The sequence below is a fragment of the Ruegeria sp. CK3 genome (assembly GCF_056536565.1).
Genome location: NZ_JBQFPV010000007.1, coordinates 227008 through 284344, shown reverse-complemented (window position 1 = coordinate 284344; position 57337 = coordinate 227008). Strand labels below are relative to the sequence as shown.

Here is a 57337-nt window from a genome sequence, read left to right as displayed (position 1 = left end):
ACGATCGAGCCACGCCTTGCCGAAAGCGTCGAAGGCAGTGCGGATGCCAAGGTCTGGACCTTCAAGCTGCGTCAGGGGGTCGAGTTCCACAACGGCAAGACCATGACCAGCGAAGACGTGCTGAAAACGATGCAGCGCCACTCGAACGAAGACTCCAAGTCCGGTGCATTGGGCATCATGAAGGGCATCGAGTCGATGAAGGCCGATGGCGACAACTTCCAGGTCACCCTGTCCGAGCCCAACGCCGACCTGCCCTATCTGATGGCCGATTATCACCTGATCATTCAGCCGGATGGCGGTATGGAGAACCCGGCAGCCGGTATCGGCACAGGTCCCTACAAGCTGGAAGTTGATGAGCCCGGCGTCCGTCACCTGTTCACCAAGAACGAAAACCACTGGAACAGCGATTTCGGCAACTTTGACAGCGTCGAAGTGGTTGTCATCAACGACGCAACCGCCCGGACAGCCGCGCTGCAATCGGGTCAGGTTCACGCCGTGAACCGCGTTGAGCCCAAAGTTGCCGACCTGCTGGGCCGCGCACCCAACCTGACTGTTCATTCGACCGCCGGTCGTGGCCACTATGTGTTCATCATGCATTGTGACACGGCTCCGTTCGACAACAACGAACTGCGCACGGCGCTGAAATACGCCATCAACCGCGCGGATCTGGTGGACAAAGTTCTGCGTGGCTATGGCTCGATCGGGAACGACATGCCGATCAACGCGGCCTACCCCCTGTTCGATGAGACCATCGAACAGCGTGAGTTCAGCGTTGAAAAGGCAGCCGAGCACTACAAGAAATCCGGTCACGATGGATCGCCGATCATTCTGCGCGTTGCAGATGGCGCCTTCCCCGGTGCTGTGGATGCGGCGGCGCTGTTCCAGCAAACCGCTGCTCAGGCAGGTATCCCGCTGGAAATCAAACGCGAACCCAATGATGGCTACTGGTCGGAAGTTTGGAACGTTCAGCCGTTCTGTGCCTCTTACTGGGGTGGTCGTCCAGTCCAGGACCAGATGTACTCGACCGCGTATCTGTCGAGCGCAGACTGGAACGACACCCGCTTCAAGGTTCAGGCCTTTGACGACATGCTGTTCGCAGCGCGCGCCGAACTGGATCCCGAGAAACGCAAGGGTATCTACAGCCAGATGGGCCAGATGGTCCGCAACGAAGGCGGCCTGATTTGCCCGATGTTCAACGACTTTGTCGAAGGCATCAGCAACCAGCTGGACGGTTGGGAATCTGATCCGACGCAAGAGATGATGAACGGCAACATCTCGCGCAAGATGTGGTTCGTGTAACTCGGGCAACGGATAATGCATCCTATCATCAAACTGGTTTCCCAGCGCCTTGCGCTGGGAATCCTATTGCTGCTCGGCGCTTCGGCTCTAATTTTTGGCCTGACCGAAGCCCTTCCTGGAGACGCCGCGCAAGCCGTCCTGGGGCAGTCCGCAACCCCTGAGGCCCTTGCCAACCTACGAGAAGAGATGGGCCTTAACCGCCCTGCCCTAACCCGCTATTTCGAATGGTTGGGTGGCATCGCGCAAGGCGACCTGGGGCAATCCCTCACCAATAAGCTTGATATCTCCGAGAGCATCGGAAAACGCCTGGGCAATACGCTGTTCCTTGCTTGCGTCGCTGCAATCGTGTCCGTTCCGCTTGCGATCTTCCTTGGCCTTCTGGCAGTTCGGTTCCGCAATCGCTGGCCCGACAAGCTGATCTCGGCGATCACGCTGACGACAGTTTCAATCCCCGAGTTTTTGATCGGCTACGTTGTGATCTACTTTATCTCGGTCAAACTGGGCTGGTTCTCATCCTTGGCGATGATCAACGATTCAATGACCTTCGGACAGAAGCTAAATGCAATTGCCCTGCCGGCTTTCGTTCTGACGCTGGTGGTTCTGGCGCAAATGATGCGCATGACCCGCGCGGCTATTCTGAACCTCATGCAATCGGCCTATATCGAAACCGCCGAACTTAAGGGCTTGAGCACGTTTCAGGTCATTGCACGCCATGCCTTCCCCAACGCGATTTCTCCGATCGTGAACGTTGTGATGCTGAACCTGGCCTATCTGGTTGTCGGCGTTGTCGTGGTCGAGGTTGTATTCGTCTATCCCGGCATGGGGCAGTATCTGGTGGATGCGGTGACCAAACGTGACGTGCCCGTCGTGTTGGCCTGTGGCGTCGTATTTGCGGCCGTCTATATCGGCCTGAACATGGTTGCCGATATCGTGTCGATCCTTGCCAACCCAAGACTGAGGCATCCGAAATGATAAAGAACATTCCTCTTTCGGCACTGATTGGCCTCTTGTTCACTGGCGCCTATTTCTTTGTGGCCATCGCGGCCCCCCTGATTGCGCCTTACGGAATGGCAGAAGTTGTCGGTGATGTGTGGGAGCCTGCCAGCGCCGAACATCTGCTGGGCACGGACAATATCGGGCGGGACCTACTGACCCGCATGATCTACGGCGGGCGCACGACGATCTTCATCGCCGCCGCAGCCACGTTGCTCAGCTTTCTGACCGGTACGTCTCTGGGTTTGCTGGCCGCTGTTCTGGGCGGATGGGCGGATCAGGCACTCAGCCGGACCGTTGACCTGATCATGTCGATCCCGACCCTGATCCTCGCGCTGGTTATTCTGGCAATCGTTCCGGTGACCGTTCCGATCCTGATCCTTGTGATGGGCCTGCTGGACGCAACCCGTCCCTACCGACTGTCGCGCTCGGTCGCGGTGGACATCAACGTGATGGATTACGTCGAAGCCGCAAAACTGCGCGGCGAAGGGCGCGCATGGGTTATCTTTCGGGAAATCCTGCCCAACGCTCTGTCACCGCTGGTGGCCGAGTTTGGTCTGCGGTTCATCTTCATGGTTCTGTTTATCTCGACGCTGTCCTTCCTGGGCCTAGGCGTGCAGCCGCCGCTGGCGGACTGGGGCGGCATTGTGAAGGAAAACAAAGACGGTATCGTCTATGGCATCGGTGCTGCCCTGTGGCCCGCCGTGGCTATCGCGACGCTGGCCATCTCGGTCAACCTTGTTGCTGACTGGGTTCTAAACCGCACCACATCGCTGAAAGGAGGCCGGGGATGAGCGACGATATTCTTCTCAAGGTCCGCGACCTCAAAATCGGCGCGACCGTCTATCCTCCGGGCGAAAAGCCCCATGACATCGAAATCGTGCATGGGGTCAGCTTTGACCTCGAACGCGGCAAGGTGCTGGGGCTGATCGGTGAATCCGGCGCCGGTAAATCCACCATCGGTCTTGCCTCGATGGCCTATGGCCGGGGTGGCGTAAAGATCACCGGCGGCGAGGTCTGGGTAAACGGGCGCGACATCCTCAAGACTTCTCATGGGGATATCCGCAAGCTGCGCGGGGGTGAGGTCACCTATGTGTCCCAATCCGCTGCAGCGTCGTTCAACCCTGCCAAAAGGATCATGGATCAGGTCGTCGAAGCGGCGGTCGAGCAGAAGAAATTCACCCGCAAACAGGCCGAGGCCCGTGCGCGTGAACTCTTCGCCAAGCTGGGTCTGCCAGATCCGGACAATATCGGCAGTCGCTACCCGCACCAGGTTTCCGGTGGTCAGTTGCAACGCTGCATGACCGCGCTGGCCTTGTGCCCTGAGCCCGATCTGGTGGTGTTCGACGAACCCACCACAGCCTTGGATGTAACCACACAGATCGACGTTCTGATGGCGATCAAAGAAGCCATTGCAGATACCGGCGTCGCCGCGCTCTACATCACCCACGACCTCGCGGTTGTGGCGCAGGTCAGCGACGACATCATGGTTCTGCGGATGGGCGACACCGTCGAGTACGGCAATACCGATCAGATCATCAACAAACCTCAGGAAGACTATACCAAGGCCCTGGTCTCGGTCCGGTCTATCGAACACGAAGAGAAAAAGCCGACCTCTGAGCCGGTTCTTCAGGTCGACGGTATTACCGCACGCTACAAGGGTCTGAACTTCGATGTTCTGCACAACGTCAATGTTGAGCTTCATCCGGGGCAGACTTTGGCGGTTGTGGGCGAATCCGGCTCGGGTAAGTCCACTTTGGCACGTGTGATCACCGGCCTGCTGCCCGCACGTGAGGGTGAGATCACCTTCAACGGGCGCAAACTGAGTTCGGATCTGAAGGGCCGCACGCGCGAAGACCTGCGTGAGCTGCAGATGATCTATCAGATGGCGGACACGGCGATGAACCCGCGTCAGACAGTCGGCACGATCATCGGCCGCCCGTTGGAGTTCTACTTCAACATGCGCGGAGCCGAGAAACGCAAACGCGTTGTCGAGCTGCTGGATGAGATCGAACTGGGCGAAAAGTTCATCGATCGCTATCCGGCGGAACTATCCGGCGGACAGAAACAGCGTGTCTGTATCGCGCGGTCACTGGCGGCCAAGCCTAAGATGATCATCTGTGATGAGGTCACTTCGGCCCTTGATCCGCTCGTAGCTGACGGCATCCTGAAGCTGCTGCTGGACCTGCAGAAGATCGAGGATGTAGCCTATCTGTTCATCACCCATGATCTGGCGACGGTCCGAGCGATCAGCGACAGCATCGCTGTGATGTATCAGGGTCGCGTCGCGCGCTATGGCTCGAAGTCTCAGGTGCTTAGTCCGCCATTCGACGACTATACTGACCTGCTGCTCAGCTCGGTCCCCGAGATGGAACTTGGCTGGCTGGAAAAAGTCGTTGCCAACCGCAAGATGGAGGCGGCCGGGAACTGACCCCTGCCCCAACCAACGCTATGAAATCCCGGCACTTGTCACAAACAGGTGTCGGGATTTTGCTATTCGGGGCGGGAATAGGCAGCCCAAGTGCAACGAATCTTTTAGGGTCGCCGGAAACACTCTCGAAAAGGGTCAGAACATGGACCGCAAACTCCTCCTCATCATTCTGGACGGCGTCCCGTGGCGCAACTTCCGCCGGTTGTTCGGCAATCTCGAAGGTTGGGTCGATAGTGGTGAGGCCCGTGTGTGGAAGCTCCGCTCGGTCCTGCCATCGACTTCGGCCAGTTGCTATGCCTCGATCCACACCGGTGTGACCCCGCAGGAGCATGGTTGCACCGGCAACGGCAATGTCTTCCGCCTAAGCCACAAGGACGTGTTCAGCCAGGTCCGCCAGGCCGGAGGCGTTACCGGAGCCGTCACCCACAGCTATTGGTCGCAATTCTTCAACCGTCATCCGTTCGACTATGTGCGCGATGTAGAATATGACGAGCCGGACAGTAAGACCATCAATCACGGGCGGTTCCACAGCATGACCGGCTATGGCAAGGCCAACCAGATGACGCCCTGTGACGTCGATCTGTTTGCCACTCTGACGAACCTGTGCCTGCGCCATGGGTTGGACTATGGCATCCTGCACACCTGCACCTTGGACAGCATGGGTCATCGCTTCTTCCACGATTGTGAGGAAATGGATCATGCGTGCTTCGTGATGGATGAGATGCTGGCCCCCTTCATTCCGAACTGGCGCAAGCTGGGCTATGAGGTCATCGTCACCGCAGATCACGGGCAGGACGAACGCGGCCACCACGGCGGGCGGAGCCCGTTGCAACAGGAAACCGCACTGTATTATTTCGGCGAAGCAGAGGGCCCAGAGGCCGATTCCGTGGTCGACCAGCTACAGCTTGCCCCTACCATCCTGACCCTTATGGGCGCGCCGCTTGCGGACACGATGAAGGCCAAGCCCTTCCTGAGCTGATCAAAGCACTTCGCTGCTACATACGGCGACAGTAATGTCCTGAACTTGGGCAGGGCATTCTTGTTCTAATCCGGAACCCAGATCGGTTAGTCGTAGGACCAGATCCCCTGCCCCAGCGCCTCAATGGCGATGGAAATCCGTTCAAAACTATCCGCGGCGCGCTTGACCGAGGTTCGGGCGCGCAAATAGCCGTGGACAAGGCCCGGTTCGTTGATCCACTCGGCGCGCCCTCCGGCAGATTGGATCGCGGCACAATAGTCTGATCCATCATCCCTGAGAGGGTCACAATCCGCAGTGATAGCAACAGTCGGTGGCAAGCTCGAGAAGTCGGTATCCTGAAGCGGGGCAAAACTTGGATCACCGCTCGGGGCTGGCCCTCCGCATCTGACGGTTTCGTAGAACTTAATATCCTCAAGCGTCAGCAACGGGGCATGCGCGTGTTCGATATACGAGCCTTTGGACGTATCGCCGCCCAGCCCGGGGTAGATCAGGACCTGCCCCAAAATGTTCTCTAGCCGTCCCCGCGCGTAGTGAGCGACAGATGCAGCCAGATTGCCCCCTGCACTGTCACCAGCCAGGATCATCGGGTCGCCAAACTCTTCCGCTGCCCAGTTTACGGCAGTCCAACAATCCTGAAACTGGGCCGGATGCACGTTTTCGGGGCACAGGCGATAGTCGACTGCGACAATCCGATATCCGGTCTGTGCGCAAATCTCCGCGCAGACATCATCGTGGCTATCCAGCCCCCCAACGACGAAACCGCCGCCATGGAAATAGACGACGGTTCGTGTCGGTTGCCCTGCGGTATAAAGGCGGACCGGCACGCCATTGGCAGACAGGTCCTGCACTTTCACCCCTTCGGGTCGCGGCTGGCGAAAGTCCTGACACATCGCGTCATAAACCTTGCGCTGGTCTTCAATCGAAAGATCCACCGCATCGTCAGGATAGCTTTCAGCCGTGCGTCTTATGAACGCCCAAGTTTCCTCATCAATCAGACGTTCATAATCCATGTTCCCTCCCGGTTAGGCTGCCCACTCCCACGGCCGGGTATACGCGCCCAGCACTTTGCTGACATCGTCCTCGGATGTGCCGTTCGCGTCAAGCTGCGCGACAAGGCCACGCTTCTTGTCGTCGATGACCGAGACGACACGGGCGTCAACGCCAGCTTGCTCAAGCGCGCCATTGTATATCCGGGTGATCGCGTGCTTGCGCAGATCGGGTTTGAACACCTTACCAACCGCGGTCTTGGGCAATTCGGTCAGGATTGTCATGTGCTTGGGCTGAGCCGCGCGCTCATGAACATGGACCTTACAGAACTCCATCAACGCCTCTTCGGTGACCGAGGCCCCATCGACCAGTTCTACGAATGCGCAAGGCACCTCACCGGAATGGGCGTCGGGCTGACCGATGGCACCTGCGAAGGCCACGGCTTCGTGCCCCAACAGAGCCTCTTCGATTTCGGCAGGGTCAATATTGTGTCCGCCACGAATTATCAGGTCTTTCGCACGCCCGGTGATCCAGAGGTACCCGTCTTCGTCAAAGCGACCCAGATCGCCTGTGCGCAGATACTTGTCGTGGTGGTAAAGGTTCTCGTTCTTGTCGATCTCGGTGTAGGTATTACCTGCAAAGACACCTGGGTTTGATACGCAGATTTCGCCGATCTCATCCACCGCGCATTCCTTGGGGCCGTCCGGGCCGTCCTGCAGGATTTTGACATCGGTGTAGGGGAAGGGAATCCCGATCGAGCCGATCTTTTTCTCACCGTCCACGGGGTTGCACGAGACAAGGCAGGTGGCCTCGGTCAGGCCATAACCTTCGACGATGGTCACGCCCGTTGCCTCTTCGAACCGCCGGAACAGTTCCACCGGCAGCGGGGCCGAGCCGGAGAACGCCGTTTTCACCGAGGAAATATCAGCATCCACGGGTCGTTGCATCTTGGCCGAGATCGCGGTGGGCACGGTGATGATGAAACTGACCTTCCAACGTTCGATCAGCTTCCAGAAATTGTCGAACACGCCATCGCCGCGATAACCCTGAGGTGTCGGGAAGATCACATGCGCGCCCGAGGACACGGCCGCCATCCAGATCACATGCACGGCAAAGACGTGGAACATAGGCAGCGGGCACATGATGACGTCGTTTTCGTCGAACAACAGCGTATTGCCCAGCCAGCCATTGTAGATCAGGCCCGAATATTTGTGCTGCGCCACCTTCGGCATGCCGGTTGTGCCGCCTGTGTGGAAGTAACAGGCCACACGGTCCTCGGTACTGTCAGCGAAGGTCAGGGTCGTGGGCTGTTTGGCCAATTCCTGATTGAAGTTCTTATAGTCCGCATGCGCGAGCTTTGCCTTGTCGCCCATTTTTGGGCGCAGGAACGGGACAATCCAGGATTTCGGCGGTGTCAGATAGCGGTTCAGGTCAATCTCGAGAATGGTGTTGACCTTGGGCGCATGGCGCACAGCCTCTTCCACCTTCTGCGCCACATCCGTTTTCGGGAAGGACTTGAGCGTGACGACAACCTTGGCACCCGTCTCGCGCAGGATGGCAGCGATCTGCTCCGGCTCGAGCAGCGGGTTGATCGGGTTCACGATGCCAGCGACGGCTCCGCCCATCAGGGTCACTAGCGTCTCGTTACAATTTGGCAGGATATAGGCCACGACGTCGTTTTCGCCGATCCCGAGCGATCGGAACAGGTTGGCCGCCTGATTGACCTGCGCCAAAAGGTTGGACCAAGTCAGCGTCTCGGCCTTGTCATTCGGACCTGAAAACAGCTGAAAACTGACCGCGTTGTGGTTTGGAAATTTCTCTGCCGTGCGCGATAGCAGCTGGTGGAACGTCACCGGCAGGTCGCGGTCCTCCCATGCCATTTCCTGTTCAATACGCGCTTTGTCTTCCTTGCCAACAAAGGCCATGTGGCTCCTCCCCGTGTTTTATTCTCCCGCGCGCCACACGCGGAGTGATCTTACCTCAGATGGGATCACAACCTTGGCGGCGCAAGCAAGGGCTTAGCGAGGGAAAAGTTGAAAATGTAGAATGACGCTACGGCGAAACGGCGATTGCCGGAGCGTCACTTTATTCCGCAGCGACGCCGTCAGTGAACTGAAGACGGGCCAAACGGGCGTAAAGCCCATCTTGCGCCACCAGATCGTCATGCGTGCCTTGGGCGACAATGCGACCGGCCTCCAGCACGACAATGCGGTCTGCCTTTTTCACAGTAGCCAGCCGGTGCGCCACGATCAGGGTCGTGCGCCCGGCGCGCATCTGATCCACCGCGCCCTGCACAGCCCTTTCGCTTTCTGCATCCAGCGCCGAGGTCGCCTCGTCCAGCAACAGAACAGGCGCATCCCGCAAAATGGCGCGTGCAATAGCGATCCGCTGTTTCTGCCCGCCGGACAGCATCACTCCCCGTTCGCCAACGAAACTGTCATAGCCTTCGGGCAGTGCCGCGATGAAGTCGTGCGCAGCAGCAGCGTGCGCGGCGGCTTCGACCTCCGCGTCCGAGGCATCCAGACGGCCAAAGCGGATATTATCACGAGCCGAGGCGGCAAAAATAACCGGATCCTGCGGGACCAGCGCCATATGCTGGCGGAAATCTGCCCGGTTCAGGTTTTGCAGATCCATCCCATCCAGCATCACGCGCCCCGAGTTCGGGTCGTAGAACCGCTGGAGCAGTTGAACAACAGTTGTTTTGCCCGCGCCAGAGGGGCCAACGAAGGCAACCGTCTCGCCGGGACTAACCTGCAGGCTGAGCTTGTCCAGCGCCACCACATCGGGCCGCGCAGGATAGCGGAAGGTGACCTCTTCGAACTTGATCTCTCCGCGCACCGGTTGCGGCAACGGTTTTGCTTGGGACGGGTCGATCACCGTGTCTTCGGCATTCAACAGCTCAACCAACCGTTCAGTGGCCCCTGCAGCACGCTGAAGCTCGCTCCAGATCTCGGACAGGGCAGCAACAGAGCCTGCCATGATGACCGAGTAGATGACGAACTGGATCAGAACCCCTTCGGTCATTACCCCGTTGCGCACGTCGTTGGCCCCCATCCACAGCACTCCAACGATGCCTGAGAAGACCAGAAAGATTACGATGACCGTCAGAATGGCCCGCGTCTGGATACGCCGCAGCGACACGATATACGAGGTCTCAGTCATATCGCCGAATTGCTGGCGGCTTGCGCGTTCGTGGGTGAAGGCCTGCACGGTCTGTACCGCGCCCAGCGCTTCGCCCGCGTTGCCCGATGAGGCCGCGATCCAGTCCTGATTCTCGCGACTGATGGCGCGCAGCCTGCGCCCCAACACCAGAATTGGCACCACAACGACGGGGATCAGCAGCAGAACCAGCGCTGTCAGCTTGGCCGAGGTCAACAGCATCAACACCAACCCTCCGACAAACATCAGCAGGTTGCGCAGGGCAATCGAGACAGATGACCCGATCACCGATTGAATCAGCGTCGTGTCGGTGGTGATCCGGCTGAGGACCTCTCCGGTCATGATGCGTTCGTAGAACTCGGGGCTCATGCCAATCACACGGTCAAAGACGGCCTTGCGGATATCGGCGACGACACGCTCTCCCAACCTGGTGACAAGCGCGTAGCGGATGCCTGTGCCCACGGCCAGAATACCGGCAATGCCCAGCGCGGCCAGGAAATACCAATCCAGCAGCTCTCCGTCCTGAATGCGGAAGTTGTCCACCACGCGGCGCACGGCCAGGGGCAATGTCAGGGTCATGCCAGCCGTCAGGACCAGCGCCAATGTCGCCCCCAGCATCAACAGGCGATACGGCTTCATAAACGGCCAGAGCGACGCCAAGACGCCCAGCTTTTTCGAGCCTGCTCTTTCTTCGCTAGCGCCCGGCGCGGATGCGGTGGTCGTGCTGGCTGTCTGTCTCGCCATGTGCGGCCCTTATGTCTTCACTGTGTCTTCAATGCTGAGTTGCTGTTTCTTGGCGATACTGGCCGGCAGGGTCAAGAAGCCGCGCGCAAAATGCCCAAAGGACAGGGCCATTTGACGCATAGATGTAGGGCTGAGTTGGAGCGGGTAGACGGAATCGAACCGACATAGCCTGCTTGGAAGGCAGGGGCTTTACCATTAAGCTATACCCGCTCAATGCTTCGCCTTCCTATGTGATGGCTAAGTGGGCGTCAAGAGCGAACCATAACTTGGGCAAATTGACCCGAAAGAAAGAGTTTTTCGTAGTTTGTGAGGAAGGTGTGAGCAAAGGCGTTCTCTTTGATATCGCAGGTGTTCTGTATCAGGGTGACAAGCCACTGGCGGGTGCTGCGGAGGCGGTTTCAACCTTTCGCGACACAGGGCGTCCGGTTCGCTTTCTAACGAATTCAACCCGACGACCGAAGCGTGTTATTCTGGATAAGCTACAAGGCTTCGGAATAGACGCAGATCCCGAAGAAATACTGACACCCGCTGCGGCAGCTTGTGCCTGGCTAGAGGAAAACGGTCTTGCGCCACATCTTCTGATCCATCCAGATCTGGAAGAGGATTTTGCAAAGTGCTCGAAATCTGGCCCCAAAGCGGTAGTGGTTGGAGATGCCGGCCGCAATTTTACGTATGAACGATTGAACGTAGCCTTTCGCCTGATCCAAGACAGGGCTCCCTTTCTTGCATTGGCGTCGAACAGAGTGTTTCGCGATACAGACGGCGAATTGAGTCTGGATGCCGGCGCTTTCGTCCGGGCGATTGAGTATTCGAGTGGAACGAATGCTCTTCTGTTTGGAAAACCATCGCCAGCGTTTTTCCACTCTGCCGCGCGAAGCATGGGGCTGGAGCCTGCTGAGGTAACAATGATTGGCGATGATGCCGAAAGCGATATCGCGGGCGCTTTGAAGGCGGGCTTGCGCGCGGCCATACTGGTCCGAACCGGAAAATACCAAACTGGCGACGAGGCGCGCTATGAACCGCGACCCACTGCAACCGCAGACGGTGTCCGTGCCGCTGTGGAACTTTTCACCGAAGGGCGCGATTGAAAGCGCCCGAAGGAGCATTGCACCGATGGGAACCGGCACACACAAACAGATAAGGTCAGTGCGGTAAACTTCGGCCCGAATAAGCTTTGATTTCAAACTTGGGTTGGCACACGACCCGCGGCGGGTCAGAACAGTCGAGCAAAATGAGGGCTTCTGCAAGTTCCGCCAGGGGTAAAAGAGGACACTGAAGTTCTCCGCGGACGGCCCGTGGCCGACATTCAGCACGGCATAGAATTTCCGCGGGCACGGTCCACTTTGCTTACATTCACTGCAAATGCAAATTCTCGACATCTGCGAATTCACAGGATGCGGACTGTGCGGCCATCCGCATTTTCACTCCGAAGGACCATAGCAGACCTTCGAAACGAGACTTTGCAAACCCAGAGGTTCGCGGCCCTACTTTCATCAAACTCTAATTTGCAACTCCACTAGATTTCTGTAAGCGCCTCAGCGATTTTGTCTGCGAGTACTTCAGGCTGGTCAACGCTCGGCCAATGTGTGGCGTTTTCTAAGATGAAATGTTTCATCTTGTTTTCTTCTAGCCAACGGACAGTGTCTTCGGGACAATTATCGGGATTGTACAAATATGTAACGTTAGCTGCGTGTTGCAAAACTTCACCTGGTACGTGATCTGATGAAAACTTCCGGGCGTCAATGCCGAGCTGCCAAAGCGCTAAAGGATCAGCTTTTGAGACTTCGTCGCTATATCTTCTTATGATCGGTTCAGACTTCGCCATTTCATCTAGCCGCCCTAGAAACGCTTTGCGAAACTCTGCCGGACTAGCGTAGTCGGCCGCTGTCCCGGAAAAATAGGCATCCGCGGCTGTAATATTTCCTTCCAGAGAAACGATTTTAGTCAAAGGGCAGTCTGCCCGGCGGGCGGCCAAGGAAGCTATGATCGAGGCAACTGAATGGGCGACGATAGTTTCGGCCTCATGCTTTGTTGCTTCATTTGACACGTATTGCGCGAGGGCTTCGAGTGTTGTTCCCTCAGCGAGAGGCGCAGCGCCAAATCCTGGAAGATTGATGGGCAACAAACGATGGCTGAAAGCAAGATGTGTCTCAGTCAATCCGTCAAACATGCTTCCATTGTCGCCGAAGCCGGCAACGAACAAAATGATCGGCCGATTGTCACGCACCCCTTTGAATTTCCTTGAGTTTTCGGTACACATATCAATCTCCTGAACTCTGCGGGGCGCGCAAAGCAGGGCTCCAACGTGCAAGCTACTTTGTATAAAAAAGGCTGTTTGCGGTGTATCGGGAGCTTTCTGCAATTCCTATGGGAAGGACCTCAGCCGCAGTATTTTCGGACCTCGGTATCCCGAAGCCCCGTGGCTACAAGCATGCATCTGTTACGGGCTTCGTAGTAATAGCCGCGGGCATACCACATGACCGCTTCGGGCTCATTTTCATCCGAAACCATCCAGGCGCCGCGCAGGTATTTCACGGCGTATGTCAGATTGGTCTGAGCGTCCAAGAGGTCGGAAGGCTGTCCACGAAATCCCATCTGGCGCGCTGTGGCAGGTAGAATCTGCATCAGCCCGTAGTAGGGGCCATTTCGGGCACTGGGGCGGTAATCACTTTCTCGCTGGATCACTCGGTGTACAAGGCTCCGCGGCACACCGTTTGCGTCCGCAGTTTCATTGATCATCACTCGCAGCTCAGGGGTCTCACCGGGATAAAGCCGGGTTAATGGCTCTGCGGGTTGATTGCTACAAGCGGCAAGAAATAACGCACCAACAATGAACGTGTTTCGCATCAGAATTCTCTTCCCATCAACTGTACGATTCATCAGCTCTCAACTGCGATTGAATTTCAATATCCCAGAAAATTGTTGAGCGGCTTTTGGCCCGAATTGATTTGGCATCTAATACCGACGATGCACTCTCTTTTCAGTAACAATGTGCCTCTTTTTCTGACGCTCACGCAAAAATACAAACAGTCCTGACCCCAAGATCAGTGCGATACCAATGGCGACAGGCAGGTTTGGGAGTTCTCCCCAAATGACCCATCCCCAGAAAACGGCCATAGGAAGACCGACGTATTCAAATGGCGCCACCGTCGCCGCGTCTGCCATGCGGTAAGCCTGGCCGAGGCAATACCCGATGATTGCAGAATTGAATCCGAGCCCAATAAACAACCAGCGGTCAGTCCCTTCGGGCCAAACCCAGGCACGCAGCAAGAAGATCAAGCTTTCGTTTTCAAACGCGCTCGCAAAGCGCCCATCCCCTGCCACTGACCAGAACAAAAGACTGACAACGATAAAGCACGCCTGAATGTAAACAGCCATTGCTGAGGCCTTGGACTTTGCGCCCAAGAAACGAGTCATCACGTTGTTGAGGGCATAGGTGAACGCAGCAAGAACCGGAAGGGTATACATCAACAAACTTACTTCACGCTCGCTACCGGCCTCCCAGGGGCGGGTCATGATCACAACGCCCAAGAAACCCACAAGCACGGCGCCAATCCGCATCAGCCCAACTTTTTCGCCAAGCAATGGAATACTCAGCAAAGTGATCATCAAAGGGGCTACGAAGAAAACAGCCGTGGCTTCAGCCAGGGGCATTACCGCGAGGGCTGTAAAGAAGGTCAGATTGGCTACGACAATCAGCAGACCGCGCAGAAGGTGAAGTCCAGGCTGATCGGTTTTCAGGATGCGCCAACCGCCCTCCATCCGGACTAGGGCAAAGCTAAATCCGATTCCGATCAACGATCTTGCAAACACCATCTGGTGCAAGGGGTAACCGCCAGACAGGAATTTAATCAGCATATCATTGATAGAAATCGCCAATATACCGATCAGTACGAACGCAATACCAACTGTCGGGTTTTGTAATTTTTGTACCGGTGTCATGGTGTGCCCTTTCATTGGGCCACTACCATGGGTCAGGGGATAGATCACGTCGCTTTGCGACACGGTAAGTCGCGCAGCCTTGTCCAACTTAGGTCTTGTGCGTAGCTTTTGGAGCCATGTGCAACCTCTACTCCAACACCATCCCGGCCACAGCGATGCGCCAGCTGTTTGACGTGGCCGTTGAACGCGACAGGCTGGGGAATGCGGTACCATTGCCAGCCATCTACCCAAAGCACTTAGCCCCTGTGGTCAGGAAAGGCGACGAAGGTAAGCGTGAGTTGGTCCCGCTGAGCTGGGGCTTTCGTACGACAAAGAAGTCAAAGAAAACCGGCGCAATTATTCAACCGGGTGCCTGGAACAACGCACGTGATGACAAGGTGCGATCAAACGGTTTGTGGAAACAGAGCTTTGAAGAGAGGCGTTGCCTTGTTCCGGCTAGTTCGTTCTGTGAGGCTCAAGGAAGAAACCCTGCCACCTACCACTGGTTCGCCCTGAAGGGCGATGAAGACCGCCCGCCATTCGCATTTGCGGGTTTGTGGCAAAACTCGCGGTACCAGGGCGAGGAAGGGCCCGAGGAGGTTGTAACCTACACCGTCATCACCACGACGGCCAATGAACTGGTAAAGCCCATACACCCGCAGAGAATGCCCGCCATCCTCAAGCCGGAGGACTATGAGCAATGGATGGATGGCAACGCGGATGACGCATTCGAACTGCTGGAGCCCTTAAATTCGAACGAAACGCAAATTGTTCGGTCTGGCGAAGGTGAGAAGTCGGATCCAGCAGGAAGATTGCCGTGAAAATCGTATCGGGTGGGCAAACTGGCGTAGACTTGGCTGCACTTGAGTTCGCTATCCAACGCGGTTTGAGCTACGGCGGCTGGGTTCCCAAAGGTCGCATCAACGAAGCTGGCCGCATTCCAGAGCGATACTCAGGTCTAACGGAAGCACCTTCGCCAGAACCAGACGTCAGAACCCGGCTCAACGTCGGTTCAAGCGACGCGACGCTTATTCTGACAGATGGATCAGAAAGCCCCGGCACGAACTATACTCATCAAGTCGCAATTGAGGTAGGAAAACCGGTTTTGAGTATCGCGCTTGCAGATAAAAACCGTCTAGAAACTGAGCGGGTTCGGCAATGGGTCGCATCAATCAAGCCTTCGGTTCTCAACGTTGCCGGACCACGTGAGTCCGAGGCACCTGGGGTAAGTTTGAAGGCGTTTGCTTTCCTGAGCGATGCTTTTTCGACCACCTAGGCCAGTTTCTCACACGCCCGAAGTTCTTAAAGGGCTGACCGGTAAACCCGACGGTATTAACAACTCCTACGGTCCAATGATCGAAAATTCCATACTGCCACAATTGAGGTAGCGAAGAATGTCTTGTGACGCGATATGGCAAGATAGATGTCTGCTAAATCATTTCATTTTCACTATTTCCATGCTCAGTGTGTTTCGGAGTTCACGTGAATATTTCCTGATGTCCGACACCAACACTTGCCGAGGGTATATTTCTTGACCACCGACCGGCCCACATGGCTTATTTTTGCACCCGGTATATTTGTGGCGGTGTGGTCAACAGGCTATGTCGGTGCCAAGTTCGGCCTCGGCTATATAGAGCCGATGACTTTCCTTGCACTGCGCTTTGCCTGTGTAGTGGTAATTATGGCCGGGCTGTTTGCCATCCTGCGCCCACCGCTGCCAAAATCACCTAAAGAGTGGATGCACTTGGCCATCGTTGGTTTTCTGCTGCAGGCGATGTATTTTGGCATGTGTTACATGTCCTTTGACGCAGGTTTGTCGGTTGGAACACTGGCCCTTATCCTCGCTATGCAGCCCATTTTGACCAGCCTGATCGCGCCGCGTTGGGCAGGTGAAAGTGTGAACTGGCGGCAATGGGCCGGATTGGCCCTTGGCTTGACGGGGGCGGTTCTTGTCATTACTGCAAGGTCGGAGGTAGCTTCACCCCCACTGTTTGGTTTTCTTTTCGCCGCACTCGCCCTGATCGGGATTACCGGCGGCACCTTGTGGGAGAAACGCTTCGGAGTTTCGCACCATCCTGTCACTGCAAATTTGGTCGGGTTTACAGCGGGCTTGTTGGGGGTTGCGCCATTCATGGTCGCCTTTGAAACCATGCAAATCAGTTGGACTTGGCAGCTTATTGCGTCGCTGGTCTATCTCATCACTGCAAGTTCACTCATCGCCGTTGGCCTGTTGCTTGCCATGATCCGCGCCGGGGAGGTTTCGAAAGTTTCCGCGCTCTTTTTTCTAGTCCCACCGGGAGCGGCGGCTGTTGCTTGGCTGGTCCTCGGAGAAGTTATGCCGCCGATTGCTTGGGTTGGGATGGTTGTCGCTGGATTTGGCGTCTTCTTGGCGACTAGTAAATCAAAGAAAACGTCCTGAGAGACATCGAATTTTCTGGACGCAAAACAACACCTATCATCAAATAAATAATCGACCGCTTGGACGAGATAAGTACTCAAAGTTGAACTTGGTGCAATTCTCACGAATTGGCGCTTTATCCGCAAAGCAGACATTCTCTGATTTCTGCTGAACAGCAGCATTGAGCCCAAAGCGGACACGCGCTCAAACTTGGCTGGGCTAAAATTATCCCTCAACCGTCTATTTGACTGATCGGTTGCCAGAATCGCAGTCTTAGGTGATCCTTCAAGAAATCGAAGGATCGCAATATGTTTAGGTTTCTATTAATTGCATTCGGTATTTGCGTATCTACTTTCACGTTAGCGCAAGAGTCGTCCGAAGATGTAGCGGCAAAAGACGATAACTCAGCGACCTCGTCCAGCCTGCTCACTGACGCTGAGTTGCAGACATTGGTCGCCCCGGTTGCTCTCTATCCCGACACGTTGCTCATACAGATATTTGTCGCGGCCACCCAGCCATTGGAAATTGTTAAGGCTGAGCGGTATTTGCTGGATAACGCCGACCGCGACCCCGTTGAACTAGAGCCGGGAATCGAAGCAATGGGATGGGATCCTTCTGTCAGTGTGTTGGCGACGGCTTTTCCTGAAGTTGTTGGTCAGATGGCCACCCATATCGACTGGACCGAGACAGTCGGCACAGCCATGTTGGCCCAGTCCGATGATGTGATGGATGCGGTACAGGTCATGCGGGATCAGGCAATTGACAGCGGCGCTCTTGTTTCAGGTCCCGAGCAAACTGTCGAAGTGTCTGACGACGACACAGTAGTAATTACACCGACAGAACCCGAAACAGTATACGTCCCACAATACAATCCCGAGACAGTTTATACTGGCCCGTCAACCGGGGATGTTGTGGGCGCGGCACTACTGACTTTTGGTGCTGTTGCCTTGATCGACGAAATTTTTGACGACGACGATGATTGGTACGACTACTGGGGGTGCAGAAATTGCGGTGGTTGGGGCGGTGGTCCGATTTATAGAAATCCAAACATCGACATAGACGTCGATGGCAACGTCAATATCGGCAATGATATAGATTTAGGTGACCGAACGGATATCGGATGGAACCCCGATCCTGACCGGCAACAGGAGGCCCGGAACAAAATAGCGGACCATAAAAGACCTGAAGGTGGCCGTGGCGACTTGCCGGTTAACCGTCCTGATGGTCGCACAGATGAACTGCGTGCAAAGTTGAGCCGAGAATCTGGTGCTGCAGATATTAGCCAGGACCGCGGGGCGGCCGCAGCTGTGGTTGGTGCCGGTGCTGGGGCTGTAGCAGGCGGGGCTTTAGCGAATCGGGGCAACGCTAATCGGGACAAGGCCGCCGCAAAGCAACAGGCCATTGATCGTACCAAACGTCCAGATGCAACGAAAAAGCCAGTCGCACAACGACCGCAAACCTCTAAGAAGCCGCAGGCGAAGAAAGCCGCATCGACACAAGGCAAGCCTAGGGCATCCAAAGGGCAAGCGATGGAGAAAAAAGCGTCCGGTAGCAGAACTCAAAGCGCGTCCAAGCGTGGACACGCCGCCAAAGGCACGCGGAGACGGTAAGATGCGGAGATTAGTATTTACAATTTTGTTGCTCGCCGGGACTTCAAGCCCGGCCTTCTCTGACGGAGCCAGCTTTGATACGCCGCAAACCGCACTGGATGCTTTTGTTGATGCGTTGAAGGCTAATGATCAGAGCAAGCTGATCAAAATTTTCGGGCCTGAAGCCGAGGATCTGGTTGGAACGGGTGATCCGGCGGAAGATCAAGAAAGAAGGCAGGAAGTGCTGCGCATGTATGCCGAGGGGTATCGTTTCCGGCCTGAGGACGATGGCGTTGTACTTCTTCTGGGTGAAGACGGTTGGCCTTTTCCTATCCCAATTCTGCGTAAAGATGACGGTTGGCGCTTTGACCTGGAGGCTGGGATCGATGAACTTTCAGCTCGTGAAATAGGCTTGAATGAGTTGGAAGTGATCGAATTGCTTGAGGCCTATGTTGACCTGCAGGCAGCTTTCCGGCTTGTGGACCATAACGGGAATGGCGTTATGGAATTCGCTCAGACGATCATTTCTGATCCCGAAGAGCAAAACGGACTATTCTGGCCTGGTAAAGACAGCTTTGTCGGTGCAGCGCTCGCCCGCGCTGCAGCTTCGGGGTGGAGTGACGGTCAGGCCGACTATGAAGCCGAGCCGTTTCTTGGCTATTATTACACAATCCTGCAAGAGCAGGGCCCTAACGCTCCTGGGGGTGCCTACCCTTATTTCGTCGGGGATCACTTCGTTGCAGGACATGCCTTGCTGGCAATACCGGCAGACTACGGAGAAACTGGTGTCCATTCCTTTCTGGTTGGCGAAAACGGCATAGTCTACGAGGCAGATTTTGGCACGGAAACACTCAGTATTGCAGCTGAAATTACTGCATATGATCCAGACACGAATTGGTCACCGGTCGAGTAATATTTGGATTGATAGTGGCGCTTAAGCTCTGCTGCTTTGCTGAGGCCACTATTTGCGGATCGTGTGACAAGCTTCAGTTCGATGGTTACGTGTAACCGAACTGGTTCAGCCTGGATCGCTCTTGCAACACACATTGTGACTGCGAGCAAATTGCCCATCTCACGGTTTGATCCATTCTTCTGCCTTAACACGTTTAAACTGAATGATCGGATAGTTCGCAGAGCGGTCTTTCATCTGAAATTGCCGAATGACTGCTGTGAGCCCATAGCGAACGATGCTGCTCGATGCCCCAATGTCAGCATTGCGGAGAAAGCAGACTTTGCAAAGTTCATCCAAATACGCGTTTTTGGATACTATTAGGTAGTCAGAATACAGTGCTAAGACCCGCGCTCTTGATAGGTTTTTGTTGCGGCTGTCATCATATTTGTGACCCCGGTTTTTCCAACCCGGGGTCACAGTTGGATACGCGAGTACTATTCGGCTGGCATCGTTGATGTTTCTGGATCAATCGTTGATGCGATGCCTGCAGCTTCGCGGCGCCCGTCGTTCCAAATCGCTTTGATCAACGCAATACACATCAGCGCCATAACAATCGAGAAAGGTAATGCACCGATCACCATGGCTGTCTGGATTGCCCCTGTTCCACCAGAGATTAGCAAACCGCCAACGACCAATGCCAGCGCTGCACCCCAGAACATGATGTGCGGGCGAGCCTTGGGCCCTTCGTCACCAGCGGCGTTGATTGTGTTCACGATCAGGACTGCCGAGTCAGCGGAAGTTACTAGAAACGTCATCAAGAGGATCACGATCACCACTGCCATTGTCCAGGCAAGGAATTCCGCTATTGGCGCGAGCATGTACGTCGTCATGGCGAAGATCTTGTCCCCATTGGCTGCGTCCAGAATCACGCCATTCGCACCGCCATTCAGTTCCAGGTCGATGGCCGTACCACCGGCCCACGCAAACCAGACAAAGCACATAAGCGAGGGTACGATCATTGCGCCCAGCACAAATTCACGGATGGACCGACCGCGCGAGATGCGCGCCAGGAACAACCCGACGAAGGGTGCGAACGCAATCCACCAAGCCCAGTAAAACACCGGCCACCAGCCCTGCCACTGTGCTAATAGGAAAGCCTCGGAGCCCTCAACGCCATCTGATGCGTAAACATTGAAGCTGAGCCAAGGCAAAGCGATCAAGTAATCCCAGATACCGACAAAGAAGGCCTTGGCGCCAAAGAATGTCGCTCCAAACAGGATGAAGAATCCCAGCAAGAAGATCGACAAAGCCATGTTGATGTTTGACAGCCACTTAATACCTTTGCCCACACCGGACAGAGCCGACAGCGTCGAGGCCCCCATAATGACCAGCAAGGCAACGATGATGCCCAGCGTCGTGGCAGACCCGTCTGCATTGGCCAATCCACCAATGCCGATACGGGTCAGACCCGCCACGAATTGCTCGACGCCAAAACCTAATGTCTGTGCCACGCCGAGGATTGTCGCAACAACGGCCACGATATCAATCAGGTGCCCGAGGTTACCTGACAGTGCTTTACCAAAAAGCGGTGTCAAGGATGAGCGGATCGTGAGCGGAAGCCCCCGGCGATAGCTGAAGAATGCCAGTGCAAGACCAGCAATCGCGTAGCACGCCCAAGCGCCCAATCCCCAATGTAGGTAGGACCACACGTAAGCGGTGCGCACATTGTCTGCATCTAGAGCTGTAGTGACCCCCTGAATAACTGAAGGGTTGTTCTTGAAGTGGGCTACGGGTTCTGCAACTGCCCAGGTCAACATCCCAACACCGATCCCTGCACCGAACATCATCGAGAACCAGGAGAAATTTGAGAACTCCGGCTTTTCACCTTCGACACCAAGGTTCAAACGTCCCGCAGCTGGCCAGATGGCCAAACCAATACAGACGATAACAAATCCGGTTACGACCCAGATGTACCAAGCCGCAAACTGCGCCAGAATAGCTGCGTTCCAATCGCCTAGGATTCTGCCAGCCTGGGTTGGCCAAACGATACACCAGACGACCAACAAACTGATGATGATCTTACTGATAACCGTGACGTTTACACTGAACCCCCGATAAAAACCGTTATCAGCGGTCTTAATCGGAAGCTCTGAAAGAGGTGGCTTTATCGCCATAGTCAACTTCTCCCTGTTTTGGTTGTTGTAGTGGGGCTGTCCGCTAGATTTGGTCCGACAGCCAAATTTCCTAGGAACCAGTGAACCCAACGATGCACAAAAACACGTCGTCAACCTCAACGGGTCTGAAGAGTTACAACGTTCTAAAATTATTAGATTCTTTGAGCCTGCGTACGCATGTAAGCTTCGTTAGTCGGCTGGCTGTCCGAGCCTATGGCCGTGGCTTTGTTTTGTTATCGTTGGCTCCCGTGTTGCTTTCACAGGGCTGCACTCGCGCCCATTGGCATAGTTTTTGGTATAATTCTTCTTTCTTTTGCAGTAGCTGAGTAATTATGGATGACATTAATCGAGTTAATACCAATCTAAGCCGGAACCTCGTGGCGCTCTATGCGTTCGAAATGGTCGCAAAGCATGGAAACTTTACGAGTGCGGGAGACGCTCTCGGGTTGACCCAGTCCTCTATCTCTCAACGGATAAAGGGTTTGGAGGTGGATCTGGGTGTCGTCCTCTTCAAGAGGGAGCACCGGGGCGTCTCACTGACATACGAGGGTTTGAGGCTTTTGAACGTGGTCAGACCAGCAATGACTCAGATGAACTATGCGGTAAACTCTTTACTGGAACGCAAAACTAAACCCAGTGTTCGAATCTCAGCCGATTTTGCTTTCTCAACATTCTGGTTGCTGCCTCGTCTTGGTTATCTCCGGGAGGAAATCGGGGATGAAATTGAGTTTCAGATTCTGGCTTCGAATGTGCCGCCCAGTTTGGATGATACTGATTGCGACATTCGTATTCATGTTGCGCCCAAAGACCAGATCAAACCTGATGAAATAATGGTCTTGGAAGAGGTTGTAGCTGCTGTTTGCACTCCTCAGCTGTTAGAGAAGATCGGGCCAATCCAAAATCCTTCAGACTTGCTCAATGTTCAACTCTTGAGTCTGTCAAAACCCGCAACCGCGGCGTGGCAAACCTGGCAAGGATGGTTTGATAGCTTAGGCGTAACGGGCGAAAGAAAGAAAAACTACATTAGCTTCAACAACTACGACATGGTCACCCAGGCCGCTTTGTCAGGTGAAGGCGTTGCATTGGGCTGGATTGGATTGATTGATGATCTGCTCAACAAGGGTTCTCTTGTGACTGTTACGGACGATCTCGTTTTCAGCGATGCCGGTTATGTGATGTCACGGAGCCATACCAACTCGGGCCGAGGACCCAGGCTTGTGTTCGACTGGATCGCGGACCAAGTTCTCGCAACATCTTCGAAATAGGATGTCTTTGAGTTGTTCAGCCAGCCTTGCCACAAAGTCAGATCATTTCGAAGACTACGGCAATACAATAACAACTTGTGGCGGTATTGAAAGCTTACTTTCTTCACGCTTTGCGGTATTGCAAGGTCTGGTCGCCAATGTCGGTTACGGGCTGGATGCGGACTCTGCGACGATGAATGCGAACCGCCGCTTGTCCGCATAGCAGACATTCTCTGATTTCTGCGGAACAGCAGCATTGAGCCCAAACTTACCCATGCTGCGCTGGGTCCAAATGACAATCTTGGTGCATAAGCGGACCTTCGTCAGAAGGTGCTTCCCGCGAGTTCTTGTTAGGATCGGGAGGCAAGGATTGGTGCCTCCCGTGAATTGATTTCTACTGTGACATCCCGCCTTCGGTCGAGATTTGTTCTTCAACGTGACCTTGGTTGGTGACGTCCGAACCCCGTGGAGGATAGTCCTTGAACGTAGAAAGGTGGTTTTGAACGATTTTGGCCGCCGGCCCAAATGCCCACATCTTGTTGCCCATCCAGCGGGTGTACATCCCGGATTCCTCGGCCGCTTTTTCGTAAGGATCACGACGCAGGTTGAACAGCAGGGGTGCGTTCAGTTCTTCCTTGGGGCCAGCCCAGCCTTCGGATTGGATCGTGAAATGGGCTTTCCAGTCACCATGGCGTACGGCTTGCAGGTCCGGTCCTTCGTAGTAGATGATCTCGTCCCGGTTGCTCTCGCCCTCACCAGTCAGGAAAGACAATTGGTTGTATCCATCGAGATGCACCTGATAGCCTTGGTAGCCATCCAGCAATGATCCAGTCAGATCCTCGGGCCCTCCGGCGGCAGCGACGAGGGTGGGCATCCAGTCAAGTCCGGCAAAAATACCGTTGCTCACTGTTCCGGCAGGGACTTTTCCGGGCCAGCGAATGATGGCTGGGACGCGGAAGCCGCCTTCCCATGTTGTGCCCTTTTCGCCATGGAACGGCGTTGTTCCACCGTCGGGCCAAGTCATGGTTTCGGGGCCGTTGTCAGACGTAAAGACAACAATTGTGTTGTCTGAGACGCCAAGTTCGTCCAACCGCGCCATGACTTTGCCTACGTTGTCGTCCAGCTCTTTCATCACGACGTCCTGCAAACCGCGCCCTTCGCCCAGCATGGCCTCGTATTCGGGGCTCAGATGGGTCCAGACGTGCGCCCGCGCCGGGGCCATCCAGACAAAGAACGGCGTATCGCTGTCGACTGCGCGGTTGATGAAGTCCAGCGTGTGGGCTGTCACTTCGTTGTCCAGCGTCTTTTGCCGTTCAGGCGGGGCCGGGCCATCGTCGATGATGCGTTGCTTGCCAACCAAACCCCAGCGCGGGTCCACAGTTTCATCGACTGTATCCGTAGCATACGCGTGAATGATGTTCCGAGGGCCAAACGTGTCATTGAATTTCTGATTTTTCGGCCAGTCCGGGTCGGATGTGTATTCCATCGCGTTCAGATGATAGAGCCAGCCCCAATATTCATCAAAACCCTTCACCGTTGGCAGGAATTTGTTCATATCACCTAGATGGTTCTTGCCGAATTGACCGGTCGTGTAACCCAGAGATTTCAGCATATTGGCCAAGGTTGGATCATCCTCGCTCAGACCTTTTTCAGGGTCTCCAGGCAGGCCGACTGTGTGCATTCCGGTGCGAACCGGCAATTGTCCGGTGATAAAGGCGGATCGCCCAGCGGTGCAGCTTGGCTGGGCATAATAGTCCGTCAAACGCATGCCGTCGGCGGCCAGCTGATCAAGATTGGGGGTTTGGATGCTCTTCACGCCTTGATGATAGCTGCCAAGACTGGCCCAGCCGACATCGTCGGCCATGATGACAAGGATATTGGGATGGTCGGTTCCGGCCAAAACCGGCATGGCAGAGACCGTCGCCGTGGCCAGCGTGGCGGAAACCGCAATAGATCGAAGAATGAACATTATTACCTCTGTGGACGTGGAAGACGATATCGATGGTGGGAATATCGAAGGGTCCATCAGGGATAGCGATTGAGAGTTTCTTGTCGCAACAGAGCTTTACCATGATTTCATATTGTGAAAACTAAAACACAAAACCTGAAACAAGTAGACTGTATGATGAACGAAAACGCTTTGACCGCCTTTCTCACATTGGCTGAAACCGGCAGCTTCCAAAACGCCGCTCGTGCGATGGGTGTATCCAACGCGTCCTTGTCCCGCTATGTCGGGCAGGCTGAAGAACACACGGGACTTGTTTTGTTCCATCGCAGCCGAAACAGCAGCACGTTAACACGCGCGGGGCAGGAGTTTTTGCCAATCGCTCAGGCGCTGCGCGAAGACCTGAACCGCTATACGACCCGTGTGGCCGGTTTGCGTGAAACCGGGCCGGGTACTTTGCTGATTGGTTGCGGGCCGCTAACCACAAGAACTTTGATCCTGCCAGTCTTGCGCGCCGTACGAAGGGCAATGCCTGACCTGCGCTTCCGAATTCTGGTGAGTGCCTATGCACGTCCGCTCGACTTATTGCAGTCAGGGGAATTCGACGTGTTCCTTGGCGATCTAACCTACACACCTGAAGCCGAAGATGTCGAGATCATGGTGATGGAGAAACAACCCATCCAGTTTGTTGCTCATCGAGATCATGAGATTCACCAGCGCGGCCCGCAAACCATGGCAGGCATATTCGATTTTCCCTTTGCATCACCCCATCTCCACAAACATTGGAAAGCCGCTTTGACAAAAGCACTTGGTAACGGTGCCGAGGCTGTCGAAAAGGTCAATGCACAGCCACATATCGAATGCGACGACTACAACCTCTTGACCGGACTGTTGGCGGAGCCTGACTTCATCGTGGGAGGTATGCCGGACACGTTCGCGGAGCTAATCCGTGCAAAAGCTGTCAAACCCGTGTCGATGAAACAGAACCTTACATGGAACATTTGCGCAGCGCGCAAGTCGCAGAACACGTCTGCCGCGGTTGAGTTGGTTTGGAATGAACTTGCCAAGTATCGTGCGTGATCCGTGGCAGGAGGCACAGGGAGACCTGTAGCTGAAGCATTTTTCTGGCCCAAATGTAGGTCGTTTTCTTAGGCTCGGTAGAATTGCCGAAGTTCCGCATAGGTTCCCAGAGCAGCTTTTTGAATGCAATTGACCAACGGCAGCAAAGTCCGCAATTCGGACGTCCGCTGTAACTTGCTTGAACGTCTACTTTGCGGACAAAGCCGCCTTATGCTCATCGCTTTCTGGAAACTGGTGTCACACCGAAGAGGACCTTCGTTTCGAGCTTTAAACGCTCCGAGATGCGTACGAAGCGGGCATTGCTCAAGGCGACTATCGCACAGTATCTGCCATCCGTCGCTTGCGACTACTAAACTGTCCTACCAGAGATTAATTCGCAGTCGTCAACCGCCCCGTGGCCCAAACACAAGGGGCTAGACACCAGAGCTGAAGCGTGGCTGGATTGCTTAGAGATTATCTAGTCGGACGCAGATCCCCAATATGAAAAGAAATGCAAACAAGCTTTTGGCAACTTCCGCTATTGCTATCGCTCTTTTGGGGTCTGGTGCGGCACATACCACTCCTACACAACCTGCAAGCACACGGGCTGGTGCGTTCTGGGATGAAACCGTTGAGGCTGTAGATAGAAGCCCTTGGATATTTGAAGGTACAAATGTTTTTGGCGAATTAGCACGAGTTCCACCGTCAGATTGGGTACGTACTTTGGAAAAAGCGGCATACCCAACTGAGCTTGAGACTTTTGTTTTCACAGCTAGCAATAATGATGAACAGAACATCAACGATTGGTTGCATCAAACGCATACCGATAGCTTTTTGATTTATCACGATGGCAAATTGGTCGCTGAAAAGTACTTCAACGGCATGAGAGCTGATACGCCTCACCGCATTCACTCGATCACCAAGACAGTGTTGGGTATGGCAGCAGGGCTGGCGGTTGAGGCGGGAGAATTAGATCCTAAGAAGCTGATCACCGAATACCTGCCAGAGTTGGAAGGCCCAGCATTCAAAAATACAACGGTTAGACACCTACTTGATATGACCGCTGCTGTTGATTGGAACGATGCTTCTAGCGGCTACTTAGACGATGCCGGTGATCTGTTCTGTGCGTTTGGTCAGGACCTCTCTGAAAAAGTTGAAATTTGTGATACAGAGTCTGGCGTTAAGGAGTACATGATCTCTCTTAGTGATCGCGAGACCTTGGTAGAAGACGGTGAAGTTTATAGTTACCGTTCAGTGCTATCAGCGCTGCTGGGTATGGTTATCGAGTCGGCAACTGGAGAAAGCTATCTGGATGTGCTGGCCGAGTTGTGGCAGGACATCGGTGCTCAGGATCCTGCATACAGCGAACTAGGGCCCAAAAGGATCGTGCAAACCAGTGGTGGGTTATTCACCAGCTCTCGTGACCTATTGCGATTTGGCATAATGATGCTGGACAACGGTAAGGTTAACGACACTCAAGTTATTCCTCCAGATTGGATAGCTGACACGATTCAAGCAAATGATGATGTAGTCGCAGCTTATGAGAAGAGTGCATACGCAGAGGTGTTTGAAGGCTTCCACTACCGGAATCAAGTTTGGGTGAAAGATATAGAAAAAGGTGCGTTTTATGGTATCGGTGTCTATGGGCAGCTGTTGTATGTGAACCAGAAAGCCAATGTGGTTATGGTGAAGCTATCAAGCCAGCCAGACGTTCAAAACACACCTATGTACCTGGACTCTATGGTTGCGATGAAAGGCATTGCAGAGACTTTGAGCAAATGAATTTCAGGTTTTCTTAATCTAGCAAGCTCAGCCAAATGGCTCGGCTTATCCTAAAGAAGGGCTCAATAGTGTCGTCGGGTTAGTACCGGGTGACCTCGACTGCGACGGCAGCAAACACCACACCAATCAACAGAGCTTTTGTATTCATTGCCGAAAGGCTGGGTAGTTTAACACGAAGGGACAGAGCTATTATCACACCCCCTGTTAACCCAGTCGCAATTGAATAGATCAAGCTACTTTTGTCCGCGTTAAGACCGATCAATATGCCGACTGCAAGCGACGCGACAAAGTATGCGCGTAGCCATCCAGACATGTGTCCAGGGTGGGTCTTGTAGAGAAAGATATTCACCCCAAACAAATGCAAGGAATAGGCCAACGTTCCAATCGCGTACAGCTCAGGCGATGTTCCCGTCGTTTGCATGACTGTAATGGCAAGCAAGCAGTTATAGGTTCCGAGTGCCACTGTGTCCAAGCCAAGCGACAACCTGTTATCGGCCCCCGTGTCGCGACTGGCTTCCAGCAAGTAGTAAATGAGAAATCCTAGGAGCGAATAACCGAAAAGCGAGTTTTCCCATTTCCCATTTGCAGCCAAATCGGCCGACAATTCACCGATTTTTGGCAGTAAGAAAAGGAAGGCATAACCAAGTCCAATCCCAGATGAAAAATCAGAAAGCCAGCCTGCTAGGGCGGGGAATCTCCGATAAAAAGACACGCAGAAGACGTGAACAGTGCCGATGACTGCAATCGATGTCATCGCGAGGTATGTCGACGCGTCGAACACGGCTAAGATCCAATGATCACATTATAATTTGTATGAGACACACCTTGGGAGCAAAAGCACAACCCAAAAAGTGAAGAAGCTGCAGTTTGAATTGAACACTCAACGACAGCTTTCTTCTGCACTTCCGGCATTGATGCCCGGTGCAGAAATTTGAAGTTAAGGCTCAGTGTTGCCGTTTTCTGCGGTTTGCATGATTGGCTGATGGCAGCCCAAACCGGACATTCTTAACAAGACTTTGCAATTTCCGAGATCAAGACAAAGCGGTCGATGACAAGAAGCCTAGAGTTTTTAAAATTCCAGTATCGAAAATCGAAGGGCGCACGGCATCCTCTTACCTTTGAACAAAAAAGTTTTGGTGATGAACAACTTACACTGCTCAAATTGAATTCAAAAAACGCTCTATTTCCACTAGGGCTTTAGGCCAGGCAGGATCATACTCTGGCATCGTATTGTTTGCTGTCTCAAGGCCAATAAAGCGCGCATTCTCGATGCCGGCGGCGAATATCCTACCTTGTTCAACACTGTGCATCCTGTCTCGATTAGCGTGCATGACCAGAGCCGGACAGGTGATCCGCAGAAGTAGATCTGTTACGTCGACCCCTGCGACCAGTGGTCCAATCTTGAGCCAATCCTGATGGTCCATTGCCACTTTCATAAATTCTGCATAAGTACGCTGGTCATGCGGACTTGCGGTTGGAGCAAATGATTGGGCCATCAAGTCTCTTGCAGAAGGGTATTCATCGTTCCAGCCTTCAAGACTCATATCCATCATTGCTTGCCCAAGCGCGGCAATTCCGGGCTGTGAACGCACCGCGAGTCCTTGTGCAAATCCACCGAGTAGAACCAACCCCGAAACACGGTCAGGATTATTTGCGGCAAAAGCCGCGGCAATGGTTGCCCCAAAAGAAATGCCAAACAGTGGAACTTTTTCGATCCCGGCTGCGTCCAGTACGGCCTCAACATCTTCGACGATCCGATTCAAAGACACATCCTGCACGCCCCTCTGGGACAAGCCATTGTTTCTACCATCAAACCGATAAAGGCAGTGATTTTCAGAAAGCAGCGGCAACCACCCGGCGATGGTGTTCATCGTCCAATCGTATTCCAGATGCCTAAGCCAGTTTGGTGTGACCAGTAACTTTCTACCACTTCCAGTGGATGTCCAGGCAAGCGTTGTACCGTCTTTTGATTTTGCAAAGCGGACGTCTTGAGAGCTAGCCAGCAGCTTGTTCCTTGCGCGTCTTTTGTCACCATCTAAATCAATAGAGTAGGCTTCCACTGGATTTGGAATTCCCTTCAACCGTATCGAGCTTTCTGGTCGCAAAGCAACCGCCAGCGAAGTTCCCGCAACTTCAGCAGCTGTCTTGCTGACGAGACAACTTCCAATATGCGCGCTGGACTGAAGGCGCGACGCAACATTCACGGCCTCTCCGAACAAGTCTGTACCATTTGGCATTACGTCGCCAACGTGGAGACCTCCTCGAAGTTTTACGTCTTCATCTCTCATCTGATTGAAAATCTGACTGGCAGCATTAATTGCGTCTGTGGCTGCAACAAACTCAACCAAAGCACCATCTCCCATCAGCTTGAATATTCGTCCTTTGTTTTCATGGACCAACGGTCTGATCACATCGTCCAAAATGCGTTGTAGAGTGTTCAGCGTGGTCTCAGCATCCTGTGACATGCGCTTGGCATAATCGACGACATCAAGGCTTAGGATCGCAGCAATTTTCCGCTTCATCAGTCGATGTGATCCTTTTAGCTAAACCAATTCCTCTGAACCAAAATTAACAGACGAATAGGTTTTTGTGACCAAAACTTGTGCCTGGGCATTTTGCTAAGCCTGCAAGTTCCCAAACTTGCGTTGAAACAGACAGCCGAGCAAAATGTCTTATTGGCTGGCGAAACCCAGAATAAAGGTGAATGACTAACGCATTCGCGTTGCTAACTAAGGTTCACTTCGAAATATCAATTCTAAAGGTGTCAGTCCGTAGCTCTTCTCATCTGTGACCGACGGCAGGCCGAAGCGGAACTTCCACTCTGAGCTTTGCAAAATCTAACAAGCGGACGGCAGCTACCATGAATGTGAATGGCTTTAAGGTATCGAGCGCTTCGCCACAGTGACAATTCAAGAAAAAAAAATTACTGCGAGAAACAAGGTGGCCGAAACTGCTCTCTTACAGGAAACAGGCGTCCCCGCACACTTTCGCGCAATTCGAGCTTAGCCCAGAGTGATGCCGGTGATGAAGGTGTACGAGCTTTCAACCAGATCGATGACGACATCCAGTTCTTCGGGTGTGGTTGGAGTATAGATCATGACAAAACCGCTCCACCCAGGACGTTGCTTGGCCCAGGGGTGAGCTACGGCCCAGCCAGCCTCAATTGCCCTTCGCGCCATTTCTGGGTCGAGCGAGGCGTGCAAGCTGCCATCAGGATGCATGTGCGCAAACTCAAACCCACCGACGATAGAGTTCGGTTGGGACAACAACATATCGGGATCAAGCTGAAAGCCAATCGCGCTAGGTAATGATATGCGTGTGGGGCCAAGTGTGACCCCCGGGAATTGCGCAACTCGCTCCAGCAATAGCTGGGCCAAATCGGCATTAATTTCGACACCAATCTGAGTGTGCGGCACGCCGCTTGTCGTTTCGGGACGGGGCGAGATGCGCTCCGGCAAGGAGCGCTCTTGCGCGGACGCCATCGAGCACATCAATGTCACTACCGTCACAGAAACCGCCAATGTTCTCAGGTGTACATTCATCGTGTTGACCATCCGCCAATATCAAAGATTGAGTGCTCAGCGCCGTATCGGTGCCCCTGCACGCATCATTCAGCTTTTAACGCTTCGATATTGATCAAGAGCTCTATCTCGTCGCTCACAGCAGGTGCAAAGGCCCCAAGTCCGAATTCAGACCGTACGATAGTCGCCGTGGCAGCCAGCCCCAAGGTCGGCGTGCCCTCTTTTGGGCCAAACGGGTATGGCGCTGACTTGTTGAGCGTTGTTTCCAGAACAACAGGCTTGGTGACGCCATTCATGGTCAAGTCGCCAGAAATATCCGCGGAATTGTCACCGGTCACTTCAATGCTGGTTGAGGCGAATGTGACCACGTCACCGTCGTTCGCGCTGAAAAAGTCATCGGACATGAAGTGTTGCAAACGGGCATCCCAGCCCGTGATCATGGATTTTACAGGCATAGACACTGTGACAGACGACGCAGACGGATCATCTTCGTTGAACTCTATCTCGCCGCTAAAACCTGAGAACATGCCAAATGTTTCTGAGAACCCGATGTGGTCGTAGCTGAACAATACCTGGCTGTGTCCAGGATCCAGCTCGTAGGTGCCACTCTCGGACAATGCGGTTGTCGCGCCCATCGATAAGAGTACCGCCAGCGGGGTTGCTGCCACTTTGAACATTGATACGCTCCCATTTTGACAAGACTTGTTAGCGGATTTGAGTATTGAGCTTTAGTTATTAGCTGATCATACTTATAGAACAAAATGTTTTATAACGCAACAAAATGTTCTACAGGAGGGGCGGTTGAAAGAAGATCCCAGGCTGATCGCCACACGGCAGGCCGCGCTTGATGCGGCGCAAAGGATACTGAGGGATGAGGGTGTACTGCACGTAACTCATGGCGCGGTTTCAAAGGCAACGGGTATTTCGCGGAGCACACTTTACAGGCACTGGCCAGATGCGCGCAGTCTACGTGATGCAGCATTCAGGCGCATCGCAACACCGCCGAACATACCACCCAAAACCGATGGCCCGCTGCGATCTGACCTGCGCTGGCTACTCGGCGTACTGATGGGAGCTTTGAATGACACACCATGGGGCCAAATCGCGCCTCAGGTGGTCGCTGCTGCGTCCACCGACGAAGAAGCGCGGTTGGTGATCACTGAATTCATGAAAGACAGGTTCGCAAGTGTTGAAGCAGTATTTGCAGCCGCAATAGACCGCGGTGAGATCGCCACGGATGTTCCGGTTGAACAGCTTATAGAACTAGCAGTCGCGGCACCTTATTTCCGCAAGCTCATACGTCACGAAGCACTGGACGAGGATTGGTTGGATCGACATGTTGATCTGCTTTGCAGTATCGCGAAAACCAATTCGGGACAGTAACCTTCGCCTGACTTTGAAATCAATGCGACCTGCAACTGGCGCGAGATTTCGACAGAAATATAATTTATGATCAATAACCTGTCCAGCCAATTCCTCATAGCTGCTGCTTCAAATAGTCCCGACGAAGGTTCGCTATGATCGTTCGTTGAGGTTTGCAAAGTCCGCGTTCTGCGCTTCGCAGACATTTGTTGACAAGTCAGCATCGCGAAAGGCGATCACACTTTTTAACGTCTGCTTTTAACATTCCATTATGGAACCGTTGCAAGTGCCTAGAACGACCGGTTTCCGCTCCAATTCGGTTTGCCCCCCCCCTTAAAATTTCACGCGGAAAAATTTGACTACCCCCGCCGGTCCCGTGGATTGGACCTCCCAACTTTTGATACCCCCCTTCCCAAACTTGGCTGGAATTTAGGACTATGTGACACCAATGCTCTGTCCCTTACTCAACACGACATCACTAAAGAACCTAACGTACCGATCAATTTCTTCTTGTCTGGGAAAACGGGTCGGCAATGCGATGCTGTCGTTCTTTCTCAGCATCTGCAAAAGCGACCCAAAGTCGAAGACCGTGTTGGCAGTGATAAACGCTTCCCACTCATGAAGGATCTGATTGTCATCTTCGGAGAACCAAAGATATCCGCCAAGCCCGGTCGCAACGGTCACGTTTTCTTTGTTCCTTCCTATATTCTTATAAGGCGCGCCAAGTTTGTCGTCTTCGCACGACACGGTTGTCGCCCTACGACGCGCGTTGGTGTCGCGATGAGTGTCGTGTTCAAGGCTGTTTTTGGGGACCGTGATTTGGAACATGCGCCTAACACCACGCCTGCGTACACGCCGGATCCAGCCGAACATCTCGAGCTCCTGAAGGTAACGTTGGATACTGCGATTGTGGACACCAAACCGGTTTGCCAAGGTAGCATTGCTCGCCCAAAAGCAACCGCTTTCTTTGGACACAAACTCGTCGCAGACAAAAGATGCGAAGTGTTTGGTCCGCCGTGCCCACTGATCAGTAGCGTGAACGCGTTTCTTCCATTCAAAACGATATTTGGAGAATGGGGCTATCCGAGACATCAATTCGTTCCCCCCAAGCCCTCGCTCCGCGATGTCATCCATGCATCGAGGTCAGAGCGCTTGTACCGGATCGAACGAAGACCGATCCGAATAAACCTTGGCCCGGCGACAGCGCCAATTCCCATACGCAGTTTTACGAGATAGCTTTCACTGATACCAGTGTATTGAGCGGCCTCCCGGGCCGTCAGATAGTGTACCTGCATAGCGTTGCTCCTTTAAATACGTCTGGGAACAACAATGAAACAATTGGTGTAGGTGTCATGGGTCGTGCAAAAGAATTAGTTTTCTTTACGCCCCACATACTTTCTCCAACTTCGAAAAGCTGAAGTCGGCAGTTCTTCTATTCCAAAGAGATCAAACATATCGCTCAGAAAGCGGTAGAACGGACCGCTTTCGTTCATCGCTTTGGGAACTCTTATTGTCCCCGGATGGCGCTCACAGAGCCCGACGCAAGCTGCCACCAAGCGCCAGGCCTCAATTGCCTTCTTGCCAAACGGTGCACCGTGCGCGGCGGTCGCTTCAGCGTCTTCAATCAAATCCAAAAAGTGGCGAAGCCTCTTAAAAAACTCTCCTTTTGCCAACATCGCCTTCCAGTGTGGAGTTTCTTTCAGTATGTCGGTGAACGTATCCTCGTGATAGCCGGTGCTTCGATCCTCATTCATCAATCCGCTTCTTTGGAGAGCTCCAACACGAAACGCATCGAGTACGGGTATCGGAAGGCGGTCCAAGATTTTATCTGCTTCATTCAAACGTGTTCTCAGTTTAGCGAGGTCTTCCAATACAAGTTTGGGTGACCAAAACTCATCGAGTTCATGGGCTTGGTCGAATACCAAGTAGTGCGCTATCCACCCAAAGCTCTCATCGTCAAAACATTCTTATTTATCAAAGTGTTTTCTAAGGAGTCGAATTAACTCGATACGGAACTCGTTGGGGCCAGGCTCGAATTCGTCTTGGTCTGGTATATCAAGTTCGAGCAATTCTGGATCGATCGGCCAGATCCAATCTCGCTCACTCATCGCAACCCACCGTTTTTGCCCATAGCCCTGTGTTCCAATTCCCGACACACAGTATCCATTGCCGGCCTGAGTGCGTCGAGCGACGGTTTTACGTAGCGCTGACCGGTGATCGATAGTGGCGTGTGGTTGAGCAGGCGGCCAACGATTTCCTCCAATATCCCGGCCTCCATGGCGACTGTGGCAAATGTTCGACGATGGGCATGACACGACCATTGCATGCGCTCAGGCCCCTTTAGATGACCACTGAGCGATCTCGGCGACGGAAACACCCATTTCCGATACAGGCCGCGCACGGGTGCGAGTATCTCGTGATGCGCCTGCAGGATTGGGAGGTCGAAACTCCGGCCGTTCTTGGTCATCAGCAAGTGGATGTGATCTTCGTGGATATGTTTCCACTCCAGCGTCAACGCCTCGGTCTTGCGAAAGCCGGTAAACAGGATCAACTTGTAAAACACCTTGTGGATGGGATTGTGGAGCGCTGCCACTGTCTGGCACCAAGCTCTCAGATCCTCGATGACAGATCCGTTCGGCTTCTCCTCATACCACTCAATGGCCATTGTCGGACTTTCCGGGAGCTCATGGACCCGCCGGGCGTGGTTCCAGACGGTCCGAAAATACTTCAAAGTGTGATTTGCCGAGGACGGTGTCGCTGCCCTGGACCTGTGACGATCGACAACCATGGATTTGGTGATCTCGTCCAAAGGCAGGCGCAGCCAATCTTTCAAATGAAGCTCGAACTGGTGCCGCACTCCGGATCGGTGGGCCTCAGACCGAAGCTTGGGACGTGCCAAATAGGTTTCCATGGCCGTCTCAAGCGTGGGTGCTCCAATCTGCAGCTGCCTGCCTGCTCCCCTGCCCCAGTCCACCGCGAAACCCAAAGCAGTTTGTCGTGCGACGTCCGCAGAAATCAGTGGGTAGCGCCCAATTAAAACCCGTCGTGTTTGCCCTCCAATGTCTTTCTGGAAGTATCAGGTTTTCGACTGTTTCCCCACGAAGAGAACAAGCCCCCTGATCTCGCTGTCCCAATGCTTAGCGGTACCGCTTTTTGTCTGCGGCCCCTTGCGCGCGAATGTCTCTGTGAGCTTTGGCATTTTATCGGCTATTTGTCGGAAAAGGCATGATAGAAGACGCTACCACATAGTACGAGCTGCAACACATTATTGTACTAAATCAAAGGTATATAAACTACACAATACTCAGTGAAATTAATCTTCGTTGCTTGGAAGGGAGGGGCTTTACCACTAAGCTATACCCTTTCAGCGTTTGGGTTGAGCAATCCAAGCATCTGGGGGCGTCAAGAACCGAAATCACGCCGGGCGTGCATTTCCTTGGGGCGGTGGGTCTGTCAGATATCCTCGCCCGGCGGCTCCAGCGCGCCGCCCGGTTCTAGCAAGGCCCGCTCGGACAGCCATGGGTTCAGCTCAAGGGCCGCAGTCAGGGCAGAACGGGCCTCATCCAATCTCCGCAGGCCCAGCAACGTCAGGGCACGGCCGCTCATGGCCGCGATGTGATTTGGGGATAGCTCCAGCGCCCGATCCAGATCAACCAAAGCTGAAGGGAAGTCTTGCCGAAGGAAATTGACGAAGGCACGTTGGTTATACCCTTCGGCATAGTTCGGGCAGTAGACCACCAATTCATCGAGCTCCTGCAAAGCGCCCAGAAGATCCGATGCCTCGCGCCGCGCCATGCCACGATCCAAAAGCGTCTGAGCGCGCAGATCGGGCGCATCGGTCCACAACTCCCACATCTGGTTGGAGATCCCGCGCGCTTCGGACTGCGACTCGGCCTGTTGAATTTGCGCAATTAGCGCGCCCATTCCTTCCGAATGGTCCGGTGCAGACGGGCAGGATTGCGCCAAAGCGGGCGTTGCAAGCCAAAGGGCAATGACAGGGCCTATGAACGTGCGGGTCATAGACCAAGTGTGACGCACAATCCGCTTTGGTCAAGGTTCGCGGTCGATGCCGCCCAGCAACCCGGTTTCCTTCACCGCCTCCATCGCAACAAAGGTCGAGGTATTGGCCACATGCGGCAGGGATGAGATCTTCTCGGCCAGCACCGCGCGGTATTCTGACATGGACCCGGTGCGGACCTTCAGCAGATAGTCGAAATTCGACGCGATCATATGGGCTTGTTCGATCTCGGCGATCTTGCGGACGGCGGCATTGAACTCGGCCAGCGCTTTTTCCCGCGTGTCAGTCATGCGCACCTCGACAAAGGCCACGTGATCTAGCCCCAACCGGATCGGATCCAACATTGCTCGGTATCCTGTAATCACCCCATCTGCCTCAAGCCGCTTCAACCGTGCCTGGGTCGGCGATTTCGACAACCCGATCCGCCGCGCCAGATCCGCGACCGAGATGCGCCCGTCTTCGGCCAGAGCCTGCAGAATCGCGCGATCAAAGCGGTCGAGGTTCGGAAAGTCCATTTGCATCGAAATACCGTCAAAAATCAGTTCGTTTGACCTGTGTATGTCAAAACTTGGTCCGTTGTCCCGAAAAAATGCGCGTATACTGATAAAAACGCCCGGAGGAACAATGTCTCACAGCCTGCGCACATCCATCGACACCCACACCTATGCCGATCAATCGACCGTTCTGCAGGCATTGACCCACCAGGCAGACCTGTCCGAGGCGGACCGTCGCGCCATCTGCGACGCGGCGGCCCAATTGGTCCGCGATATCCGGTCCAGCACCTCGCCCGGCATGATGGAGGTGTTTCTGGCTGAATACGGCCTGTCCACTGACGAAGGCGTGGCGCTGATGTGTCTGGCCGAGGCGCTTCTGCGAGTACCCGATGCAGATACGATTGATGCGCTTATCGAAGACAAGATCGCGCCCTCGGACTGGGGCAAACATTTGGGGCAGTCCTCATCCTCGCTGGTCAACGCCTCGACCTGGGCCTTGATGCTGACCGGCAAGGTGTTGGATGAGGGTAAGGCCTCGCCCGTCAGCGCCATCCGCGGGGCGATCAAGCGGCTGGGTGAACCGGTCATCCGAACCGCTGTTGGACGCGCGATGAAGGAGATGGGACGTCAGTTCGTTCTGGGCGAGACGATTCAATCGGCCATGGAACGCGCCAGCGGGATGGAGGCCAAGGGCTACACCTACTCCTACGATATGTTGGGCGAAGCGGCCCGGACCGAGGCCGACGCCGCCCGCTATCACCTGTCCTATTCGCGCGCCATCGCCGCCATTGCCGAGGCGTGCACTCATGACGACATCCGCGCCAATCCCGGCATCTCGGTCAAGCTGTCCGCCTTGCATCCGCGCTATGAGCTGGCGCAGGAGGCGCGGGTCATGGATGAGCTTGTCCCCCGCCTGCGCGCGCTGGCCCTTCTGGCCAAAGCTGCTGGCATGGGCCTGAATGTGGATGCTGAAGAAGCCGACCGGCTGTCCCTGTCCCTGCAAGTCATAGAAGAGGTCATGGCCGAGCCTGCCTTGGCCGGTTGGGATGGGTTCGGCATCGTGGTTCAGGCTTACGGCCCGCGCGCCGGATTAGTTCTGGATACTCTTTACGACATGGCCCAACGCCATGATCGCAAGGTGATGGTGCGGCTGGTCAAAGGCGCCTATTGGGATACGGAGATCAAGCGCGCGCAGGTCGAAGGTGTCGATGGCTTCCCAGTCTTCACCCGTAAGGCCGCGACCGATGTCTCGTATATCGCCAATGCCCGCAAGCTGCTGGGCATGACCGACCGGATCTATCCGCAATTTGCCACGCATAACGCTCATACTGTCAGCGCCATCCTGCATATGGCCGAGGGGCAGCCTTTTGAATTCCAGCGCCTGCACGGGATGGGCGAAACGCTGCACGGGCTGGTTCTGGACAAGCACAAAACCCGTTGCCGCATCTACGCGCCGGTCGGCGCGCATCGCGATTTGCTGGCCTATCTGGTCCGGCGTCTGCTGGAGAACGGCGCGAACTCATCCTTCGTGAACCAGATTGTGGATGAGGCCGTCCCACCGGAAGAGGTCGCCACTGATCCGTTCAACGCGATTGAGACACCGCCCGCGCCTCTGCCCACCGGGCCAGAGCTGTTTTTGCCCGAGCGCCCCAACTCTAAGGGCTTTGATCTGCACCACACACCGACGCTGGACCAGATCGACGCAGCGCGGGATCGGTTCCAAGCAACTGATTGGCGCGCGGAGCCTTTGCTGTCCGAGGACGCGAAACCCATGGCTGAAGAGCCGGTGATTAACCCGGCCAAACCACAGGACAAGCCCGGCACAGTTGCACCGACCAGTACTGCGGATTTGGGGCTTGCCCTGGCCTCGGCCAGCCCATGGCAAGCCCGGGCAGAGCAACGCGCCAAAGCTCTGAACGCAGCCGCCGACCTGTATGAGGCCCATTTCGGAGAACTCTTCGCCCTTCTGGCACGCGAGGCGGGGAAATCCCTGCCCGATGCCGTTGCCGAGCTGCGCGAAGCGGTGGATTTCCTGCGCTACTACGCGGCGAACATCCCCGATGCCAAACCGGCTGGGGTCTTCACCTGTATCAGCCCGTGGAACTTCCCCCTGGCGATTTTCACCGGACAGATTTCGGCGGCTTTGGCAACCGGCAACGCCGTCCTCGCCAAACCCGCGCCGCAGACGCCTCTGATCGCGCATCGCGCGGTGCAGCTGTTGCACGAGGCCGGAGTTCCCCGCGATGTGTTGCAACTGCTGCCAGGCGGACCAGAGGTCGGGGCCGCGCTCACCTCGGATGCGCGCGTCTCGGGCGTGGCGTTCACCGGATCGACGGCGACGGCGTTGAAAATCCGCTCGGCCATGGCGCAGAACATGCGACCCGGTACGCCGCTCATCGCCGAGACTGGCGGATTGAACGCGATGATCGTAGACAGCACAGCGCTGCCGGAACAGGCGGTGCAGTCCATCATCGAAAGCGCGTTTCAATCAGCTGGTCAGCGCTGTTCGGCCCTGCGCTGCCTCTATCTGCAAGAGGATATCGCCGAGGATGTTTTGACCATGCTCAAGGGCGCGATGGACGCCCTACAAGTCGGAGATCCATGGCTGATCTCAACCGATTGCGGGCCGGTCATTGATTGGGCTGCGCGTCAGGGGATCGCGGACCATGTCGCGAAAGCCCGTGCAGAAGGGCGCGTTCTGAAAGAGCTCAACACGCCGCCCGAGGGGACGTTCATTGCCCCCACCCTGATCGAAATCGGTCGCATCGCCGATCTTGAGCGTGAAATTTTCGGCCCGGTTCTGCATGTCGCTCGCTTCAAAGCGCAAGAGATCGACGCGGTGATCGCCGACATCAACGCCACTGGCTACGGGCTGACCTTCGGCCTGCACACCCGCATCGACGACCGGGTTCAGCATGTGACCGAGGCGATCCACGCGGGAAATGTCTATGTGAACCGCAACCAGATCGGCGCCATCGTGGGATCTCAACCCTTCGGAGGTGAGGGGCTTTCGGGCACTGGTCCCAAAGCGGGTGGGCCGAACTACATGGCCCGGTTCTGCGCTCCGGATCGTCAGAGCACCTCAGAGACATGGCAGGCAACTGCGGAATTGCCCGCGCCGAAAGGGCAACCCGCCCCGGTTCGAACCCAAACCCTGCCCGGACCTACGGGGGAATCAAACCGGTTGTCTGAATTTGCCCGGCCTCCGCTGTTATGTCTCGGCCCCGGCGAGAGCGCTGCTCGCGCTCAGGCAGATGCGGTTTTGGCTTTGGGTGGGACGGCGATTGAGGCGACGGGCATGCTCGACCTGCATCGTTTGGAAAACCTGACCGACTTCGCGGGCGTTCTGTGGTGGGGAGACGAGGAAACCGCCCGTCAGATCGAACAGCATCTGGCGCGGCGCGACGGGCCGATCCTGCCCATGATCCCCGGCCTGCCGGATCGTACGCGGGTCTTGGCGGAACGCCATGTCTGCGTCGACACAACAGCGGCGGGCGGCAATGCGGCGCTGTTGGGTGGTGCGGCATAACCTAACCTTGACGCTGGGCCCGGAAAAGCCCAGCGTCGCGCCATGTTTCCGATCCGAGATCACAACCCCTCGGGGCGCACGCCCTATGTTGTCTACGCCCTGATGGCGGCGAATATCCTGATCTTCATCAGCTATGTCGGGATCATGGACAACGCACGGGTGCTTCAGCAGTTCTATTTCGACTACGCAATCATCCCCGCCCGCAGCGCCGAGGGGCTGGCGCCCGAGACCTTTGTGACTTCGATGTTCCTGCATGGCGGCTGGATGCATCTGGCGGGCAACATGCTGTTTCTGTGGATTTTCGGCGACAATCTGGAAGACGAAATGGGCCACTTGCCCTTTCTTCTGTTCTACATTGTCGCCGGGATCGGAGCCGGGCTGATCCACGTGATCACCGCACCAGACTCGGTAGTGCCCACAATCGGAGCCTCCGGGGCGATTGCTGGCGTAATGGGCGGGTACCTGCTGCTTTTTCCCAAAGCCCGCGTGGATATTCTGCTTATACTGATCGTCTATTTCCGAGTCTTTAGCATCCCGGCCTTCGTGATGCTCGGGGTCTGGCTGGCCCTGCAGTTTTTCGGCAGTCTTTCCAGCAACCCCGACGAAGGCGGAGTTGCCTATTGGGCGCATACCGGTGGGTTCTTCGTGGGGCTGATCCTGTGCATCCCGCTCTGGCTGAAACGCGGCGGGCCTGCGTACTGGGACCGCACGCACGGCCACCCACCTCACCCCGAAACGAAATACAAGCTGTCGCAATCCCGCATCCCGCGCGTGCCGCGCAGGTAAAGGCGTTTAAAGCGTTTTGCGTTTTATCTGAGGCAAAGTGGTCGAAATGCGCGTTCGACCAAAGGGAGAGGCAGCGTATTTCGATTCAAATCAAACGCAAAGCGATCTAGCCTCGGATTACCTTAGCAAAGCTGTCAAAAATTGGCTCGTTGGCGCAGATGACCTCGCCATCTTCCAGAATGCTACCTTCGGGGTTCAAGGGCTGAGCCAGTCCACCGGCCTCTTTCACGATGATGATCCCGGCGGCCAAATCCCAAGCGTTCAGGCGGCGCTCCCAAAAACCCTCGTAACGACCAGCCGCCACATAAGCCATGTCGAGCGCAGCAGCGCCCCAACGGCGCACGCCAGCACAGGCGGGCATCAGACGCGCCAGATCCTGCAGCGTGGCAGGCAGATCCGAGCGGCCACCGAAGGGCAAACCGGTCGAGAAAACAGATTCGATCATGCGGTGACGGCCCGAGACGCGGATGCGCATATCGTTCATCCAGGCACCCTCGCCTTTTTCGGCAAAGAACATCTCGTCCTTGGCGGCGTCGTAGATCACACCGGCGACGATTTTACCTTTGTGCTCCAGCGCGATCGAAATCGCCCAGTGCGGCAACCCGTGCAGGAAGTTGGTGGTGCCGTCCAGCGGATCGACGATCCAGCGGCGGGTTGGATCCTCGCCGTCAATCGCGCCGCCCTCTTCGGCCAGCCAGCCATAGGTCGGACGCGCGCCCAGCAGTTCCTCTTTCAGGATGGCCTCGGCGGCGATATCGGCCTTGGACACGAAATCGCCCGCGCCCTTCATCGACACCTGCAGGTTCTCGACTTCACGGAAATCCTTGACCAGAGACCGCCCCGCCTTGCGCGCGGCTTTGATCATGATGTTGAGATTTGCACTGCCAACCATTGTGAAAAGGCTCCTGTCCGGTCAAACCGCGCGTATACTGATGCAATGCGCCCTTGCCAAGAGGAATGATGCGCATAGCAGACCTTAGCGAAACGCCGCTACTGCGCCTGCAACTTCCGCGCCTCGTCTCGCGCCAGTTTGACCAGCTCTTGCACGAAAGGTTTTCCCAGATCTTCAGTGCGGACAGCGGCATAGAGACGACGTGTAATCCCTTCTTTTGTCAGCGGGCGGGTGACGTAGTCCGAATTATACTTGACCTCACGCACGACCCAATCCGGCAAGACAGAAATCCCTCGATTTGAGGCGACAAGCAGCAGGATCACGGCGGTTAGTTCGACCTGACGGATGCTAGCCGGTTCAACACGCGCCGGGATCAGCAACTGGCTGAACACGTCCAATCGCGTGCGCTCGACGGGATAGGTGATCAGGGTCTGACCGCGAAAATCCTCGGCCTCGATGAAGTCTTTCTCGGCCAGCGGATGGGAAGATGCGGCGACGAACACCGGGTTATAGTCGAACAACTCCACGAACTCGACACCCGGCAGGTCTTCGGGGTCAGAGGATACCACCAGATCAACCTCCTCCTTCTGCAAGGCAGGCAGCGCGTCGAACGCGAGGCCAGGGCGGATATCCACGTCGACATCGCCCCAGGATTTGCGGAAGGACTCCAACACTGGAAATAGCCATTCGAAACAGGCGTGGCATTCGATCGCAATATGCATCCGACCCGTGCGGCCATCGCGCAGGGATGAGAACTCATGCTGCGCGGCCTCGACCTGAGGCAGAATCTGCTCGGCCAGCCGCAACAGACGCAGACCCGCCGCCGACAGCTTCATCGGCTTGGACCGACGCAGGAACAATTCGACCCCGGCTTGATCCTCCAGCCCCTTTATCTGGTGGCTCAGCGCCGATTGGGTGATGTTCAGCTGATCGGCCGCACGTGCAAGGCCGCCACAGTCATGGATCGCCTTGATGGTGCGCAGGTGCCGGAATTCGATGTGCATTTGAAGTAAAGCTCATGTTGTTCTTGAGGAATATGAGTTTGTCTCACAATGCGTACCGTGCGACAAGACCCTCAGTTGATCCTGAGAGGCCGCAATGACCAAACCTGAAATCTCATTCGAGTTTTTTCCACCCAAAACGCTGGAGGCCTCATTCCGGCTGTGGGATACGGTGCAGACGCTGGCCCCTCTGGAGCCCCGGTTCGTTTCGGTCACCTATGGCGCCGGCGGCACGACGCGCGAGCTGACGCGCGATGCAGTCGCGACTTTGCACAAGTCATCGGGCCTGCCGGTCGCGGCGCATTTGACTTGTGTCGATGCTTCACGTCAGGAAACGCTGGATATCGCAGACACCTTCGCCCGTGCCGGTGTCGAGAACATCGTCGCATTGCGGGGCGATCCGCCAAAGGGTCAGGATAGGTTTGTCCCTCACCCCGAAGGTTTTGCCAACTCTGTTGAATTGATCGAGGCCCTCGCAGAAACCGAGATGTTCAGCATTCGGGTTGGTGCCTATCCCGACATTCATCCCGAAGCACGGGATACGCGGGCCGATATCGACTGGCTAAAGGCCAAGCTGGACGCGGGCGCCGATGAAGCACTGACGCAGTTCTTCTTCGAGGCCGAGACCTTCTTCAGGTTCCGTGATGCCTGTGTCAAAGCCGGGATCGATAAGCCGATCGTACCGGGCATCCTGCCGATCGAAAACTGGAAAGGCGCGCGCGCCTTTGCCCAGCGCTGCGGCACACGGATACCCGATTGGGTCGATCATGCCTTTGAAAAAGCCCTGCGTGATGATCGCGAGGATCTGCTGGCTACGGCCCTTTGCACCGAGCTGTGTTCGGACCTGCTGGAGGGCGGTGTGGACAAGCTACACTTCTACACCCTGAACCGGCCCGAGCTGACCCGCGACGTGTGCTTCGCCCTTGGGATCACCCCGAAAGCCGAACTGCAGAACGTCGCCTGATCCCTGTCGACAAAGACGAAATGCCCGCGGCATCCGAAAGCGCGGGCATTTTGCTTTGCCGCTGGAACAATGTCTGCACGGCCAGATCATTGTTCCCCGCAACTGGTTCAATCTTGAGAAGAATTTGACAAAATCGTGACCGTACTCAAACTGGTCTCGTGTACGTTAATGAGTGTTTTTGAGTATGAAACCTGTCGATAAGATCGCAGCGCGAAACAGCGCGCTGGCGGACCTAGGGTTGTCCCCCTCTGCCAGTTCCGACGAAATCCGCGAAGCTTGGCGCAATATTGCCTTCCGGGCGCATCCGGACCACATGCCGGGGGATTGCGAAGATTTCTCGCGCGCCAAGACAGCCTATGACTTTCTGCGCAAACAGGGGTTGGGCGCAAAAAGCGCATCGGGCCCGCAAACGCCTAAGCGGCCGCGCCTCAAAAAGCGTGTGATCGAGTTGCCGCCCGAGGACATCTCCGCCTGCAAATCCATACTGAGCCCGACGCAAGCGCTGCCGAATATGGCCGGTTCGCCATCGCCTCGGGACGCAGATGTCGAACCGGCCGCATCAGACCATGTGCCCGATGCCGTCGGATGCTATGGCCGCCACTTGACCTTTTTCGTGGCAACGCCGGTCACCGAAGGGGCGAACCGCATCGCCCTTCCGACCTCGGTGCTGAGCAACAGACGGCATGTCGAGACCGAGATTCTGAGCTTCAAGTCCAACAACGCCGGCCCGGGCGAGGTGGTGATTCCTGACACCATTTGCGAACGCAAATTTCCGGGGGCAAAGAGTGTCCGTATCCGGTTCGAAGCCAACCAGGACATGATCGACGAATTCTGGCTGGCTGGATAGTCAGCCAGAAAAAAGCCCGGCTCAGTGGAGGGGAGCCGGGCTTAATTTTCTTCATGCTATTGTTGACGCGATCAGTTGCTGACCGGACCTTCCGAGGTGAATTTCGGGATCACGCTGGTCGATGCGTCTGCGCTTTCGATACCGGGCCAGTTGCCTTCGGCCAGGTTGATGTTGCCGGGGATGTCCTCTTCGAAGAAGCCCACAACAACGTCGGTGATATTCAGGTATAGCTTGTCATCAACGATGCGCCACAGGTTCGGGTTTGCCGGAACCTTGCCGCCTTTTGAGACGCCATAGGCGCAATGCCCGTCATACTGAGGCGCGTAGTAGGCCGGGTTCTCAAGAAACTTATCGCGGTTCTCCTCCGATGCAAAAGCCCAAGTTGCGCCGTTGTATTCCGCCGTGATGTCGGCATTGCCGCGTACACCTTCTGGCTGCGACGTCCCCACCGGTGCCTGATCAAGGCCGCGATAGGCGACAACATCATAGCCAGAGACCGCAAATCCGGTTCCGTCGACATATTGGGGGCCTGCAAAAGCAGGAATTGCCAGAGCCATGGCCGCAGCAAAAGACAGGGCAAAACGTTTCATGTGGTCATTCCTTTTTCGTGTATCGGGGGCGCCGTTTGGCTGACACGACAAACAATAAGCGATTCTGAGGCGCTTCGTAGGGCCGCTCGCGCCGGTGTGACCATCAACGAGATTTCGTGAGAGAATTATTACAGTTTCCCGCGTCAAGCGGGGTTGGACTCGGGGAATTGCAACATTAGCTGTTAGCGCATCGGCTTTGCGGCCCTGCGATTTGCAAGAAAGGCATCAGATGAGCGATCAATCCACTTACACTCCCCCCAAAGTCTGGACCTGGGACAGCGAAAGCGGCGGGCGCTTCGCCAATATCAACCGACCCATCGCCGGCGCAACCCATGACAAGGACCTGCCCATTGGCCGCCACCCCATGCAGCTCTATTCGCTGGCAACACCCAATGGCGTCAAAGTGACCGTCATGCTCGAAGAGCTTTTGGCGTTGGGTCATGAAGGCGCCGAATACAATGCGTGGCTGATCAATATCGGCGAAGGGGACCAGTTCAGCTCGGGCTTTGTCGAGGCGAACCCGAACTCGAAAATCCCGGCGCTCTGGGATCGGTCAGGTGATGCTCCGGTGCGCGTGTTCGAAAGCGCCTCAATCCTGTTCCATCTGGCCGAAAAGTTCGGAGCGTTCTTGCCCGAGTCAGGCCCGGAGCGGACCGAGGTGATGAACTGGGTGTTCTGGCAGATGGGCAGCGCGCCTTATCTGGGCGGCGGGTTCGGCCATTTCTACGCTTACGCGCCCGAGAAATGGGAATACCCGATCAACCGCTTTGCCATGGAGGCCAAGCGCCAGCTGGACGTGCTGGACCGTCAACTGGCCGAAAACACCTATATTGCAGGCGAGGATTACTCGATCGCAGATATGGCGATTTGGCCTTGGTACGGGCAGCTGGTGCTTGGACGTCTTTATGATGCAGCCGAGTTCCTCGATGTGGAATCCTATGAAAACGTCAAGCTTTGGGCCAAGGCGATTGACGCGCGTCCGGCCGTAAAGCGGGGCCGCATGGTCAACCGCGCGTTTGGCGAGCCCCACACGCAGCTTCATGAACGTCACGAGGCCAGCGACTTCGAAACCCGCACGCAGGACAAGCTGGAAGCGGCAGCGGATTAATCTCTTCGAGGTTCGTTCGGGACATTTGGCGCGGTGCAAAAGACTGCACCGCGCTTTTTTATTTAAGGATCGGCGGGTTCTCGGGATCGCTACCGGGCACAGGCCGGGTCAAGTTTCGGGCCTCGGGTTGCGGTAGGTCGAACCGCAAACCAACCTTCGCCAGAGACGCGGCAGCGGGGGCTTCTGGTGCAAAAAACCCGACATCCATCGCTCCGGCTTCGATCCCCGAAAAGGTCAACGCCTCGGACGCAGCCTTGGCCAGCGCTGATTGCGCCCTGTCCACAGCCCCGACAAAGCCCAGCAAGTGACCCGAAGCCCCGGTTTCGGATTTGGTGCCGACCAGATAGGCCTCCTGCGCCAGACCAACCGCAATCGACAGCTTCGTATCCAGCGCGCGCAACAGGGTCTCCGGCAGGCCGGTCGGAGGCAAAAACTCGGCCAGTTTCTCTTCGACCTCGGCGGGCGCATGTTCCAGCGTTGTCGCCAGCCAGCCCAGCGCCTCGGACGGGATCAGCATCGAGGATGGCGCGACCTCGAGGTTCAGGCCCAGACCAATCCCCTGCCCCGCCAGCATCGAAGACAGGAAACGCCCGGAAAGCGCCGCGTATGGAACCGGACGTCCGGCAAACTGCGCTAACCGATCCTCGCGATCAAAGGCCAATACGAAGCGGCCATCGGCCACGTCGAACAGCTCGGGTGAGATATTCTCGCCCTGCGCCTCTTCGGTCAGCATCAGGAACAATTCACTATCGGCCAGCCGCTCAAAAAAGCGAAGCCGGGCGGCATCGTCCTGCGGAGCGGCTTCCATCGCGGTATGCGCTGTGTCCAGCGCCGTTGCTTCAGTCATACAGAACCTCTCGCACCCGTGCCCGCAAGGCCGGCAGCAGGTCGGTCTCGAACCACGGGTTTTTCTTGATCCATGCCGTATTGCGCCAGGACGGATGAGGCAAGGCAAAGATGTGCGGCGCGTGGTCCCGCCAATTGCGGACCGTCTCAGTGACCGAACTGCGCACTCCAAGATGGTACTTATGTGCGTGACCCCCGACCAACACGGTCAGAGGGACCGGACCAAGCGCCTGAACGACCCGGTCATGCCAGGTTTTACGGCACAAGGCGGGCGGCGGAAGATCCGCTTTGCGGTCGTCATATCCAGGAAAGCAGAAGGCCATGGGCACAATGGACAGACGATCCCGATTGTAAAACACCCCCTCGTCGATCCCCAACCAATCCCGCAAGCGATCCCCCGACGGGTCTGTAAAAGGCCGCCCCGACTCATGTACCCGTGCGCCCGGAGCCTGCCCCGCAACCAGGATCGGAGTGCCAGCGCGGAACCAGACGACAGGACGCGGCGCGTGCTGCGTCGCGGTTTGCGCGAACGCATCCGCACACAGCCGACAGGCCGAGATTTCCTTTTGCAGATCACTCATAGCCGCTGTCTTGCCCCGAAATCATGAGAATCAAAGGATGATAGCCACCCTCGAACTTGCCGCCAAAACATCTTTTCGTGTCGATGTTTGCCACGATGTGATCTGCACTTTGCGAAGGTGCATTGATCATTTGTTTCATAATTCGACATAATGTAGCCAACATGAAACGATAGACTTCGCATCCAAACGCTCACCAAAAAGAGCGATCAAACCAAAGGATTGAGCAGCAGGCCAAGCATGCTTGAGTTCGAGAATGTCAGTAAATCCTTCTGGACGGGGACGCGCCGCAAGGTGATCCTCGACCGGGCTTCGTTCCGGGTCGAACTCGGGACGTCGCTGGGTGTGCTTGCGCCGAATGGGACGGGAAAAACCACTCTGATCAATATGATGGCGGGTTTGGAAAAGCCCGATGAAGGGGTCATCCGGCGTGAGTGCAAGGTGTCTTTCCCGATGGGGTTTACCGGTGGTGTCTCCTCGAAGATGTCCGCGTTGGAGAACGCGCGCTATATCGCCAAAATCTACGGTATGGACCCCGATTATGTAGAAGCCTACTGCAGCTGGCTGTGCGGTCTGGGCGAGTATTTCAACCAACCTCTTGCCACCTATTCGTCGGGCATGAAGGCCAGATTCACCTTTGCGCTGATGCTGGCACTGGACTTCGACATGTACCTGATTGATGAGGGCATGCCCGCGTCCACGGATGTGGAATTCAACCATAAGGCCGGCACTATCCTGCAGGAACGGTTGCGCACGACGACGCTGGTCATCGTGTCGCACAGCCCCGCAACGCTGGAGAAATTCGTGAAACAGGCGGCCGTTTTGGTCGACGGCCAGCTGCGCATGTTTGAAACCTTGGAAGAGGCAAAGCAGTTATATGACTACGAAACCCAAGGTTAGAAAATACAACTGGCGCCACAAGGGGCAATCAGACACCTCGCCCGAGGCCCGCTCGGACGCGATGTCGCGCATCCGCAGCGCAACGCAGGCCTCGTCAGGCGAAACGCAGCCCGGAACCGAGCTGGACGATATCAAGCGCGAAGGCCTGACCGGTCGGCAATTGCGTATCGCCCGGCGTTTGGCCAGCAAACACGGTCTGGCGGCGACTTCGGACTATGACGCGGTGCGCCTGTTGCGCAAGAAGGGCTTTGACCCATTCAGGCGCAGCAATTTGCTGGAACTGGCCTCGGCCACTGCTTCGGCGAAAACGGATAGTGACGAAACGGCAGCCGTCCAGTTGCCGCAACCGGTGAGCGAGGCTCCTCAGACCCTACCCGGACCTGAGATGAGCCCGGCCGAGCGGCGCGATCGCGAAATCGGTCAGATCCAGAAGGACATTGCCCTCCGCCGAAAGAAAAAGCTGGCGGCGCTGTTTGCGCGGCTCGCGGTGTTCGTTTTTCTGCCAACCTTTGTGGTGGGGTACTATTTCTACCGGGTTGCAACACCGATGTACGCTAGCGATTCAGCCTTTTCGATCCTGCAAGCGGACGGCGGAGGCGGAACGATTGGCGGCCTGTTGAGCGGAACCCAATATGCAACCGCGCAGGATTCGGTTTCCACCCAGGAGTTTCTCGAATCCAAGGACGCATTAGAGCGGTTGGAACGGGACATGGGCTTTTCCCAGATCTTCAAGCAGGAATGGATCGACCCGATCCAGAGGCTGCCTCAGGACGCCAGTCTGGAAGACACCCACAACCTGTATAAACGTATGGTGACCATCGGGTATGACCCAAGCGACGGGATTGTTCGGATGGAAGTCGCAGCCCCCGAACCTGAAATCGCTGTCGAACTGTCGCAACGCCTGATCTCTTACGCCGAAGAGCGGATCAACAGCCTGTCCGGCCTTAAGCGCGAGGATCAAATGCGCGATGCGCGGGAAGGGTTCGAGGCAGCGCAGTCAGAACGGCGCAAAGCTCAGGAGGCACTAATCGAGTTGCAGCTGCAGGGTGCTTTGCTGGACCCTGAAAACGTCATCGCCGGTCTACGCGGTCGGATCAATGAGATCGAGGTCGCCATTCAGGATAAAGAGCTGGAACTGGCCGCCCTGCAAGACAACCGCCGACCAAACCAGGCCAAGGTCGATGGGGTCAGTGCAGATATCGCCCGCCTGGAAGTTGTCCTGGCGGAGTTGAACGCCGAGATGCTGGACGCATCCGCAGGCGAAAACTCGCTGGCGCGGTTGAGCGTCCGAATCCAGATGGCGCAGGCCGATCTGGCAGCGCGTGACATGATGCTGCAAACGGCAATGCAGCAAATGGAAACCACGCGGTCTGAGGCGAACCGCAAAGTGCGGTACCTGACGGTTTCGGTGAACCCTGTGGAGGCGCAGGATCCAACTTATCCAAGGAAGTTCGAAAATACGATTTTGGCTTTCCTGTTGTTTGCTGGTATCTACCTGATGATCTCGCTTACCGCGTCGGTCCTTCGTGAACAGGTATCCTCGTAAGACACATGAAACATGTAAAAATCTCCGACCTGACGGTCGGCAATGACCTTCCTCTGACCATCATTGCCGGCCCCTGCCAGCTTGAGACGGCAGACCACGCCCAGATGATTGCGGGCGCCATGAAAGAAGCCTGCGACGCGGCCGGGGCGCAGTATGTATTCAAGGCGTCTTATGACAAGGCGAACCGAACCTCTTTGTCCGGCAAGCGCGGAATGGGGATTGATGCGGGGCTGAAGGTTCTGGATGACATCCGCCGCACAATGGGCATTCCAGTGCTGACCGATGTCCACACCGAAGCCCAATGCGCCATCGCGGCCGAGGCCGTCGATATTCTTCAGATACCCGCTTTTCTGTGCCGCCAGACCGATATGCTTTTGGCGGCGGGCGCAACTGGGAAGGCCGTGAACGTCAAAAAAGGCCAATTCCTCGCCCCTTGGGAAATGGGCAACATCGTCGACAAGATCGCAAGTACCGGGAACCAGAACATTCTGCTGACAGAACGCGGAACCTCGTTTGGGTACAATACTCTGGTGGCCGATATGCGTGGCCTGCCGCAAATGGCGAAGACGGGCTATCCGGTCGTGATGGACGCGACGCATTCGGTTCAACAGCCGGGTGGCAAGGGTGGCTCCTCGGGTGGGCAGCGCGAGTTTGCGCCGGTGATGGCGCGCGCCGCCGTATCGCTGGGAATCGGAGCGGTGTTCATCGAAACCCATCAGAACCCCGACACAGCACCGTCTGATGGCCCCAACATGATCCCGTTGGATCAGATGCCCCATCTTGTTGACACATTGATGCGTTTTGATGCGCTGGCCAAAGCGAACCCGATTCAGATTTAACGATTGAGACCAGTTATGACCAAACCTATTCCCGAGGTGACGCCAAACACCTGGAGCTTTCTCCGCGACCCGATGATCAAACCCACCGGGTTTCGCGAATATGATGCACGCTGGAAGTACCCTGATGAGATCAACCTGCCGGGCATGACCGCCCTTGGTCTTGGGGTCGGTACTCAGATGCACAAACGCGGCATTGCGCCGGTCATCGCTGTTGGTAACGACTACCGCGACTATTCTCTGGCCATCAAGAACGCGTTGATCCTTGGCCTGATGCAGGCAGGTATTCAGGTAAAGGACATCGGCCCTGCCCTCAGCCCAATGGCTTATTTCGCGCAGTTCCATCTGGACGTTCCGGCGGTGGCGATGGTCACCGCCAGCCACAACCCCAACGGCTGGACCGGGGTTAAAATGGGTTTCGATCGACCGCTGACCCACGGCCCGGACGAGATGTCCGAGCTGCGCGACATCGTGCTGAATGGCGAGACAGTGGCGCGCGAGGGCGGCTCGTATGAATTCGTAGACGGCGTGAAAGAGGCCTATATCGACGATCTGGTCGGTGATTTCAAAATGTCCCGCCCGCTTAAGGTGGTTTGCGCCACGGGTAATGGCACTGCCTCGGCATTTGCACCCGAGATTTTTGAGCGGATCGGTGTTGAGGTTGTGCCCAGCCACAACGAACTCGACTACACGTTCCCGAACTACAACCCGAACCCCGAAGCCATGGAGATGTTGCATGACATGGCGGATGCGGTGAAATCCAGCGGTGCCGATCTGGCCTTGGGATTTGACGGCGACGGCGATCGCTGCGGTGTGGTCGATGACGAGGGCGAAGAGATCTTCGCCGACAAAGTCGGTGTCATCATGGCCCGCGATCTGGCCAAGCTGCATCCCGGCGCGACCTTCGTGGCCGACGTGAAATCGACTGGCCTGTTCGCCAGCGACCCGGAACTTCAGTCCCTTGGCGTCAAGGCGGACTATTGGAAAACCGGCCACAGCCATATGAAACGTCGGGTCAAAGAGATCGGAGCCCTCGCAGGGTTCGAGAAATCCGGCCACTACTTCCTCGCCGAGCCTGTTGGGCGCGGATATGACTGCGGGATGCGCGTGGCGGTGGAAATCTGCAAATTGATGGACCGCAACCCGGGTCAGAGCATGTCCGACCTACGAAAGGCCCTGCCCAAGACGTGGTCCACCCCGACCATGTCGCCCTACGCGGCGGATACCGAGAAATACGATATCCTGCAGCGTCTGGTGGACAAGCTGGTTGCCAAGGCCGACGCCGGCGATAGCTTCGCGGGTCGCGCCATCAAAGAGGTCGTCACCGTCAACGGCGCGCGCGTCATTTTGGACAATGGCAGCTGGGGTCTGGTGCGGGCCTCGTCGAACACCCCCAATCTGGTAGTTGTCTGCGAAAGCAGCGAAAGCGAAGCAGAGATGCGGGCGATCTTTGCCGATATCGACGCTGTGATCCGGACCGAGCCCGGCGTCGGCGACTACGACCAAACAATCTAAATGAAAGGGGCGCCGATGTGCGCCCCGATCAATCCCCTCCGAACAGCTTGAGCAAGCCTTTCTTGGCTTCTTCCTCTAGCTTGTCCTTCAGCACATCTTCGATTTGATCAGTGTCTGTGATGGTCGTGTCCAGCTCTGATCCGACCTTTTCCAGAACCTTGGATTTAGCGTCGTTTTCCAGATCTTTCAGCTTTCCTTCCGCCGCTGCCTCGATGACCTTTGTCAGGTCCGGACGGATCGAAGGGTCACTCCACGGACCGACAATACGCACAGGCACAGCGATCCCTTCGCCTGAATTGGCGCGCAATGCGACCGGCGTGAACAGATAGTCGATATCGCGCGCACCGATCCCAACGCGCCCCGCGCCATCCGCTCTGAAATTATCCAGCGACATGAGCAGGTCGTTATTCGTCAGATTGCCGCCATCCATCGTGAAACTGGCCGTCAGGCTGTTGAACACCGTGGTCCCTCCGGACCCTTCGCCGCGCCCCATCAGCCGGTTCAGGTCGAAGCCGGAGATCACGCCTTTCCCGACCGCAATATCGCCCTTTCCAGACAGCGACCGCATGATCGCGTCCTCGGTCTGTCCCACGCCCAGAAACTCCAGCGAGGCCGAGGCAGTACCTGTCAGCCTTTCAACTCCTCCGAGCGTCGACAGCGCCTGCTGCACATCAATCCCTTGAGCTTTGAAATTTCCACCGACGGACAGGCCGTTGCGATTGTTGGCCACCACTTGCCCGTTCAATTTCCCGGAAAACAGGGTCGCGGGTTGCATTTTCAGAACCGCACGCGATCGGTCGAGGTTGAGCGTCAGGTCGCTTCGTCCAAGCGTCATATCCGGCACGGCGATGGAGGACGCGGTCAGTCGAATCGACCCGTTCGCCAAACCCAGCGCCGACGCGTCGATGGGTGTCGTCGACCACCCGTCGCTGGCAGAGCCACCTCCACCTCCGGATCCTGTATCGACGGTGTCTGCAAAGGTTGAAAAATCCAGATCCCCGGCCCGCAACCGGGCTGTGATCTGTGGAGGGTCGGAAATCACGATATCGGCCTCGCCATCGAACCGGTTGTGATCCAACACGGCGGTCATGTCTCGCAAAGAGATGCGACCGTCTCGCGTGTAGGTCATCCGCCCCGATACATCTGCCACGCGCCCAAGACCATTGGGCACCGCCACGCCCGCTTGACCGAACGCGGCCAGCATAGCGTCGGTATTGCTGGTCTTGACCTCGGTCATGCCGTCCATCTCTCCTTCGATAGTGGCGCGCCCGTTGAAGGCGATACGCCCGCCCGGTGCTGTCATCGAAAGCTCTAGCGGCGCAGCGGCGCCCGAAGAAAAGGCTGGAAGATCAGGTAGTTTCAGATTCACCTGAACAGTGCCACCGGGCACGGCCATATTGGCCTCCATAATCATAGGGGCCGAGACATCCGGCCATTGCGCCGAGAGGTTGACGTCCCGAAAATTCCACTTGGTCGCTCCGTTTTCGATAAAGATCAGGCGCGCGTTGCTGAGTTCCAGTCGGTCGAGCGTGATCGGTTGCGTGGCCTGAGGCGCGGGCGCTGTTCCTCCGCTGGAACTAGGTGCAGAGGTGGGTTCAGTCAGTTCCCAATTGCCCCGGCCGTTGGCGTATTCCAGCCGCAGAACAGGGCTGTCAGCAAAGACCCGTTTGATCCGGATCTCGCCGCCCCACAGCGCCGCCGCATCCACACCGAAAGACAGGCTTTCAGCGCTCAGCATCGGCTCAGACCCCGCCCAATCAGCGTTGCCGAAGGTAACTGGCCCAGTTTCAAGGCCCAGAACTGGCCAGAATGAGATCGAAACATCGCCCGAGAAGGTCAGGTCACGCCCCGTTTCCGCCTTGACCTGTTCGGCCAGAAGCGCCCCCAGCTTGTCGCCGGGCATCAACAAAAGCGCGCCCACAACAAGGCCCACAACGGCCACCAAGATGAACAGGATACGCGTAAGCCATTTCATCGAACTGCTCTCCGCCTTTTTTGGCTTGTGTTTGGGGTATCATTCAAACCCACGGCCGCATTTGCAAGGGGAACCAATCCAAACTATATGCGGCCGCATGAGTAGCAATCCGCCAAACCTCCGCCCCGACCTTGCCCCCTCTGCCCGGATCACCGACACGCCGCGTTCAGGCCAGCCGACCATCGGTATGGTCTCATTGGGCTGCCCCAAAGCGCTGGTAGACAGCGAGCGCATCCTGACCCGGCTGCGCGCCGAAGGGTACGGTATTTCGCGCGATTATTCCGGGGCCGATGCCGTGATTGTGAACACTTGCGGGTTTCTGGACAGTGCCAAGGCCGAATCTTTGGACGCAATTGGCGAGGCTCTGGTCGAAAACGGCAAGGTCATCGTGACTGGCTGTCTGGGGGCAGAGCCGGACTATATTCGGGAACACCACCCCCGCATCATGGCGGTCACTGGCCCGCATCAATACGAGCAGGTTCTGGACGCGGTGCATGTGGCGGTGCCGCCTGATCCGGACCCATTCGTTGACCTGTTGCCTGCTAGTTCCGTGCAGCTGACTCCGCGGCACTACAGCTATCTCAAGATCTCTGAGGGCTGTAACCACAAGTGCAAGTTCTGCATCATCCCCGACATGCGCGGCAAGCTTGCCAGCCGTCCGGCCCATGCGGTGCTGCGCGAGGCCGAAAAGCTGGTCGAAAACGGCGTGCGCGAGTTGTTGGTGATCAGTCAGGATACCTCGGCCTATGGGTTGGACCGGAAATACGATGTGAACCCGTGGAAGGACCGCGAGGTGCGCAGCCATATCACAGATCTGGCGCGCGAGTTGGGGCAGCTCGATGCCTGGGTCCGGCTGCACTATGTCTACCCCTACCCGCATGTGCGTGAGTTGATCCCGCTGATGGCGGATGCAGGCTGCAATGTGCTGCCCTATCTGGATATCCCCTTTCAACACGCCCACCCGGACGTGCTGAAGCGCATGGCCCGTCCGGCGGCAGCCGCCAAAACACTCGACGAGATCAAAGCCTGGCGCGAGATCTGCCCGGACATCACTTTGCGCTCGACCTTCATTGTTGGCTACCCGGGCGAGACCGAGGCCGAATTCCAGACCCTGCTGGACTGGATGGACGAGGCGCAATTGGATCGTGTTGGCTGTTTTCAGTACGAAAACGTCGATGGCGCGCGCTCGAACGATCTGCCCGATCATGTGACCCCTGAGGTCAAGCAGGACCGATGGGACCGTTTCATGGAGAAGGCACAGGCTATCTCAGAGGCCAAACTGGAAGCCAAGGTCGGTCAAACCCTTCAGGTCATCGTGGATGAGATAGATGACGAGGCCGCCACCTGCAGAACCAAGGCCGACGCGCCCGAGATTGACGGCAACCTGTTCATTGACGAGGGTTTCGAAACCCTGAAACCCGGAGACCTCGTTACAGTCGAGGTCGATGAAGCGGGTGAGTATGACTTGTGGGGCAAGCGGGTTTGAACACCCCTAACCCTATGATCTGAAATCTACAAATCAGTTGAGGTAAGCGTGAGCCGAGTTTATTGGCGCTTGCCCGACAAAGCCGCGATGCTGAACTCGACACTGGTTGGAGGGTTTCATGTTTCGGTTTCCTACGATTTCATCGCATTTCAAAATGATGGCGGTGGCAGCCATGATGCTGGCGCCTCCGGCGGCGGCGCAGCACGTGCATGGCGGCGCGGTCAAGATCTTGTCAGTCGGTGGCAACAAGCTGGTGATTCACAAGCGCAGCAAGCATTTTGTACACCGGCATCAGGTGGCTCCGGTTATCAAACAAAAGGTCAAACCGGCCAAGCGTGTCCTGCATCCGCATCGTAAACTGGTTCTCAAGCATCACAAGCCGCGGCATCTGAAACACAGATCATTTGGTCTGCGTCACAAGATACATCGCAAGTTTCGCTGAACGCTCTACAGCGTTTCGAGCACGACGTAACCCGGTCTAGATCAGGCCAATCAGCGCCACCGCCCAGGCAATCCCGGCGGCAATCGCGGTCAATGCAACGGCCGCGCTCGCAGCATCTTTGGCCTGCCCCGCCAGCGGGTGATGGTCGGTCGACGTATAATCAACCGCGCGTTCGATGGCCGTGTTGAACAGCTCGGCCACAAGCACGAGAACACCCATGACAAGGATCAACCCACGCTCGGCCCCGCTGATCGGCAGCCACACAGCAAGCGCCGCCGAGATCAGGTTTGCATAGCCCCAGACGCGAAAGGAATACTCCTCCCGCCAGGTAGCGGCCAATCCTTGCCAGCACCATTTGGTGCGGTCCTTTAGGCGGGAAAAGAAATTGAGCATGGGTCCTCGGGCGATTGCTTTCGTGCCGTTCTGAAGGGTTGGCAAGCGCAGTGCAATGGGCAAGAAAAAACCGCCCCAAGGGCGGCATCCACTTCGTTTGATGTGCAGACGG

The 57337-nt window shown here is 56.0% G+C and carries 50 protein-coding genes, 1 tRNA gene and 1 pseudogene (1 of these 52 cut by a window edge); 26 read left to right on the top strand and 26 right to left on the bottom strand.

Annotated features, from left to right (window positions below; translation table 11 throughout):
* The 5 genes from ACR0C3_RS12395 to ACR0C3_RS12375 all read left to right on the top strand — a co-directional run.
* A protein-coding gene (locus ACR0C3_RS12395; protein WP_170468167.1) for an ABC transporter substrate-binding protein crosses the window boundary here: on the top strand, positions 1 to 1299 show its 3' portion. Its footprint begins 288 nt before the window's first position; 1299 of the gene's 1587 nt are visible here — the last part of the coding sequence; its start codon lies beyond the left edge, outside the window; its stop codon occupies positions 1297 to 1299.
* Between the two features lie 15 nt (positions 1300 to 1314).
* Positions 1315 to 2271, top strand: coding sequence for an ABC transporter permease (locus ACR0C3_RS12390; RefSeq protein ID WP_170643095.1), 957 nt, complete (start codon positions 1315 to 1317; stop codon positions 2269 to 2271).
* The gene (locus ACR0C3_RS12385) at positions 2271 to 3086 is read left to right on the top strand and encodes an ABC transporter permease (RefSeq protein ID WP_170375341.1); all 816 of its coding nucleotides are present in this window, start codon (positions 2271 to 2273) and stop codon (positions 3084 to 3086) included. Before ACR0C3_RS12390 ends, ACR0C3_RS12385 begins: the two co-directional genes overlap by 1 nt.
* On the top strand, positions 3083 to 4723 hold the full coding sequence (locus ACR0C3_RS12380) for an ABC transporter ATP-binding protein (protein ID WP_480758711.1): 1641 nt from the start codon (positions 3083 to 3085) through the stop codon (positions 4721 to 4723). The genes ACR0C3_RS12385 and ACR0C3_RS12380 overlap by 4 nt, the downstream gene beginning before the upstream one ends.
* Positions 4724 to 4865: 142 nt before the next feature.
* Entirely contained in the window at positions 4866 to 5702 is an 837-nt protein-coding gene (locus tag ACR0C3_RS12375; RefSeq protein ID WP_480758709.1) for an alkaline phosphatase family protein, read from the top strand.
* An 86-nt stretch (positions 5703 to 5788) separates the two neighbouring features.
* Here the strand turns inward: ACR0C3_RS12375 and ACR0C3_RS12370 are convergent, their stop codons facing one another.
* From ACR0C3_RS12370 to ACR0C3_RS12355, 4 genes are all read right to left on the bottom strand, one after another.
* A complete protein-coding gene (locus ACR0C3_RS12370; protein ID WP_480758707.1) occupies positions 5789 to 6712 on the bottom strand; it encodes an alpha/beta hydrolase in 924 nt (307 codons plus the stop codon).
* Between the two features lie 12 nt (positions 6713 to 6724).
* Positions 6725 to 8614: an acyl-CoA synthetase gene (locus tag ACR0C3_RS12365; RefSeq protein WP_480758705.1), complete on the bottom strand. Its 1890-nt coding sequence runs from the start codon at positions 8612 to 8614 to the stop codon at positions 6725 to 6727.
* A 160-nt stretch (positions 8615 to 8774) separates the two neighbouring features.
* Positions 8775 to 10592 carry an ABC transporter transmembrane domain-containing protein gene (locus tag ACR0C3_RS12360; protein WP_480758703.1) on the bottom strand — a complete coding sequence of 606 codons (1818 nt, stop codon included), beginning with the start codon at positions 10590 to 10592 and terminating at the stop codon, positions 8775 to 8777.
* A gap of 136 nt (positions 10593 to 10728) precedes the next feature.
* Positions 10729 to 10802: transfer RNA gene (locus tag ACR0C3_RS12355), tRNA-Gly, on the bottom strand.
* 107 nt (positions 10803 to 10909) lie between these two features.
* On the opposite strand from ACR0C3_RS12355, the gene ACR0C3_RS12350 reads away from it, so the two are divergent.
* Positions 10910 to 11680 (top strand): TIGR01458 family HAD-type hydrolase, encoded by a 771-nt coding sequence (locus ACR0C3_RS12350; protein WP_480758702.1) that lies wholly within the window; start codon positions 10910 to 10912, stop codon positions 11678 to 11680.
* A gap of 428 nt (positions 11681 to 12108) precedes the next feature.
* On the opposite strand, the gene ACR0C3_RS12345 is transcribed toward ACR0C3_RS12350, so the two are convergent.
* The 3 genes from ACR0C3_RS12345 to ACR0C3_RS12335 all read right to left on the bottom strand — a co-directional run bounded on the left by ACR0C3_RS12345 (position 12109) and on the right by ACR0C3_RS12335 (position 14534).
* Positions 12109 to 12852, bottom strand: a complete 744-nt coding sequence (locus ACR0C3_RS12345; RefSeq protein ID WP_480758701.1) for an alpha/beta fold hydrolase — start codon at positions 12850 to 12852, stop codon at positions 12109 to 12111.
* 119 nt (positions 12853 to 12971) lie between these two features.
* Positions 12972 to 13439 carry a transglycosylase SLT domain-containing protein gene (locus ACR0C3_RS12340; protein WP_480758700.1) on the bottom strand — a complete coding sequence of 156 codons (468 nt, stop codon included), beginning with the start codon at positions 13437 to 13439 and terminating at the stop codon, positions 12972 to 12974.
* Positions 13440 to 13547: 108 nt separating this feature from the next.
* On the bottom strand, positions 13548 to 14534 hold the full coding sequence (locus ACR0C3_RS12335) for a DMT family transporter (RefSeq protein ID WP_480758781.1): 987 nt from the start codon (positions 14532 to 14534) through the stop codon (positions 13548 to 13550).
* A 116-nt stretch (positions 14535 to 14650) separates the two neighbouring features.
* Here ACR0C3_RS12335 and ACR0C3_RS12330 point away from each other — a divergent pair, with 116 nt between their 5' ends.
* The 5 genes from ACR0C3_RS12330 (at position 14651) to ACR0C3_RS12310 (ending at position 19413) form a co-directional block, all read left to right on the top strand.
* A complete protein-coding gene (locus ACR0C3_RS12330; protein WP_480758698.1) occupies positions 14651 to 15334 on the top strand; it encodes an SOS response-associated peptidase in 684 nt (227 codons plus the stop codon).
* On the top strand, positions 15331 to 15789 hold the full coding sequence (locus ACR0C3_RS12325; RefSeq protein WP_480758696.1) for a putative molybdenum carrier protein: 459 nt from the start codon (positions 15331 to 15333) through the stop codon (positions 15787 to 15789). Before ACR0C3_RS12330 ends, ACR0C3_RS12325 begins: the two co-directional genes overlap by 4 nt.
* 255 nt (positions 15790 to 16044) lie before the next feature.
* Entirely contained in the window at positions 16045 to 16932 is an 888-nt protein-coding gene (locus tag ACR0C3_RS12320) for a DMT family transporter (RefSeq protein WP_480758695.1), read from the top strand.
* Between the two features lie 287 nt (positions 16933 to 17219).
* On the top strand, positions 17220 to 18521 hold the full coding sequence (locus ACR0C3_RS12315; protein WP_480758694.1) for a DUF3300 domain-containing protein: 1302 nt from the start codon (positions 17220 to 17222) through the stop codon (positions 18519 to 18521).
* 1 nt (position 18522) lies between these two features.
* Positions 18523 to 19413 (top strand): DUF2950 family protein, encoded by an 891-nt coding sequence (locus tag ACR0C3_RS12310; RefSeq protein WP_480758693.1) that lies wholly within the window; start codon positions 18523 to 18525, stop codon positions 19411 to 19413.
* A 473-nt stretch (positions 19414 to 19886) separates the two neighbouring features.
* On the opposite strand, the gene ACR0C3_RS12305 is transcribed toward ACR0C3_RS12310, so the two are convergent.
* On the bottom strand, positions 19887 to 21566 hold the full coding sequence (locus ACR0C3_RS12305; protein WP_480758692.1) for a BCCT family transporter: 1680 nt from the start codon (positions 21564 to 21566) through the stop codon (positions 19887 to 19889).
* Positions 21567 to 21898: 332 nt separating this feature from the next.
* Between ACR0C3_RS12305 and ACR0C3_RS12300 the strand changes: the two genes are divergently transcribed.
* A complete protein-coding gene (locus ACR0C3_RS12300; protein WP_480564865.1) occupies positions 21899 to 22831 on the top strand; it encodes a LysR family transcriptional regulator in 933 nt (310 codons plus the stop codon).
* 373 nt (positions 22832 to 23204) lie between these two features.
* On the opposite strand, the gene ACR0C3_RS12295 is transcribed toward ACR0C3_RS12300, so the two are convergent.
* On the bottom strand, positions 23205 to 24779 hold the full coding sequence (locus ACR0C3_RS12295) for an arylsulfatase (protein ID WP_480758690.1): 1575 nt from the start codon (positions 24777 to 24779) through the stop codon (positions 23205 to 23207).
* A 153-nt stretch (positions 24780 to 24932) separates the two neighbouring features.
* On the opposite strand from ACR0C3_RS12295, the gene ACR0C3_RS12290 reads away from it, so the two are divergent.
* Positions 24933 to 25835, top strand: coding sequence for a LysR family transcriptional regulator (locus tag ACR0C3_RS12290; RefSeq protein ID WP_480758689.1), 903 nt, complete (start codon positions 24933 to 24935; stop codon positions 25833 to 25835).
* 480 nt (positions 25836 to 26315) lie between these two features.
* A complete protein-coding gene (locus tag ACR0C3_RS12285; RefSeq protein ID WP_480758687.1) occupies positions 26316 to 27596 on the top strand; it encodes a serine hydrolase domain-containing protein in 1281 nt (426 codons plus the stop codon).
* Between the two features lie 79 nt (positions 27597 to 27675).
* Here the strand turns inward: ACR0C3_RS12285 and ACR0C3_RS12280 are convergent, their stop codons facing one another.
* The 4 genes from ACR0C3_RS12280 to ACR0C3_RS12265 all read right to left on the bottom strand — a co-directional run bounded on the left by ACR0C3_RS12280 (position 27676) and on the right by ACR0C3_RS12265 (position 31794).
* The gene (locus ACR0C3_RS12280; protein ID WP_170553964.1) at positions 27676 to 28350 is read right to left on the bottom strand and encodes a hypothetical protein; all 675 of its coding nucleotides are present in this window, start codon (positions 28348 to 28350) and stop codon (positions 27676 to 27678) included.
* A 403-nt stretch (positions 28351 to 28753) separates the two neighbouring features.
* A complete protein-coding gene (locus ACR0C3_RS12275) occupies positions 28754 to 30118 on the bottom strand; it encodes an alpha/beta fold hydrolase (RefSeq protein ID WP_480758686.1) in 1365 nt (454 codons plus the stop codon).
* A gap of 480 nt (positions 30119 to 30598) precedes the next feature.
* Positions 30599 to 31150, bottom strand: a complete 552-nt coding sequence (locus tag ACR0C3_RS12270) for a luciferase domain-containing protein (protein ID WP_480758685.1) — start codon at positions 31148 to 31150, stop codon at positions 30599 to 30601.
* A 53-nt stretch (positions 31151 to 31203) separates the two neighbouring features.
* On the bottom strand, positions 31204 to 31794 hold the full coding sequence (locus ACR0C3_RS12265; protein WP_480758683.1) for a YceI family protein: 591 nt from the start codon (positions 31792 to 31794) through the stop codon (positions 31204 to 31206).
* A 124-nt stretch (positions 31795 to 31918) separates the two neighbouring features.
* On the opposite strand from ACR0C3_RS12265, the gene ACR0C3_RS12260 reads away from it, so the two are divergent.
* Positions 31919 to 32500 carry a TetR/AcrR family transcriptional regulator gene (locus ACR0C3_RS12260; RefSeq protein ID WP_480758682.1) on the top strand — a complete coding sequence of 194 codons (582 nt, stop codon included), beginning with the start codon at positions 31919 to 31921 and terminating at the stop codon, positions 32498 to 32500.
* Positions 32501 to 32914: 414 nt separating this feature from the next.
* On the opposite strand, the gene ACR0C3_RS12255 is transcribed toward ACR0C3_RS12260, so the two are convergent.
* From ACR0C3_RS12255 to ACR0C3_RS12230, 6 genes and pseudogenes are all read right to left on the bottom strand, one after another.
* Positions 32915 to 33613, bottom strand: a complete 699-nt coding sequence (locus tag ACR0C3_RS12255) for a helix-turn-helix domain-containing protein (protein ID WP_480758680.1) — start codon at positions 33611 to 33613, stop codon at positions 32915 to 32917.
* Positions 33571 to 33774 carry a helix-turn-helix transcriptional regulator gene (locus tag ACR0C3_RS12250; protein WP_480758679.1) on the bottom strand — a complete coding sequence of 68 codons (204 nt, stop codon included), beginning with the start codon at positions 33772 to 33774 and terminating at the stop codon, positions 33571 to 33573. Before ACR0C3_RS12250 ends, ACR0C3_RS12255 begins: the two co-directional genes overlap by 43 nt.
* 75 nt (positions 33775 to 33849) lie before the next feature.
* Positions 33850 to 34404, bottom strand: coding sequence for a hypothetical protein (locus tag ACR0C3_RS12245; RefSeq protein ID WP_480758677.1), 555 nt, complete (start codon positions 34402 to 34404; stop codon positions 33850 to 33852).
* 179 nt (positions 34405 to 34583) lie between these two features.
* Positions 34584 to 35678, bottom strand: a pseudogene (locus tag ACR0C3_RS12240) (tyrosine-type recombinase/integrase).
* A 254-nt stretch (positions 35679 to 35932) separates the two neighbouring features.
* On the bottom strand, positions 35933 to 36499 hold the full coding sequence (locus ACR0C3_RS12235) for a tetratricopeptide repeat protein (RefSeq protein ID WP_480758676.1): 567 nt from the start codon (positions 36497 to 36499) through the stop codon (positions 35933 to 35935).
* Between the two features lie 30 nt (positions 36500 to 36529).
* Positions 36530 to 37018: an Lrp/AsnC family transcriptional regulator gene (locus ACR0C3_RS12230; protein ID WP_480758674.1), complete on the bottom strand. Its 489-nt coding sequence runs from the start codon at positions 37016 to 37018 to the stop codon at positions 36530 to 36532.
* A 103-nt stretch (positions 37019 to 37121) separates the two neighbouring features.
* Here ACR0C3_RS12230 and putA point away from each other — a divergent pair, with 103 nt between their 5' ends.
* Together putA and ACR0C3_RS12220 are read left to right on the top strand one after the other, a co-directional pair.
* Positions 37122 to 40520, top strand: coding sequence for a bifunctional proline dehydrogenase/L-glutamate gamma-semialdehyde dehydrogenase PutA (gene putA / locus ACR0C3_RS12225; protein WP_480758673.1), 3399 nt, complete (start codon positions 37122 to 37124; stop codon positions 40518 to 40520).
* Between the two features lie 42 nt (positions 40521 to 40562).
* Positions 40563 to 41306 carry a rhomboid family intramembrane serine protease gene (locus tag ACR0C3_RS12220; RefSeq protein ID WP_480758671.1) on the top strand — a complete coding sequence of 248 codons (744 nt, stop codon included), beginning with the start codon at positions 40563 to 40565 and terminating at the stop codon, positions 41304 to 41306.
* A 106-nt stretch (positions 41307 to 41412) separates the two neighbouring features.
* Here the strand turns inward: ACR0C3_RS12220 and ACR0C3_RS12215 are convergent, their stop codons facing one another.
* A complete protein-coding gene (locus tag ACR0C3_RS12215; protein WP_480758669.1) occupies positions 41413 to 42198 on the bottom strand; it encodes an inositol monophosphatase family protein in 786 nt (261 codons plus the stop codon).
* Between the two features lie 98 nt (positions 42199 to 42296).
* Positions 42297 to 43202: a LysR family transcriptional regulator gene (locus ACR0C3_RS12210; RefSeq protein ID WP_480758667.1), complete on the bottom strand. Its 906-nt coding sequence runs from the start codon at positions 43200 to 43202 to the stop codon at positions 42297 to 42299.
* A gap of 94 nt (positions 43203 to 43296) precedes the next feature.
* Between ACR0C3_RS12210 and metF the strand changes: the two genes are divergently transcribed.
* Together metF and ACR0C3_RS12200 are read left to right on the top strand one after the other, a co-directional pair.
* The gene (metF, locus tag ACR0C3_RS12205) at positions 43297 to 44163 is read left to right on the top strand and encodes a methylenetetrahydrofolate reductase [NAD(P)H] (protein ID WP_480723007.1); all 867 of its coding nucleotides are present in this window, start codon (positions 43297 to 43299) and stop codon (positions 44161 to 44163) included.
* A 184-nt stretch (positions 44164 to 44347) separates the two neighbouring features.
* Complete coding sequence (locus ACR0C3_RS12200) at positions 44348 to 45010, top strand: J domain-containing protein (protein WP_480758666.1); 663 nt, start codon at positions 44348 to 44350, stop codon at positions 45008 to 45010.
* Between the two features lie 71 nt (positions 45011 to 45081).
* On the opposite strand, the gene ACR0C3_RS12195 is transcribed toward ACR0C3_RS12200, so the two are convergent.
* Entirely contained in the window at positions 45082 to 45600 is a 519-nt protein-coding gene (locus tag ACR0C3_RS12195; protein ID WP_170643114.1) for a YHS domain-containing (seleno)protein, read from the bottom strand.
* Between the two features lie 229 nt (positions 45601 to 45829).
* Here ACR0C3_RS12195 and yghU point away from each other — a divergent pair, with 229 nt between their 5' ends.
* Positions 45830 to 46708, top strand: a complete 879-nt coding sequence (gene yghU, locus ACR0C3_RS12190) for a glutathione-dependent disulfide-bond oxidoreductase (RefSeq protein WP_480758664.1) — start codon at positions 45830 to 45832, stop codon at positions 46706 to 46708.
* 58 nt (positions 46709 to 46766) lie between these two features.
* Here the strand turns inward: yghU and ACR0C3_RS12185 are convergent, their stop codons facing one another.
* Both ACR0C3_RS12185 and ACR0C3_RS12180 read right to left on the bottom strand, forming a co-directional pair.
* Positions 46767 to 47555, bottom strand: a complete 789-nt coding sequence (locus tag ACR0C3_RS12185) for an SseB family protein (RefSeq protein WP_480758663.1) — start codon at positions 47553 to 47555, stop codon at positions 46767 to 46769.
* On the bottom strand, positions 47548 to 48135 hold the full coding sequence (locus ACR0C3_RS12180) for a uracil-DNA glycosylase family protein (protein ID WP_480758661.1): 588 nt from the start codon (positions 48133 to 48135) through the stop codon (positions 47548 to 47550). The genes ACR0C3_RS12185 and ACR0C3_RS12180 overlap by 8 nt, the downstream gene beginning before the upstream one ends.
* A gap of 237 nt (positions 48136 to 48372) precedes the next feature.
* Between ACR0C3_RS12180 and ACR0C3_RS12175 the strand changes: the two genes are divergently transcribed.
* Genes ACR0C3_RS12175 through ACR0C3_RS12160 form a run of 4 tightly spaced genes read left to right on the top strand, consistent with a single transcriptional unit; the run spans position 48373 to position 52929 of the window.
* Positions 48373 to 49032, top strand: a complete 660-nt coding sequence (locus tag ACR0C3_RS12175; protein ID WP_480758660.1) for an ABC transporter ATP-binding protein — start codon at positions 48373 to 48375, stop codon at positions 49030 to 49032.
* Complete coding sequence (locus ACR0C3_RS12170) at positions 49010 to 50578, top strand: KpsE/RkpR family capsule polysaccharide export protein (protein ID WP_480758659.1); 1569 nt, start codon at positions 49010 to 49012, stop codon at positions 50576 to 50578. Before ACR0C3_RS12175 ends, ACR0C3_RS12170 begins: the two co-directional genes overlap by 23 nt.
* 5 nt (positions 50579 to 50583) lie before the next feature.
* Positions 50584 to 51417, top strand: coding sequence for a 3-deoxy-8-phosphooctulonate synthase (gene kdsA, locus ACR0C3_RS12165; RefSeq protein WP_480758657.1), 834 nt, complete (start codon positions 50584 to 50586; stop codon positions 51415 to 51417).
* A 15-nt stretch (positions 51418 to 51432) separates the two neighbouring features.
* Positions 51433 to 52929 carry a phosphomannomutase/phosphoglucomutase gene (locus ACR0C3_RS12160; protein ID WP_480758656.1) on the top strand — a complete coding sequence of 499 codons (1497 nt, stop codon included), beginning with the start codon at positions 51433 to 51435 and terminating at the stop codon, positions 52927 to 52929.
* Between the two features lie 28 nt (positions 52930 to 52957).
* On the opposite strand, the gene ACR0C3_RS12155 is transcribed toward ACR0C3_RS12160, so the two are convergent.
* Complete coding sequence (locus tag ACR0C3_RS12155; protein WP_480758655.1) at positions 52958 to 54904, bottom strand: AsmA family protein; 1947 nt, start codon at positions 54902 to 54904, stop codon at positions 52958 to 52960.
* A 97-nt stretch (positions 54905 to 55001) separates the two neighbouring features.
* Here ACR0C3_RS12155 and rimO point away from each other — a divergent pair, with 97 nt between their 5' ends.
* Both rimO and ACR0C3_RS12145 read left to right on the top strand, forming a co-directional pair.
* Positions 55002 to 56390, top strand: a complete 1389-nt coding sequence (gene rimO, locus ACR0C3_RS12150) for a 30S ribosomal protein S12 methylthiotransferase RimO (protein ID WP_480758653.1) — start codon at positions 55002 to 55004, stop codon at positions 56388 to 56390.
* 118 nt (positions 56391 to 56508) lie between these two features.
* On the top strand, positions 56509 to 56832 hold the full coding sequence (locus tag ACR0C3_RS12145; RefSeq protein ID WP_480758652.1) for a hypothetical protein: 324 nt from the start codon (positions 56509 to 56511) through the stop codon (positions 56830 to 56832).
* 36 nt (positions 56833 to 56868) lie between these two features.
* Here ACR0C3_RS12145 and ACR0C3_RS12140 read toward each other — a convergent pair whose 3' ends face one another.
* Positions 56869 to 57225, bottom strand: coding sequence for a diacylglycerol kinase (locus ACR0C3_RS12140; RefSeq protein ID WP_480758651.1), 357 nt, complete (start codon positions 57223 to 57225; stop codon positions 56869 to 56871).
* Positions 57226 to 57337: the final 112 nt, after the last annotated feature.

Excerpts from the sequence above, each read along its gene's own strand:
- ACR0C3_RS12390 (WP_170643095.1), top strand. The coding sequence starts at position 1,315 with ATGCATCCTATCATCAAACTGGTTTCCCAGCGCCTTGCGCTGGGAATC.
- ACR0C3_RS12380 (WP_480758711.1), top strand. The coding sequence starts at position 3,083 with ATGAGCGACGATATTCTTCTCAAGGTCCGCGACCTCAAAATCGGCGCG.
- ACR0C3_RS12375 (WP_480758709.1), top strand. The coding sequence starts at position 4,866 with ATGGACCGCAAACTCCTCCTCATCATTCTGGACGGCGTCCCGTGGCGC.
- ACR0C3_RS12370 (WP_480758707.1), bottom strand. The coding sequence starts at position 6,712 with ATGGATTATGAACGTCTGATTGATGAGGAAACTTGGGCGTTCATAAGA.
- ACR0C3_RS12365 (WP_480758705.1), bottom strand. The coding sequence starts at position 8,614 with ATGGCCTTTGTTGGCAAGGAAGACAAAGCGCGTATTGAACAGGAAATG.
- ACR0C3_RS12360 (WP_480758703.1), bottom strand. The coding sequence starts at position 10,592 with ATGGCGAGACAGACAGCCAGCACGACCACCGCATCCGCGCCGGGCGCT.
- ACR0C3_RS12345 (WP_480758701.1), bottom strand. The coding sequence starts at position 12,852 with ATGTGTACCGAAAACTCAAGGAAATTCAAAGGGGTGCGTGACAATCGG.
- ACR0C3_RS12340 (WP_480758700.1), bottom strand. The coding sequence starts at position 13,439 with ATGCGAAACACGTTCATTGTTGGTGCGTTATTTCTTGCCGCTTGTAGC.
- ACR0C3_RS12335 (WP_480758781.1), bottom strand. The coding sequence starts at position 14,534 with ATGACACCGGTACAAAAATTACAAAACCCGACAGTTGGTATTGCGTTC.
- ACR0C3_RS12330 (WP_480758698.1), top strand. The coding sequence starts at position 14,651 with ATGTGCAACCTCTACTCCAACACCATCCCGGCCACAGCGATGCGCCAG.
- ACR0C3_RS12315 (WP_480758694.1), top strand. The coding sequence starts at position 17,220 with ATGTTTAGGTTTCTATTAATTGCATTCGGTATTTGCGTATCTACTTTC.
- ACR0C3_RS12310 (WP_480758693.1), top strand. The coding sequence starts at position 18,523 with ATGCGGAGATTAGTATTTACAATTTTGTTGCTCGCCGGGACTTCAAGC.
- ACR0C3_RS12305 (WP_480758692.1), bottom strand. The coding sequence starts at position 21,566 with ATGGCGATAAAGCCACCTCTTTCAGAGCTTCCGATTAAGACCGCTGAT.
- ACR0C3_RS12300 (WP_480564865.1), top strand. The coding sequence starts at position 21,899 with ATGGATGACATTAATCGAGTTAATACCAATCTAAGCCGGAACCTCGTG.
- ACR0C3_RS12295 (WP_480758690.1), bottom strand. The coding sequence starts at position 24,779 with ATGTTCATTCTTCGATCTATTGCGGTTTCCGCCACGCTGGCCACGGCG.
- ACR0C3_RS12290 (WP_480758689.1), top strand. The coding sequence starts at position 24,933 with ATGATGAACGAAAACGCTTTGACCGCCTTTCTCACATTGGCTGAAACC.
- ACR0C3_RS12285 (WP_480758687.1), top strand. The coding sequence starts at position 26,316 with ATGAAAAGAAATGCAAACAAGCTTTTGGCAACTTCCGCTATTGCTATC.
- ACR0C3_RS12280 (WP_170553964.1), bottom strand. The coding sequence starts at position 28,350 with ATGACATCGATTGCAGTCATCGGCACTGTTCACGTCTTCTGCGTGTCT.
- ACR0C3_RS12275 (WP_480758686.1), bottom strand. The coding sequence starts at position 30,118 with ATGAAGCGGAAAATTGCTGCGATCCTAAGCCTTGATGTCGTCGATTAT.
- ACR0C3_RS12270 (WP_480758685.1), bottom strand. The coding sequence starts at position 31,150 with ATGGTCAACACGATGAATGTACACCTGAGAACATTGGCGGTTTCTGTG.
- ACR0C3_RS12265 (WP_480758683.1), bottom strand. The coding sequence starts at position 31,794 with ATGTTCAAAGTGGCAGCAACCCCGCTGGCGGTACTCTTATCGATGGGC.
- ACR0C3_RS12255 (WP_480758680.1), bottom strand. The coding sequence starts at position 33,613 with ATGGATGACATCGCGGAGCGAGGGCTTGGGGGGAACGAATTGATGTCT.
- ACR0C3_RS12250 (WP_480758679.1), bottom strand. The coding sequence starts at position 33,774 with ATGCAGGTACACTATCTGACGGCCCGGGAGGCCGCTCAATACACTGGT.
- ACR0C3_RS12235 (WP_480758676.1), bottom strand. The coding sequence starts at position 36,499 with ATGACCCGCACGTTCATAGGCCCTGTCATTGCCCTTTGGCTTGCAACG.
- ACR0C3_RS12230 (WP_480758674.1), bottom strand. The coding sequence starts at position 37,018 with ATGCAAATGGACTTTCCGAACCTCGACCGCTTTGATCGCGCGATTCTG.
- putA (WP_480758673.1), top strand. The coding sequence starts at position 37,122 with ATGTCTCACAGCCTGCGCACATCCATCGACACCCACACCTATGCCGAT.
- ACR0C3_RS12220 (WP_480758671.1), top strand. The coding sequence starts at position 40,563 with ATGTTTCCGATCCGAGATCACAACCCCTCGGGGCGCACGCCCTATGTT.
- ACR0C3_RS12215 (WP_480758669.1), bottom strand. The coding sequence starts at position 42,198 with ATGGTTGGCAGTGCAAATCTCAACATCATGATCAAAGCCGCGCGCAAG.
- ACR0C3_RS12210 (WP_480758667.1), bottom strand. The coding sequence starts at position 43,202 with ATGCACATCGAATTCCGGCACCTGCGCACCATCAAGGCGATCCATGAC.
- metF (WP_480723007.1), top strand. The coding sequence starts at position 43,297 with ATGACCAAACCTGAAATCTCATTCGAGTTTTTTCCACCCAAAACGCTG.
- ACR0C3_RS12200 (WP_480758666.1), top strand. The coding sequence starts at position 44,348 with ATGAAACCTGTCGATAAGATCGCAGCGCGAAACAGCGCGCTGGCGGAC.
- ACR0C3_RS12195 (WP_170643114.1), bottom strand. The coding sequence starts at position 45,600 with ATGAAACGTTTTGCCCTGTCTTTTGCTGCGGCCATGGCTCTGGCAATT.
- yghU (WP_480758664.1), top strand. The coding sequence starts at position 45,830 with ATGAGCGATCAATCCACTTACACTCCCCCCAAAGTCTGGACCTGGGAC.
- ACR0C3_RS12185 (WP_480758663.1), bottom strand. The coding sequence starts at position 47,555 with ATGACTGAAGCAACGGCGCTGGACACAGCGCATACCGCGATGGAAGCC.
- ACR0C3_RS12180 (WP_480758661.1), bottom strand. The coding sequence starts at position 48,135 with ATGAGTGATCTGCAAAAGGAAATCTCGGCCTGTCGGCTGTGTGCGGAT.
- ACR0C3_RS12175 (WP_480758660.1), top strand. The coding sequence starts at position 48,373 with ATGCTTGAGTTCGAGAATGTCAGTAAATCCTTCTGGACGGGGACGCGC.
- ACR0C3_RS12170 (WP_480758659.1), top strand. The coding sequence starts at position 49,010 with ATGACTACGAAACCCAAGGTTAGAAAATACAACTGGCGCCACAAGGGG.
- kdsA (WP_480758657.1), top strand. The coding sequence starts at position 50,584 with ATGAAACATGTAAAAATCTCCGACCTGACGGTCGGCAATGACCTTCCT.
- ACR0C3_RS12160 (WP_480758656.1), top strand. The coding sequence starts at position 51,433 with ATGACCAAACCTATTCCCGAGGTGACGCCAAACACCTGGAGCTTTCTC.
- ACR0C3_RS12155 (WP_480758655.1), bottom strand. The coding sequence starts at position 54,904 with ATGAAATGGCTTACGCGTATCCTGTTCATCTTGGTGGCCGTTGTGGGC.
- rimO (WP_480758653.1), top strand. The coding sequence starts at position 55,002 with ATGAGTAGCAATCCGCCAAACCTCCGCCCCGACCTTGCCCCCTCTGCC.
- ACR0C3_RS12145 (WP_480758652.1), top strand. The coding sequence starts at position 56,509 with ATGTTTCGGTTTCCTACGATTTCATCGCATTTCAAAATGATGGCGGTG.
- ACR0C3_RS12140 (WP_480758651.1), bottom strand. The coding sequence starts at position 57,225 with ATGCTCAATTTCTTTTCCCGCCTAAAGGACCGCACCAAATGGTGCTGG.